The organism is Sungkyunkwania multivorans, assembly GCF_042675645.1.
GTDB lineage: Bacteria > Bacteroidota > Bacteroidia > Flavobacteriales > Flavobacteriaceae > Sungkyunkwania > Sungkyunkwania multivorans.
This window is the reverse complement of record NZ_JBHTJH010000002.1, coordinates 56,731-113,228: the sequence shown is the minus strand read 5'-3', so window position 1 is coordinate 113,228 and position 56,498 is coordinate 56,731. Positions and strand designations below refer to the sequence as shown.

The following is a 56,498-nucleotide window of genomic DNA, read 5'->3' as shown; positions in this document are numbered from 1 at the left end:
TGTTTAACAGCTGTCGAAATGCAGATTACTTCTGCCGAAGTCTCGGCATCGTAATGACGTTTGATTTCACTTTTAAGTGGCTTTTTTATTTCTAAATAGGAGATTTTTCACTGAGGTATCGCCAATATCTTTTAGGGACATGCTGTAAATGAAGTTTGTTGTTCTTCCGAGAAGGAATATTGGTACTTTTAAAATAATTCTTCCATAATTCTTGAAAAGCGAGCTCATCCTCGGTGAAAACATCAAGTTTTGTCGTGATCAGCGCATTTTTATCAGCAACCTCCAATGTTACCTGTTCTACGGTTTTTAGATCGTAATAAGCGCCATAGTTTCGCTTTAGATCATAGATCAACCATTTCTGATCCGCGTATCTATTCTTGAAATGGGCAATGTTTAGAGGCAACACATTAAAATCGGGCGCTATGGTTGCAAAATAGATATCATCCTTTGTTCTTCTGAAGCGAATAAAAGCATCCATTCGATGTTTTTCACGCCCCACCATTTTTACCGTCTTGGCAATGTCCAAAATGATCGGATCGGCGAAATCTTGGTCAATCTGTTGCTTCTCCGCAAGTGATCGCCTAATAAAGTGAAGCAGTTTGTTTTCGATGCCAGGAAGTTCACTTAAAAAAGCGCGGTAGCAATTGGACCTTCCACGCGAAGAGCACTTTTTTGAAATTCCCCTCCACACGCGAATGGCTTTCCGCTCTTCTGTCATCACTTCAATGGTCTCATCGAAGAAGGTCTCCGTCGACCTTAGTTTAGGCTGGATGGAAACTGCGCCCAACCGCTGCTCATAGATATCAAAAACAGCACTAAGGAATCCGTCGAAGGTACCATCGTAATTTAGATTGGTCATCTTAAGATGGGGGTTTGATTTGCTGAAAAAAGGTTGAGTTGAGCGCTATTGTGAGTCTTTTGGAACTTGCTGCTGGAGTTGGACAAGATCAGGCTCTTCAGTTGGGCGGCCGTTCTATCTTTGCGTTCGAAATCACTTGAATCGCACAAAATAAAATATTTAGCTCTATTCATCGCGATACCAATGGCCTTTAGATGTTCCCAATTTAATCTACGATACCGCCTGGCGTGGAGAATTTTTGAGACAGATCTCATGCCAACACCGGGAATTCGAGCTAAACTTTGTTTGTCGGCACGGTTGATGTCGATTGGAAAAAGGTGTAAGTTTCTCAGCGCCCAACTCAATTTAGGGTCGATATCGCTGTCCAAGTTGGGATGTTCCTTATTCAGCAATTCCCGAATATCAAAACCATAAAAACGCAATAACCAATCGGTTTGATACAATCGGTTTTCGCGAAGCATGGGAACTTCTGTCCCTATCGACGGAAGTCTGGAATCAAAGCTGATCGGAATATATCCGGAATAGTATACCCGTTTCATCCCGAACTTCTTATAGAAATAGGACGAAGTGTACATGATCTCGGCATCCGTTTCCCCAGACGCCCCAATGATCATTTGAGTACTTTGTCCGGCAGGAGCGAAGCTCGGGGTGCTCTTGAAAAGTTTCTTTTCGTTCTTATATTTAATGATGCCGTTTTGGACTGTCTTCATCGGTTTGATGAAATCTTCTCTTTTTTTATCAGGAGCTAAAAGCTTCAACCCTTTTTCTGAGGGAATTTCAATATTCACCGAGAGTCGATCTGCATATTTCCCTGCTTCTTGCATCAATTCATCACTAGCGCCGGGAATGGATTTTAGATGGATATACCCGTTGAAATTTTCTTCTTCTCGTAATTTGCGCGCTACAGCAACCAATCGTTCCATGGTGGTATCGGCACTTTTGAAGATACCGCTGCTTAGAAACAGTCCTTCGATATAATTTCTGCGATAAAATGCGATGGTAAGATCCACGACTTCCTGTACTTTGAAAGCCGCTCTTCTGATATCATTACTTTTTCGGGTTACGCAGTAGGCACAATCAAAAATGCAATGATTGGTCAGTAGGATCTTTAACAGCGAAACACATCGACCATCCTCTGTATAGGAATGACATATCCCCATTCCTGAACTGTCCCCGAGGCCTTTATCCTTATTAAGCCTCTTACTTCCGCTTGAGGAACAGGATACATCGTATTTGGCGGCATCAGCAAGGATAGACAATTTCTCCTTGATTCGATCAAAGTTCATAGAGCGCAATTTTTGGTTAAATTTATGGAAATATTCCAATATTATGGAATATTTCCTATATTTATTGCATATTTTAAAATGTTAAGGATGAAATCAGGGATACCAATCGAAGCCAGGCGCTTTAAACAAATACGGGAAGAGCGAGGTTATACGCAGCAGTCCTTTGCCGAACTACTAAATATTGGCTCGAGTACGGTTGATATCGAACGCGGGAAGACCAAAATTTCTGGATGGATCGTGGCAGCGCTATTGGATCGCTATAACTTGAATCCTTTGTGGTTGTACGGTAAAAGTCATATCAAAGAATTGACCGTGTCATCGGTAGATGTAAGTCCCAAGGTGATCTGTTTGGACACCAACGATAATGACTCCATATTGTTGGTCAATCAGAGAGCTGCGGCGGGGTATCCACAAAACATACACGATGTGTCTTGGTATGATACCTTACCAGCGTTCAATATTCCTTTACCCGAATATAGAAATGCAACGTATCGAGGTTTTCAGGTGGAAGGTGATAGCATGCTTCCAAACATAAGGCCTAGGGAGTGGGTACTTGGAAAGGCTGTGGCCAATTTTTCAGAAGCGAGTGATGGTAAGATCTATATCGTAGTGCTAAAGGATTCCGTGCTGGTGAAAAAACTGCAAAAGAATCAACTGAATCCTGCGCTAGCGACCTTGATATCATTGAATAAGGAATATGCGCCCTATCCCATAAAGGTTGAAGATATTCAAGAACTTTGGATGGTGAATAGCAAACTTACTTTTGGAATTGACGAGCCGTCGGATAGTTCGCTTTTAGAAGAACTAAGGGCTTCTATGGAAGAATTGAAAAGTAAGATCAACAAGTTGGAGGTTTCCTACAAGGGCCCGGAGCTTTCTCAATAGCTCTATTGTTTAAATCCAAGCATGATGTCTTTTCGTGAGGAATTTTTTCTTATAGGTATAGTTCAGGGAATCAAAATCGAAAAGACCTGAATGAACATATATTAAAAAAGCCGCTTTATGAGCGGCTTTTTAATTATCGTGATAGTGCGGGTCATTTACTCCACGCCATACTGCTCCATGATCTGTCGCTGTTGCTCCATAATTTCGTCCCAACCAACGGTAGAGATTCTATAAATAGACCATCCGATATACAATATGTTGATGATCAAGATCACCAATGCGATCGTCTTTGCTGTATTCATCGCCTTTACACCTTCAAATTGATCTGGATTTTCATTAGCTTGTTTCAATTTGCCTTTGGCAATAAAGAAAGCGATGGCAGAAGGGATTACACCTACTCCAAGACAGCAGCAAAGTGGGAGTCCCAAAATTGCTAAGACGTAAACCAAAGTCGGATTCAGTTTTTGTTTTTCCATGGTATTATAATTGATTAGTTGTTAATTTAAGTATGAAATTGCCCGCAATGAGTATGACATTGATAATTACGAGACTAACGATTATTTTATTCGCATGCCTGATCTTCATAAAAGAATTGAAAAATATGAACAAGGCGAAGATGATCAGCGTATAAATGGCAGGGTACATTTTAAAAGCAGCGATGAATTCGCCTTGGAAAAGCAACGCAAATGCGCGTTGAATTCCGCAGCCCATGCAGTCTACCCCAAACATTTTTTTGTTAAGGCAGGGCAGCATATAGTCTTCGATCTTTAAAAATACGGCCAAAAGGTTAGATTACTTTATAAGTATTTTTTTGGCTAATGTAACATTTTCTTTCGAAGAAACATAAGCAATATACATGCCTGCTTGAAGATTTTTGGTAGAAATTTCTAGGATATCCTCGCCACCACCTTTGTTTTTAAGAACTCGTTGCCCTAAACTATTGAATAGTGCTATAGATTTGATATCGATCTCTCCATTGCTCTTAATGACCAATTTCTTTTCAACATTGTCATGGATAACGCTTATTTGTTCATCAAATTTAACGTCCTCTGTACTTAAGACCCTATCGTTTGCTGTTAGCGTTATGCTAAAGCGATCGTTAAGCGTACCGCTGGGAAGTGCTATTGAAAAAATTCCTTCTCTAATATCGGTGTAACTATCCTCTAAAGCATCATACAAGTAGATCCCTTGGTCTTCTGGCAAGTGCTTTACATCTCCTACCTTTATATCGATAGTAGCGTTGGTGCTGGCATCGATTCCCAAGGGAACTTTTTCCTCAAGATCAAATGCAGTTGATTGAATTGTATATTTATTTTCGGCAATGGCAAAGTAAGCATCTATCGCTAGTGCGTCCATCAGTTTTCCATCGGCCCCAAAGTCATGATCAATACTTGTACCGTTTCTGTATGCAAGGGCCAATTCTCTGGTGTAGGTGTTATTGATGTTGATGAGTACGTAAATGGTTGGTACTTCCAATATCTCTATTTCGTTAAGGTCAAAGGTACCATCCTTTGTCATAAGCAAGTGTTCTTCCATATCGGTATCCTCATCAGAAATACCTCGATGAAACACAGAAAATGGACTGGACTCTTTGTAATAGACGCGATGCGAATTATTAAGTGTTACTGTAGCATTTGCTGTGCCTTCTATCATAAACCCTTGTCCAATGGGGGCGAATCTTCTTTCATAGGCAGAGCTGCCAAAGTTCCCCGTATTGCCAACGGCGTTCCCGTCAAAATCATAAGTAGCGTAGACCGCACGTGCAAACGTTCCGAGGTCGATTGGCATAAGGCTTGTCGATCCTGGCACCCAAGTGCCATAACCTCCTTCATATTCATTAAGATAATGAGAACTTCTTACTGCTTGATCCCAATAATAGACCGTACCATTTGTGTTCGAATTGAGCGGGTCCAAAATAAAAGCAGCAACATCTAATGCGGATGGATATGGATTCCCTGTCAGCGTAGAGGCGCCAGTTCCCACATTTACTGTGATAGTTCCGTCGTTTGGCTTTCCTCTAAAGTCGTAACGCTGATTGCTCCCTACATTGTTCGGGCTTGTACCTTGTGTTCCCTTCATGGTAAATCCAAGACCAGCTGGCACATTGGAAGCGCCGCCGATGAAATTCCAATCACTGTAGGTCGTTCCTGCCTCGTAGGTATATATCCATCTCGAAGATATCGCCAATGGATCTGCCTGTCCTTCAAATGAACCTGTTATAACGGCCGGTGTAAAACCAGTGTCCGCATCGGCATCGGCAACGTTTCTGTCGGCATCATTTAATAGCCCGATCCCGAAATTTTCATTTCCTGCTGCTGCCGAAGGATTTCCTACGGGCGAACTCCAATAATTATATTCGTATGCCCCGCTCGTTCCTTCCTGATAGACAGACAGCACTCCTGCTCCTTCATTTGCGCTCACACCGGCAGTGCCCTGGATGAGTTGACCTTCATCTCTAAGAAAGAATTCGGCATTATTTTGTAAATTTAAATAACTACCATTATAAACAACTTCATCATTTACATAGATGTAATCGTTGGCACTGACGTATATTTGTGAAAATGTAACGGTAGGAATAACCGTGGCGATTAAAATAAGTAGTTTTAACTTCATGATTCGTGATTTGTGGCGAAATCCTTTAACGGCCGAAAAATAGAAATTATTATGCCCATGAAATTAAATTATCGGTAAATGGTACGGAATACTAGAGAAAAGGTATTTTATCTGCTGATCTTGATCGGTGCAGCGCTCGTAATTGTATATATAGCAACATCTTATGAATATAAAAAGTTCATTGGAATGGCTGGTTTTCTAATCCTTATGACAGGCTTGTTCAATTTGTCAAAGACCATCAAAGAGAAACCAGTAAAAAAGGATTCCTTTGTCGTTACCGAAGAGCTAGAAGAGGATCAAAACCAGCAGGATGATGCAATTGAAAATAGGAGATAGGGTAGCGCTTTTAGACGAATTATGGGAGGCCACCGTTATCGCGATCGATGCGGAAGAGATCACTGTGGAGAATGACGATGGCTTTGTAATAAAATTTGATGCGAAGGAATTGATAAAGCTTCCGGAGGAAGCCCTTCAGGTATCGGCGGTGGATCTTAAGTCCATACTGAGAGAAAAAGAGACCACTAAAAAGAGGTCATATAGGAAAAAACCCAAAGAACGCAATGCACCAGCTATGGAGGTCGATCTGCATATCCATAAGCTAACCCCATCGACGAAAGGTATGACCAATCACGATATGCTAACCCTACAATTGGATACCGCGAAGCGACAGCTAGAATTTGCCATTCGCAAGCGCATACAAAAAGTGGTCTTCATACATGGGGTGGGTGAAGGGATCTTAAAATTGGAGCTGGAATACCTATTTAGGCGCTACGATAATGTTAAATTCTACGATGCCGACTATAAAAAATATGGACTTGGCGCCACCGAGGTCTATATTTTACAAAACACAACCGATTAATTGTTCAACACATTCAGTTCTGGGTCGACAATGGTCAAGGTTCCAAAGCTAAATGAGGTGCCGGAATCATCTATGACATTGATGGTGTTGCCGTTCTCATTGGTCAATGAAAGATTCTCAAAAGTAAGCGTATTATTAAGTAGCCTGTTGTAATTGTGAATTAGGTCATTTGCTGGGATGTCAACCCCAGTGTTGGTCACTTGACTTAGCTCAAGATAATCCGGGGTTCCGTTGTCATCGGCATCATAATTGTTTGGGCGCGTTCCTGCAGTGGTCTCATTGCGCGTTGGTACATTATCACCATCGTCATCCGCGTCCAGATAGTCTGGCGTACCATCATTGTCGGTATCATCTGCCTCCCCATCATTGTCCTTGTCAAATTCCATAGCGGTAGGGACATTGTCGCCGTCATCATCAAAGTCGAGATAGTTAGGGAGACCATCCATATCAGTATCATCATTGTCTTCATCTCCATCGCTATTAAGGTCCTCTTCCTCCGAAATAATGCCGTCGCCATCGTCAAAGGTCAAAACGTTTCTAAAGGTACCTCCGCTGTAAGCACCTGTCCATTGTTGTATGACCGAGACATCCGGGTCTGGAACTGTTCTACAGAAAAAAGTAGACCCATTACTTGCAAAGGCAAAATATTCAAGCGGGGACGTACTTTGGCTTAGGCTAACGGTCTGATCGGGAATCGTATCATTGATGCTAGAAGCGAGTGTTATGAATATGGCTTCTGTCCTTTCCTGGTTGAACATATAATAGACAAGGTCGCCTTCTGTGCATCTGGCTACAGAGCTTTCATCAAAATTAAGCTCATCGACAATGAAGTTCCCATCATCGCAACTAAAGAAAGCTAAAAGGCCCAATAAAAGCAGGTATTTTTTCATATGTAAGACTTCCATTTTCAACAAAAGTAAGGCAACATACAATTATAACGAAGTCTATGGTAGATAATTTTATTTGAAGTATTTTTGACGATAACTTAGCGATGGCCCTGCCAATTGTTATATTCTTCAATTTGAAAACACTTCGGTTTGAAAAGAGTTTATCTAGATAGTGCTGCTACCACGCAGTTGCTGCCTGAAGTCGCAAACAGGATGCACCAAGTATTGCTGGACACCTACGGTAACCCATCCTCAACACATAGTTTTGGTCGTTCGGCCAAAACATTGATAGAGACTGCGAGAAAGACCATTGCAAAGCAACTCAATGCCCTGCCGCAAGAGATCATCTTTACCTCGGGCGGTACTGAGGCCGACAACATGGGCATGCGTTGTGCTGTCCGCGACCTTAAGGTGAAGACGATCATCACTTCCAAGATCGAACATCATGCCGTGCTGCATACCGCTAAAGAATTGGCTGAAGAGTATGGTATCGATCTTAAATTTGTTTCACTTCAAGAGGATGGCAATCCCAATTACGAGCATCTCGAACAGTTGTTGATGGCAGATGATACAAAAAAACTGGTCAGTTTAATGCATGTCAACAATGAAATAGGGAATATCCTCGATATCGATCGAGTGGCCGAATTATGCGAAAAATATAATGCCTTCTTCCATTCGGACACGGTGCAATCCATTGGGCATTTTCCTTTAGACCTGCAAAGGACCAAAGTGCATTTTTTAACTGCGGCTGCTCACAAATTTCATGGGCCAAAGGGAGTCGGCTTTGCGTATATCCGAAAAGATTCAGGCCTAAAGCCTTTGATCTTTGGTGGTTCGCAAGAGCGAGGATTTAGGGCCGGTACAGAGAGCGTGCACAATATTGTAGGGCTCGAAGAGGCCTTCAAGATCGCCTATGAGCACTTGAAAGAAGATGCTTCCTATGTTATGGAGATCAAGCAATATTTTATGCAGCAGCTCCAAGAAGCCTTACCAGGGACCGTCTTCAACGGAACTTGTGCCGATTGTGATAACAGTACATACACCTTGGTCAATGCGCGTCTGCCTCTATCACAGGAAAAATCGATGATGTTGCTGTTTCATTTGGAGTTAAAGGGTATCGCTTGTTCTAAAGGCAGCGCTTGTCAATCCGGTAGTGAGCAGGGTTCACATGTCTTAACGGAAATTCTGTCTGAAGAGGAGTTAAAAAAACCCAGTGTACGTTTTTCCTTTAGTAAATTCAATACAAAGGAAGATATCGATTATACTGTGAACGTATTGAAGGAGTTTGCGTTTAGTTGACAGTTGGCAGTATTTAACTTTTAGTTAAAAATGTAAAGACATATTCGACTTTCTATCTAGTCTTTATCATAGGGAAATTTTCGCGATGCTTTTCGCATCATCGCCTCTACGATGGCAAAAGTATTTCGACCCGACTTTCGGTTGATGGTCTTCGCATATTTCCAGAGGAGCTTTCCGGTGCTGCCGTCGCTCACTTTGATGCTTATTCTTCCAAAATTGCTCTTACCCCTAAAAATGGAAACGATATCAAAAGAGTCATCGATATCTTCAGAAATGATGGTGCTTAGAAGGAGATTCCCAGAAATTAGCCCATCGACATCCAAGATCTTGCACAATTCTTGGGTGGTATAGGTATCAAGGTTTTGGAGGGTAATATTATTTCGCTTCAGGATGGTATTGGTATCTTCTATATTTTGAAACTCCACGGTGAATTTCTTACGTTTCTTGCGTTTCAGAAAATAGGATTCGAGCGCATTTTGAACAGTATAGCTTTCTTTATTCTCCATTTCCTCTAGTTTTTCCTCACTCAATTTTTCGTCGAGTTGAAGCGTGGTTAGAAAAGGAATGATCGCCAGCTCTTTGTGATCTTTGCTAAGCTCATCGAAGCGTTTGCTTACATAGATATTCTTTTGGCCGAACATTTCAGCAGAAAAGATAAGCAATAGTAATATGAGGTTTATTTTTTTCATTTTTCTTTCGACAAAATCCTCTCTTTATATCCAATAAGGAGGCACAAACAATTTTAAATATCCAATGATTTCCTATTTCCGCGCACTCTACACATTATAGACAATCAGTCCAAAAACCATACCTTCTTTTCACTGCGATGATCATTGTTAATAGTTTTCTTCAAAAGAATCAGAAATCGCAGTGGATCTTAATCGATATTAGATAAATGTAACCACCTAATTATCAGTATTATGAATTAAAATTTCATGCTCAGCCGTACATTAAACACCCTTTGTGTCATAAAATTCGGAATTCCAAATTCTCTTTGGGTGTACACATCTCGGACCCAAGTATTGGTGATGGAGTTGCGTACATCAAAGATATTGAATATCTCCGCACCGACGCTCAGTTCTCTGAACTTGTGTAACCAATGTCCTTTGGGGTAGGTTTTCTTACCATCCGTTAACACATAAGACACCCCCACATCGGCGCGCTTATAGTCCCTTAATCTATTTTGAAATATGTAAGGATCGGCATAACTTGGCGAACCACCTGGCAGGCCTGTATTATAAACAAGATTCAGATACATCTTCAGATCGGGGATCCTGGGCACATAATCCTGAAATAACATGGCAAACTTTAAGCGTTGGTCCGTAGGTCGCGCAATATAGCCTCTATTGTCTATATTCTCTTCGGTCTTCAAATATCCAAAACTTATCCAAGATTCGGTCCCTGGAACGAATTCACCGTTCAGTTGTAGTCCAAAGCCATAAGCATAAGCCTTTGCGTTGTTGCGCGCTCTATAGCGGATGCGCACATTTTCGAGGGTGTATGGATTTACATCTGTAAGGCTTTTGTAATAAGCTTCTGAAGTAAGCTTAAAAGGTCTTCCCCACATCTCAAAACTATAATCGTTTCCAAGGACCAGGTGTATGGATTGTTGTGCCTTTACATTTGGCTGAACAACACCCATCGAATCTCGTAACTCTCTATAGAATGGTGGTTGGTGATACCACCCTCCCGAAATTCTAAATAGCATGTCCTTTTGCCACGCAGGTTTTATAGCAAATTGGGCCCTTGGGCTAAAAACGGTTTGTGAAGAATTGCCGGCCGTGGCCTCATCATTAACGCTCCAGTGATGTGCCCTAACACCAGCATTATACCAAACTTCATGATCGCCCCAATCGTCGCGTTGACTCCATTGCACGAAGCCAGAGACACGGTCGATCACGGTATTATTTCTCGCTCTAATGTTCTCAAAGGCTTCCAGTGGACCTTCGAACGGAGAATAGGGCTGGTCATTGAATTCGGACCCTGGTGGGCGAATGGCGAATCCGGCAGAATCGATCACTTCCCATTCAACAACACGATCGCGTATGTCTTCTCGGGTATATTTTACACCCCAATCGATTTGCGTATCATCTTCCGTATAGATTCCTCTATGTTCTAAGTTAAAGATCAATGCGTCGAGGTCATTTCTTGCATGGGTGAGTTGCGAGCCTATCCCTTCAGAAAATTCGACCTCTCCAAGATCATCCCCACCAATATCGCTATTCACTTCCCCAAGTCGATATTGTGCCAGAATATCAAAATGCTCTTGCTCTGTGGTATGGTATGCAGACCCAATGAGCTTTAACGTAAGCTTGTCGTTAAGAAAATAATTGGCTTTTAAGGCGCCGAAGACGGTTTGATACTCATCAACTTCTTGTCCTTCATAGAATACCAGCAAGGCAATTGGATTTTGGAGGGTGCCAAAATTTGTCTGCCTCGTGAGCGGTTTATAATTGTATTTGTTCAAAGAGATGTTTCCTAAGAAGTTGAGGTGAAACTTTCCAGAGAATTTATAAGTGAAATAGGTTTGTGCATCGATAAATGTTGGTCTGAAGTTGGTCTCGGTCTCTTTGGTGTTCACCAAAAGGCTATTGTCCCTATATCGCAATCCCGCTACACCTGAAAGCTTTCCGTTCGGGGTGATCCCTTCCACATAGGCACTTCCACCTAAAAGCGATGCATCCAAACCAGCGCCAAAGGCTACAGGCGTTTTATAGCTAATGTCTAAAACAGACGATAATTTGTCTCCAAACTTGGCTTGAAAACCACCGGCTGAGAAGTCGACATTCTGCACCAGGTCGGGATTCACAAAGCTAAGCCCCTCTTGTTGTCCAGACCTTATTAAGAAGGGGCGGTATACTTCAATTTCATTTACATAGATGAGGTTTTCATCAAAATTTCCTCCTCGAACCGAATATTGTGTGCTTAATTCATTGTTGGAATTGACCCCAGGCAATGATTTTAAGACATTCTCAACCCCAGCATTGGCACCAGGGATCAATCGAATGGCCTTTGGAGATATGGTTTTAATGCCTTGAACCGCTTTTCTTCTATTGGCGGTGACGATCACCTCCCCAAATTCCTCAACTTCAGTGTTCATGATAGGATTCAGCTCATAATCGTCGTCTTTTCCTAAAGTTAGGGTCACACTGCTATTCTTGTGCGAGATGTGAGAAAAGATAATGGTGACTTCCCGCTCTGCCGGAATTTCGATCAGATAGAATCCATTCTCATTGGTCTGTGAACCTTCACCTGTGGAAGTTATGATATTTACATCGGCAAGTCCGACATTATTTTCGTCGAGTACAACTCCCCGAACGGTTGCCGTCTGTGACCATGACAGAAAGAAAGAGATAAGAGAAAAAAATGCTAAAAGGTTACGTAGCTGTTTCAATATAGAGCTAGTTTAGGGTGATGGATCTTTTCGATAAAAAGTGGAAGCAAAAGTAGTACTATTTCCCACATTATCGGTAACGGTAAGTTTTAAATTATGTTTTGTCCCATCCAATTTTTTATCATCGAAATCATAGGTCAAGGTGTTGGTCTTATATTCATATTCAAATAGCACCCATTCCCCGTTGATAGTTCCCCTATAGCTTTTTATTCCACTAAAGTCATCATCGATCTTCACTTTTAGGTTCTTTGCATTTGAAAGCCACTTTCCTTCTGCAAAGTTCATTGGTTGTATCGTTGGAGCAATGGTGTCCTTTGCGAGAAAGTAGGTGCCAAGACTTTTAGAGCGCGCCTTGAAGACAGGACTGTTTCGTTTGGCCGATACAAAGGAGGCGGAGCCATCGCTTTCTAGCATGGCGATGAACATTTTGTCCAATTCAGCGTCTTCATAGGCAGAGGCATCAAAGCTGATGGTGAAATTTTTGTGCGCGGGCACTTTATCGTTATGCAATATGAGTGTATCGTTCTCCTCCCTTAGGTCGATATAAAAATCATCGTAAAAGGTATTCTTGGCAAAGTATACCGATGTTTTCTCAAACTCATAATTATTATCGCGATTTGCAACAAGATACTTATCTGTTTTTTCAATCATTTTGGGTTCTTTGATCGGTAATCGCTTCCCTTCGATCGGAATTTTAATCTCAGTCATGTTGCCCGCAAAATCTTCGATCGCTATTTCAACATCGTAGCTTAGGCCTTCTGCAATTGTTACATAGCCATTATTCCGCTCATAAATACTCAACCGATTCGCAGGTACTTTATAAAGTCGTTGTACTCGCTGGCGAAAAGTCTTATAGTGCTCATAGTCGATGAGCGTGTTGATATATCTAGATTCGGCAAAGGAGAAGGTCTCAAAATCATAGATGAGTCTAGGCGCGCCATTGACGAACATCTGTATCTTATAAATACCATTCTTGTTCCATGCACCATCCTGCCTGTCAAAAGTGTTCAATCCAAAACCAATGGTGCCATTTGCATAGATCTTATTGGACACATAGATTCCGTCCTTATTTCTATTGATGTTCAATTTAACGATATCATTCGATCTATTTACCTGCGAGCTGTCGGTTATGGCATAGGCGAAGACCTCTTTTACCGTTGGTTCTCTCGAATCGGGAACTTCGAGACCAAACCATAGCGGGTTGATGATATGCTCGGTGGCGGTATCTCTTATTTCAAAGTGAAGATGTGGACCTGCGGACCCGCCCGTATTACCGCTCAAAGCGATGATCTCCCCCTTTTTAAGGGATAATTCGTTCGGATCGGGATAGGCTTGTATCTGGTAGCTCTCTTTAGCATATTGTCTCTTTTTTATGTAGGCTTCTATCTTGGGCGCGAATTTTTGTAAATGCGCATAGACAGAAGTGTACCCATTTGGATGAGTAACATATAATGCTTTTCCAAATCCGCCATGAGCTATTTTTATACGTGACACATAGCCGTCACCTATGGCCAATATATTCAAACCTTCTCTTCCTTCGGTTCTAATATCTATTCCAGAGTGAAAATGATTGGATCGCAATTCGCCAAAGGTACCCGAGACCACGATTGGAATTTCAACAGGAGACATGAATGTATTGGCGGGATACTTCTTTTGGGAAAAAGAAAGCCCGCAAGTGAGCATTAATGCCGTGTAAATAAATTTTTTAAACATAAATCACAAGATTGTTGCTAAATTAAGTTTTTGAGGTAAAACTTTAAAGTTTTTGATTTACAAAAACAAAGCCAAAGTACCAGAACCGATACTTACTTTAAGCAGGAAAAGTCTTAAAAATTGTATCAAAACAGTTGCTCAGTTGACCAAGGTATGTTAACTTTGTCTTAATCCAAATAGAATTGGAGCACTAATGAGTGAGCTTTCGAAAATCATTGAGAGGCTAGAAAACAACGTAAAGCAATTATTGCAAGAACGAGAAGCCTTGAGAGTTGAAAATCAACGACTTTCTAATGAGATTTCAGTTTTCGAAGGAGCGTTGGCCGACAAAGAAGCATTGCTTTCAAACTGGCAAGAAAAATACGATTCACTCAAGATGGCCAATTCTATGGTGGGCAGTAACGAAAGTAAAACAGCTGCAAAGCTAAAAATAAATACCTTGATCAGGGAAATAGATCATTGCATTGCTCAACTTTCAGACTAAAACAATATGGAAGATAAGCTAAAGATCAAAATTTCGATAGCCGACAGGGTGTACCCGTTGACCATATTGCCAAGTCAAGAGGAAGGATTGAGAAAGGCTGCTAAGAAGATAGAGGCCATGATCAAACAATTTGAGCAGAATTATGCCGTGAGGGATAAGCAAGATGTGCTGGCCATGTGCGCTTTGCAATTTGCAGCACAGGTAGAGCAACGAGGTATTGATGAGGAAAATATAAATACAGAAACAATAGAACGGCTAAAGGCGTTAAATGAGCTATTGGTTTCTTAGAACACGTTCTTTAAATATAAGGTTACTGCCTACACTAGTTATTTTTTTGATAAACTCAACGTTATACAATTAAAAAGGGTGAGTTTAGGTTGCAAAAGCATGCCGCCACTGAGCGGATCCTTGAACAACTTGTTAGCCCTAATCCTGTTTTTAGGAGTTTATACAAAACTCACACTAGTGTAGGCTTTTTTTATTAATTAAATTTTATAATGGATAATATAACACTAACCATCATAGTGGGGGTTGCAGGACTTATATTTGGTTTTGTGATCGCTAAAATGCTTGAAAGGGGAAATGCCTCCAAGGTTGTAGGTAATGCAAAGAGAGAGGCCAACAGCATTATTAAAGATGCGGAGAAGGAAGGAGAAAGTATCAAGAAAGATAAGATACTTAAGGCGAAAGAGCGATTCTTAGAGCTGAAGGCAGAGCATGAGAAAGAGATTTTGGCAAGAGATAAAAAAATGGCCGAAGCCGAGAAGCGTATCAGGGATAAGGAATCTCAAGTCTCTAGCGAACTATCAAGAAATAAAAAACTCAACGAGGAGATTCAAGAGAAAGTAAAGGATTATGATCACCGTTTAGATTTTCTAAATAAGAAACAGTCAGAACTCGATAAACTTCACAAGAGCCAGGTCGAACAATTGGAGGTCATTTCAGGGTTGTCAGCGGAAGACGCCAAAGAACAATTGGTAGAATCATTGCGATCAGAGGCGAAGAGTGATGCCATGGCATTCATCCAAGAGTCGATGGAAGAGGCTAAGCTAACGGCGCAACAAGAGGCCAAGAAAATCATCATCAATACCATTCAACGTGTCGGAACCGAGGAGGCCATCGAAAATTGTGTCTCTGTATTCAATCTAGAGTCCGATGATGTAAAGGGTCGTATAATTGGAAGGGAAGGGCGCAATATCAGGGCGATAGAATCGGCTACGGGAGTTGAAATTATCGTAGATGATACTCCAGAAGCCATCATCCTCTCGTGTTTTGACTCCGTGAGAAGAGAGATTGCCAGACTTTCACTCCACCGATTGGTCACCGACGGTCGTATTCACCCAGCACGGATCGAAGAGATCGTGAAGAAAACCAAAAAACAGATTGAAGAAGAGATCATCGAAGTTGGGAAGCGTACGGTAATCGATCTAGGTATCCATGGGTTACATCCAGAACTGATCAAGGCAGTAGGTCGAATGAAATATCGTTCTTCTTACGGCCAGAATTTGCTACAACACTCGCGAGAAGTAGCCAAATTATGTGGTCTGATGGCTGCCGAACTTGGATTGAACGCCAAACTTGCCAAGAGGGCTGGTCTTCTTCACGATATAGGAAAAGTGCCTGAAGAGGAAACAGAGATCCCTCATGCCATACTTGGAATGCAGTGGGCAGAGAAGCATGGAGAGAAGCCAGAAGTGTGCAATGCCATTGGGGCTCACCACGACGAAATAGAGATGAAATCACTGCTTTCGCCGATCGTACAGGTGTGCGATGCCATCTCTGGCGCAAGACCTGGAGCGAGAAGGCAGGTATTGGATAGCTACATTCAACGACTCAAAGATCTGGAAGATATTGCTTTTGGATTTAGTGGAGTTAAAAAGGCATATGCCATTCAAGCGGGAAGAGAACTTCGCGTTATTGTTGAAAGTGAAAAGGTAAGTGATGATGCTGCGGCACAACTTTCCTTCGAGATATCTCAGAAAATACAGACCGACATGACCTATCCTGGTCAAGTGAAAATCACGGTGATCAGGGAGACAAGAGCGGTGAATATCGCAAAGTAGGCGATATCGAATTTGTTTTTATTAGAATTAAAGAAAAGGAGCGATTTTATTGCTCTTTTTTTATTCTATTCTCACATAATTTTCCGAAAAGATACGTTCGCCGTTTTCGTCAAGACTGATCTGGCTGAAAGTATCTTTATCTAGAATGAGCTCAAAGTTGAAAACCCGCATGGTATCGATGATCTTAAGCATGGACGCGGATCCATATTCGATGGTTTCTTGTAAGGTAGAGTCCGTGATGTTATAGGTGCCATATCCGTACCATTCTACCGAATCGATGGGCACCTTTCTAGACCACATGATCTTTCCTTGGTGGTACATCTTCACTTGACGATAGCCTTGGCTGTAGTCCAAACTGTCCAATACTGCACCGTCCTCAAAAAAATATTGATTTTTCATTTCCCAAACGCCTTCGATGGAGGGAGTCTTATTCGTGTCCTCTTCAGAAACACTTGTTTTCTCATTACCTGGCTTGCAAGAAAATAGGAGTGCTATCAGAACTAAGAATAGCGGAATGATATTCTTCATGGTTTTTCGGTTTAGAGGTTAAAAATCAGGATGTTACTTCCTATTAAAGATACGGATTTTTAAATAATCTTTTTGAAGTTGGATTCTTACACGATCACTACTTCGGCGGCGCTAATTTTCAGCTTTCTTCCGCCTTCTTGGATTTGTAAGAATATTCGGTAACGCTATTGATAATTACAATATGTTGATAACAACTTTTAATAAATAGGACGTAAGCTTTTTTTAATAAATGCTACTTTTGTTATATGGATTTTTAGAAATTAACGATTATGTCAGATACAGTAGAAAGAATAAAAACATTGATCATAGGTTCTGGCCCTGCGGGATACACTGCGGCGATCTATGCTGCGCGGGCAGATCTGAAGCCTGTGATGTATACCGGTATGGAACCTGGGGGACAACTTACGACAACTACGGAAGTCGATAATTTTCCTGGATATCCTGAAGGGATCGATGGCCCAACAATGATGATACAATTGCAACAACAGGCGGAGCGTTTCGGTACGGAAGTCCGTATAGGAATGGTCACTTCTGTATCGTTCAGCAAAGAATATGGCGGAATTCATAAGGTTGTCGTTGACAATAACAAACATATCGAAGCAGAAACGGTGATCATCTCAACTGGAGCAACAGCCAAATATCTTGGCTTGCCAAGTGAGCAGCGTCTTCGTGGAGGCGGTGTTTCGGCCTGCGCGGTTTGCGATGGCTTCTTTTTTAAGGGGCAAGATGTCGCCATCGTAGGTGGTGGTGATACCGCAGCCGAAGAGGCAACCTATTTGGCCAATATATGCAACAAAGTGACCATGCTCGTCAGAAAAGGCGAGATGCGTGCCTCTAAAGCAATGCAGCACCGTGTAAATAGCGTATCAAATTTAGAAGTACGATATCATACCGAAGTTGATGAGGTTTTGGGGGATACTGTGGTCGAAGGGCTTCGTATGAAGAATAACCAGACTGGAGAGACCGAAGAGATTGCCATCACTGGATTGTTTATCGCCATCGGACATAAACCGAATACCGATATCTTTAAAGGACAGCTTACGATGGATGATGCAGGTTATATCATTACAGAAGGAAAAAGTACCAAGACAAATATCCCTGGAGTGTTTGCATCGGGCGATGTACAGGATAAAGAATATCGTCAGGCGATCACCGCAGCAGGTACCGGTTGTATGGCCGCCTTGGATGCCGAGCGCTACTTGGCTGCCGTGGCAAGCAAAGAGACGGTTGAGGCCTAATTAAGATGGATACAATTTTAAAGAACCACGAGCCCTTGGGTTCGTGGTTCTTTCTATTTTTTACCTTTTCAAGGATGTCTATCTTACCTCCATTGGATATTCTTTACAGCTGATCTGTCTCCGCTTTTTTTGATAGATCTCTCAAGACCTTCATCGCCTTTTCCGCATCTTTTTTATCCACAAAAATATGATCATGATAATAGCCAGCTATCACATTGCAACTGATGTTGTGATCGGCCAAGGCAGTCGAGAATAGCGCAGTAAGACCCACCGCTTGTAAAGACGAGTGGACCATTAAGGTGATCCACGAAGCGATATATTCGTATTTGAGGTTTAACTCGTCTGCCTTTTCCCGTTTCATCACGACGGTCGTTCCTTCGAGTTCTTTGAATTCGCATATCGTATCATTTCTATCGATCTTTCGAAGGTCTTTTACTGAAGAGAATATGTATTCTCCAGAAATGAGTTTGGGGGTCATTCCTTTAATCAACTTATGTATATTCGTTTCCCCAGTCATTTGATTTTACTTTTGACATCTTTTAAAGATAAACATCAAGGAGGATACAGGACTCATATCTATATTTAATAAAGGTTTTTCCTGTAAACACCGCTATGTAGCGCCAATAGGCCATCCTTCAAATGGGATAATAGATTCGACAGTTTTGGTTTGGTGGTTTCACCCATAAGAAGATTCAGTCCTATGCTAGGCGGACCAAATTCTTGAAGATTTACCATCATGATCTCAAAAAAATCAATTCCAGCCTTTGTTTGATCAATCGCATTCACTTTAACGACACCTAACTGGTTCAACAGCTTTTCCATTTGGGCAAATGTGAATAGAAAACTCTGGTTAGCATTACTCGCCCAAGGCATGGGATAAGAAATGTTGCCTTTTGCCGAGGTAAAGATGTCATAGTACAGCAAATGCCCACCATGTTTCAAAACGCGAAAAATCTCTGAATAGAATCTTTCTTTATTAGGTATATTCATTTGAACGTGTTGTGTCCATACCACGTCGAAAGAGCTGTCCTTAAAAGGAAGATCAAGGGCATTTCCGTGCACAAAGGTGGTCTTCTTGTCCAGTTTAACGAGTTTGGAAAGTTGATTGGCTGTTCTTATATATTCTTTGCTCAAGTCTATTCCAGTCGTTTGACAGTCAAATTCATCGGACAGCATTCTGCAGGGTCCACCGAGGCCACAACCAACATCCAATACATTTTTGCCATGTAGGTCGATCAACCCGGCAAGCTCTTTTGAAACCGCAGCACCACGAACATGAAATTCATCTACCCCCAAGATATTGGCTCTCGTTACATTTTCTATATCGATACCTTGCTCTTTCAATTTGCCAACTATCACTTCAAATAACCCTTCTTTCAGATAGTGATTTTCGATTGCTTTGCTCAAATCTTCCATTCCTAAAGAATTTGTTTGGTCTGTGGAGGTTGTGGGCATGGTTGTTAAAGGCGATGTCACCTGTCTTTTTGCCCTTTGCTAAAGATAGTCAATATGAAAGAATTACTATTGTGCAGCGACCTTGGAGTCGCAAATACTACTTTATATGAATGATCAGGGCTTCACTTTCTTGGGGATCCTTGCCATTTCGACCAAATATTGGTAAGATCGACTCCTGTTGATTTGGAGAGGATCGGTATGATCTCTTCGTATTTGAAAGCACGCTGATTTTCTTCAGTCCATTGCAACAATCCGAGAAGGGCATCCTTGAAGGATTTCTCGCCATTGGTCGAACTTTTAATTTTTGTGTCCATTTCATAGGCCATCAATGCTCCTCGCGAAAAGAGATTTCTTCCGATATCAAAATCCAAGGAATATTGCGTTGATCCTAGCCGGGATAACTCCTTAAGCGATTTTTCTTTGATAAATGGGGGTGCAGATGCCAATACACCTCTAAAAAATTGGAGACCCTCCGGACTTTCTAAAACCTGTGTCATCACATACCAGATGAAGCCTTCATTTAGCCAAATGGTTTCAATGATAGGGGCGGTTCCCCAATCGTAAGGACGATATCCTTCGCCATAAGATCGAAGGGGGATCCAAGAATGTCCCATATGATGAACGATTCCACCGATTTTAGCATCACCATCAACTTCTTTTATGGCGCTCGAAGTGTCGAGACTGGCGGTCATGCTATTCATATGCTCCATGGAAAAACCATAATCATGTTCATCACTTAGAGGTTCCAGGAATTCATAGCAGAGAGTGTAGTGAGGCATTGGAATATAACCGAAGTATTCGGACAGACCTTCTAGGCTCAATAAGGCTCTCCTGCCAATCTCATTGATGTCGATAGCGGTTTCGGCATAGACCGCAATGACCAACGGAATCTTTGCTCCCTCCACTTCTAGCAGTTGTAAATCTTTCCCCAGAAGGTATTGCGCATCTACGAGTTCGGCATAGTCTGTGACATTCATGGAATGTTCAGCGAGAAAATGTTGCGTTGGATCAAGTGTTGTGAAAATTGGCCAACTTGCATCACTCTTAATCGTCAATTCTATGGGATTTCTTTCCTTTCCAAGCACTTTTCCAAAAACCGAGTAACCCAAAATCCCCAAATAATCATCTCTCACCTTGGAGCTGGCAAAAGCGCCTTTCAGTACTACCTCCATTTTCGAGATATCCACGGTATAGGATATTTTGGAAATTATCTCTTTTCCCTTAAAGATGAAGTATGAGCCGATGCCGCGATAGCCTTTTAGGATGACTCCTGACTTGGTCCTTGCTTGGACATTTTCTACAAAACTTATATAATCGGTTATCTCATAGGCGCCTGGGGCACTCCTTGGAATTTGAAGACGCAAGGTTTCAGTATCTGCCGCATCGACTTCAATAATCACTTCGATCTTTTTTGAATTGGCAATATGATGCAAGGTATATCTTACCATGTCGGTCTGTCCAACTCCTAAAAAAGTTACAAGAAATACGAAGGGTAAGAGATAGTATTTGGTCATGATTTGAATTCAATTTGATCTTCGGCATCTAAGTCTTCTATGGCCGAGCGATGGACGGATATTTATGCTAAAGATACATATTACATCGAGATCCATATAGTGGAAAGTAGGACTTTGCAACATGGTATGAATGACAAAAGATGATGCTAGCCTGAAATTGTAGAAATAGGCTCTTAAAATGCGTACAAACTAAGGTTATGAGTGCACCAAGGCTTCGATCAATTCGCTACATCCACCATTTTTGATAAATCGCGAATGGTCATCTATGGTTTCGAAAGAATGTCCCGATATTTCGGTACATAGAAATTTGGAATCGGTGGCATCTTCAAAAGCTTTTAGGGCTTCCTTTGCATGTGGGTTATTAAAATAGGGTGGATTCTTGCCTGGATGTTCTCTGCACCAAGCAAGTGTTTTCATCCAAATGGCTGCACTTAGTGCTCCACAGGCATTACCACTTAAGCCTAGACCACCCGCAAAACCGGCTACCATCGCTATTTCTTCCTCGCTACCTCCCATCTTTCTCACTACTTCCGAGGCACAGCTTAGTGGTTTATGGTTGAGCTCTATCTTTTCTGTCAATCCGTCCTTTGCTGTTTCAATGGCCTCTGGGGCCCATTGTTCTGCTAGATTGAAGCATTGACTGTTTTTCATGCCTTTGAGCGTTATCTTCAGCATGAATTTCATCATTCCAAATACGCTGTTCAGGTCACAGCCTGTGATCTCTCTACAGCTGATCGTTTTCGACCGATCGTAAAAGGATTCGATGATCTGTTGTGTTGCGGTAACGGCGATGGCGGTGGCCTTGTCAAGGTCATTATTGCGTCTGTAAGATTCCGCACCAATGGCGAGGGCCGACCCCCAGAGCATCCCACATTGATGACCGGTATTCATGATGCCGCCAGCCAGGTTGTCCAGCGCTCGCACTTCTGCTTCCTTGGGATAGCCAAACTCGCGATTAAGAAGATGACCGAAGGTCTGAGAACAAGTACCACATTGCTTAAAGACCTTTTTGGTGTCGTTGATCGATGTATCGTTCATTGCTACACTTTTTTTGATGAGATATAGAATAAGAATTTCATCAAAATTGCGCAATGATTTATGTCACATGGTAATGAAAATTACTGGGTAAGAATGTGTTAAAACTTGGTCAGGCGTCCATGTATGAATATCACTAGTTTATATTTTAAATACATCCATCTTTCCATCATTATTGGTAACCAATATCATACGGTTGAGGATGGCTATGTTTCTTGCATCACCACTGGTCACAAAGCCAGTATCCGAACTATTCAGGGTTGAAAATTTACTACCATCAAAGTCAAGAACTGTACCTCGTGCAGCGTCATAGCGCATCGTTTCTACCTCCACATTAAAGAGATTCCCAACAAGAAGCACTTCTTCCTTTCCGTCGTTGTCTATGTCTGCAAAGGCAAAATCACTCACTGGACCATACTGTGCTTTCAGAGGTAATTGCCTAATTGCAAAACTACCATCGCCTTTGTTTTCCAGGTACACACTATGTAGCATATTGGCCTCGTAATGTAACGCTGTTTCCAATTGGTCACCGTAGATATCCTGCAAGCTGGCACTCGCGAAGGAACGGTAGTCCTTAAATTTTTCTTGGATAAAAGGCATTTGTTCCGACGAGCATTCGCGACCCCTTGAGGGTACCAACTTTCCGTTGTAATTGCTGCTCAGCACCACATCGTAGGTGCCGTTTTGGTCAAAATCGTCACAATACACATGAAAGGCCTTTTTCTCGCTGGCTTTGAATTTCGTGTTCAAACCAAGGTTGCCAGCAAAGTAATCCATGTCGCCGTCGTTGTCCATATCACGCTCGGCCAGTCCAAACCATAGGCCGACAGTCTTTTCAAGAGAAGGGATATTCGCTTTACTAAAAGTACCCGCATCATTTTTAAAAATGGTAATGGCCGACCATTCTCCTACGATCATCAGATCTTCATCCCCATCCTTGTCATAATCTGTAAATAATGCTGCAGACACCATTTGGTCGATGGCAATTTCGTTTTTGGTGAAAGTTCCATTATTGTTTACCAATAGATACGATTTTGGTGCATAGGGATACTTATCGGGAATGATCCTTCCGCCTACAAAGAGATCTTGATCGCCATCCTTATCGATATCTGCTGCAACGACTGGAGCACCACTTTCGGTCATCTTTGGCAAAGTTCCTTTAGAGAAATTACCGTTTCCTTGATTGATATACAGTCGGTCTTGATATCCGTTGCTGTTAAAAGGTAAATGCGTACCACCACTTACCACATAAAGATCTTGGTCGCCATCGCCATCACTGTCAAAAAAGATGGCTCCGGTATCTTCGAAAGCCGCATCTTTTTGCCAGGGACCGGTTTTTCGAGAAAAGCTACCAGTATTGTTTTGGACATAAAGCACACCAGCTTGCCCAGCCGCGCCACCGATAAATAGATCTTCTAGGCCATCACCGTTTACATCTGCCTTAGCTAGACTAGGACCCACATTTGATTGAGAGTGGGGCAGAAGCACCTGCTGCTTGTAGTCGTTGATCTGATCTTCTTCATGTCGAAAATCAACACCTGAATTTAAGACTTCGGTAAGTAATGCCTCAGAATTGTTTGATGGGGTATATGCCACTCTTTCGGACGAAGCATAATAAACGGTCCTCGTGCTATTGGCTTTCATCGTAAAATTTGAAGCCGTTCTATCGGGCCATATAACACTTACCTCGGCAGTGACATTATCATCGAGGCCAAATACGAGCGGATGGTCTACCGAAGAAAGATAGCCTCGAGTGGTATACAGTTCTTGCCATTGTCTGCCATCCGAGGTGGACACTTCTACTTTGGTGCCAATCGCTTGTGGATTTTTTGGTTCACCTTTCAATAATAGTTTTACAAAATTTCCACCTATACCATTGGCTGCTTTATTTTCATAGAGCGAAGCGTTGCTTCCCATGTTATTGGTTACAAAGTCCAAGTCGCCATCATTGTCAAAATCAGCCGTCGCAACCCCATTGGAATTATAAAGACTTGGCTTTGCCCATTCTCCTGAGACATCTTTGAATTTAAGGCCACCTTCATTCTTATAGAATATATTCTCGGAGATGTCGCTAGGAACGATATTCAAGAGGTCATCCAATGAAATACTACCGGTTTCATTCTTTTTTTTGTCGGCTTCTGCCTGAAGGTCACGATATAGGAAATTTTCTTTGATTCCATTGGTGATAAAGAGGTCTTTGTAGCCGTCCTGATCCATATCGAAAAACAGGGGTGCCCAACTCCAATCGGTTTTCGCGATTCCGGACAACTGGGCGATTTCGCTATAGGTGTCATTTCCATTATTTACATGTAAGGTATTGAACATGTATTGTGAATGGTATCCATTGTTCTTTAGCACATTGAATTTTTTAACATTCATCGATGCCATGTATGCCTTGGATCGAAAATGATCGGCAATGGCCATGTCAACCACAAAGACGTCGAGGAGTCCATCGTTGTTGATGTCTACCATCTCATTGCCCATGCTGTTGTAGGAGATATGGCGGAAATAATCTTCGATCTCGTTTTTGAAGGTCTTGTCTCCTTGGTTGATGCACAGTACATCGGGCTCTTCAAAATCGCTGCTGATGTAGAGATCGGGATAGCCATCTTTGTTGATATCGCCAATCGCTATACCATGGCGGTATCCGAAATTGACCAAATTCGCACTACGCGAACGGTCGACGAATTTGCCGTTGATATTTTCATAGAATATATCGGTCTGTATTTTTCCAGCTTTGATGTCCTTCATGTGCTGAATTGCATCCTTGGTCTTGAATTTAGGATCTGGGTGATTGAGCAGATACATGTCCAAGTCGCCATCTAGATCGTAATCAAAAAAGGCCGACTGGATAGAGTAGTCGGTACTTTTTAATCCATATTGAGCGGCGGCTTCGGTAAAGGTATTGTTCTTGTTATTTATATACAGTCGGTTGGTGCGTTTACTGATATCTTTTGAGGGGCCTGATCGGCATACGTAGATATCGAGCCAACCATCGGCATTGATGTCTATCATGTTCACGCCAGTACTCCAGCCCTGCAGCCCAGCAATACCCGAGGTAGTGGAAATATCCTCGAAGGTCATGTCGCCCTTATTCAAATAGAGCTTATCATCTGAGGAATTTCCGGCAAAATAGATGTCTGGCAAGCCGTCATTGTTAATGTCGCCTACGGCAACACCGCTCCCGTTATAAAAGAACTCATAGTTGAGATAATTCTCCTCGAAGGTCTCTTGTACATTATTTACAAAGTATAATCCACTTTCTTTAGGGTCTTTGAGCGTAAAAAGTTCTTTGGGAGATGAACTTTTCGTGGCATTTACCTGTTCCTTTTCAGCTTCCTTTTTCCCGGTTTCTTTTCCGCAGGAAATCACCAAAATGGCGATACCAAATAAATATAAAAACTGTTTCATTAAGTCGTTGGGTTGGATATCAAATATATAAAAAAGACTGCCTATTCCATAGTAATGGAACGGCAGTCTTCAACAAACATGTAAACTGTACCAAAGATGCGTTTCAACTTCTTTGGGATGAAGCCATTGGCTTCGTAACTATGGAAATATAAAATGGTTGGTCAGGGTGCTTTTAAAGTTTTTATTTTAATGGTATTTGTTTTTGTTGGTGATCATAGCTCAATACGCGTTTTATTTTCCATTTGCCATCTATGAGCATCCACAAATGCGTGAACTTAGCGATGGTGTAACTGTTTCCCTCTTTAAGTCCTGAGGCAGTTTCATAAAACAGGTGTTCACCCGTTTGAATGGCAGCATATAGTCTTCCTTCATCAGCAAGGGGAAATACTTTCAGGCTTGATTTGATGAGTTCTCGGGTAGTTTTTCCTTGATCTTTACAAAGCCCATTCTTTGTGGTCTCTATAAATTCCTCCTTTCCCAAGGTCATCCCTCCTTGATCGTGATAGAATTCAAGGTCATCCGAGATCAGCATGTTCAAGACCTCATAATCGCAGGTCACAAAGGAAGCGGTAAAGATTTGCTCATCCTTTTCTGCTAGCAGGTCGAAGAGTTCTTTTTCATTTGACTGGGCAAAGCACAGATGTGCGACAAGGAAGAATATTATTGTGATCAATGATATTTTCATTTTTCTGCTTTATCGGGTTTGTGTCTTTAATTTTGAAACTGCGAATAAAAATCCCCCTCGTATAATTTTGTGTACCACAAATGATAATAGAAGCAATACTAGTCCGAACGCTATGGGCAAGATACCGCCAAAGGTAAATGCCATTCCCAAGACAAAGCCCAGATAATATTCCGGCTTGTGCACAGAGATGAACAGGGCCAGGACCACTGGGAGATATATAAAATATTGCAAGATGTACTCTAGATTCAACTCCCAGAAGGCTGCTGCCGTAATTCCGAACAATAGTCCGCCGATGAATCGATACATCGCTTCCTTTACCAGTGCCTTCTCATCAAAACCTTCCGTTGGTAAGGATTCTTTTCTTATCCTTTTCTGAATAATAGAAAGTAGTATCCAGCTCAACGACGGAATCGTAATGAGTCCCCACCAATTGGAGATTCCAGGCATATTGTCGTCTGCCAGAAGATGATGTGTGATGACACCACCATTAAGATGCTCCCATAAAATAAACAAACCAACCACGAAGGTGATACCCAAAACGATAGCTGGTTTGTATTTCAATAAGCTTTCAGCGTTTCTCATAACAGTAGATAATGTGTTGCGTGCTACTGTTAGTATTTATGAACGCTGCCGGATGCAGACTTATTTTTGGTAACATTTTCAGGATTACCGCGATATCGGATGTCAGCACCACTACTGGCATCTGCCTTTAATGATTCGGTGACATGTAAGGCGATATCAGCACCACTGCTTGCATCGGCCATACAGGTCTTAACGATGAGGTCCTCAGCTTTGATGTCTGCTCCGCTACTTGCATCTGCTATTAGAACATTGGCGGTACCAGCGACCTTGATATCGGCACCGCTGCTGGCATCACAGGTAACTTCGTTTGCTTCGATAATGACCTTAAGGTCGGCACCGCTGCTCGCGTCCAGTTCCAATTTGTCCGCTTTGATCGTCTCTTGGGCATAAAGGTCGGCGCCACTATTGCTATATAGCCTGTCGATGGTGGGCAGGCTTACATATACTTTTTTAGACTTTGCACGACCGATACGCTCTTCTGTATGAACTTTCAACATACCATCTTTGATGTCCGTTGAGATCAATTCGATGATGTTGTCATCGGCTTCTACTTCAATGCTAAATTTCTCCGCCTGGGTCACATATACATCGATTCCTTCGGTGGCCTTAATACCTGTAAAATCTTCTGTGATCTCTCTTGTCTCGGAAACGACATTGCCGCTTCCTCTTTTTCCTTCTCCCCAGTTTATATCAAATTGGCAGGAAGTAAGTAAGATACCCATGATAGCTGTAACGATTACTTTGGCTAGTGTGCTCATAATTGTTGTTTTTTGATTGATGATTACTATTTACTGATTAAAATTATTGTTCATTCGTTTTTACTTCTACTCCGTCTTCGTCGATCTTCACCTTGAATTTGCCGTCATTACTTTTGACATTGATGTCCACGCCATCTTCATTGATGATCAACTTATTTGATTCATCTTCATCCGTGTCTGACGATTTTTCTGGACAGTTTAAGCAGATGAGTCTATTACCCTCTCCAATTTTCCAGAGTTTTCCTGCGGCGCTTCTGCGATAAAAATCTTGGTCCAAACGAATCCTCGATGAAATATAGTCATAGGTAGAATCGTCAAGATCTACAACGGCACCTTCTGGTAAATACAAGGTGATGAATACATTCTGGTCACGGAACTTCGCATCGAGATCGGTAAGGAAAAATTCGTCTAGAGCGAGTTGGTTGCCCAGCAGTGTATAGTTGAATTCGATATCACTGGCATGTGCTCTTGCATTGGCATAACTGTTCCCATGAGATTCCTTCTCTATTTTGATATAGGCCACGGAGTCATTAGACCTTCGGATGTTTAGATAGACTTCTTCGGAATACAATTTATCATTTCCATTATCCCCGTAAACGATATTTACATTAGAATTTCTAAACAGGCGATCCTCATAGGCCTCGTTGGCTGCCATGGCGACCTTTAGGGTGTCAGCTGGACTTATGTATAGTTCTTTCTTTTCAGAAATACTTCCTTCGAAGGCATGTTCTGCGGCTTCTTTGGCACCGATCACTATCAAAGAGATGATGGACAACAGCCAGAGACCCAACAATGAATATTTGGCGGTTCTGCCGATTGATTTTAGGTTGTCGACCAATATCTTCAAGCCAAGTATCAACAAGAAGAAAAATGGAATTCCTATAGCAAAGAATGCGAGCATCGAGACTACCCAAAGGGGTACGCCCGTAACATTGGCCATATCAGCCAGATCCCAGCCTGGGAAATGAACGATATCTGCAATTCCCACCGAGAAGAATCCTACGAACAATCCGATCAAAGTGGCTGCAGCGACGATGATCAAGATGATTCCAATGAATTTGATGATGATCTTAAAGAAAAATGCGATGATATTTCCAATGGCTTCAAAGAAGGAGGTGGCACCAGACTTTGCCTTTTTTCCCATGCCTTCGTAGTCGGCATTCTTCACTTTGTCTGTAACATCATCAAATCCTTCTTTGACCTTTTTTTCAATATTTGAGATGTTGACCGGCTTTCCCCGCATTTCCAGTTTTTCGGCGGTTGTTTGAGCTGCAGGAATCAATACCCATAAAAGGATATATATAAGGATAAGAGAACCTCCAGAGAAGAAGGTAAGTATGATCCATAATATTCGTATCCAAACGGCATCTATACCTAAATAATGCCCCAAACCTGAGGAAACACCGCTTATGTATTGGTTGTCTGTATCTCTAAACAATTGTTTGTAGGTACGCGTACGTGGCTTCTCTTTTTTTGGTTCATCTTCAAAGATCTCATCGTCCACAAGATAATCTTCGGGCTGTCCCATCACCGCTATCACCTCGTCCAATTGTTTCATACCGATGACCTGACGGTCGTTTTCCATCTTTTCGGTAAAGAGCTCAGAGATACGTGCTTCGATATCGGCAATGATCTCATCTCTACCTTGCGAATCGGTAAAGGATCTTCGAATCGCGTTGAGATAGCGCTGTAGCTTGTTATAAGCATCTTCATCAATATGGAAGAAGGTGCCTGCAAGATTTATGTTTATTGTCTTATTCATTACTAGTTGTTTTTTGGCTTGTTACTATGTTGACGGCATTCTGTAATTCGTTCCAAGTAGTGTTGAGTTCGTTCAAGAAAGACTTTCCGATCTCTGTGAGCGTATAATACTTTCTCGGTGGTCCCGAAGTGGATTCTTCCCAACGATAGTTGAGCAATCCAGCATTTTTAAGCCGCGTGAGTAGGGGATAGATGGTTCCTTCTACGACGAGCATCTTTGCGTCTTTTAAGGTGCCCAGAATCTCGGATGCATATTTGTCTTCTCCATTGAGAATGGACAGAATGCAATATTCTAGCACGCCTTTTCGCATTTGTGCTTTTGTGTTTTCTATCTTCATTGTGTCATGATTCTAAAAGTTAAACTGTTCGTTTTTTGATGATGGTGCCGAGCCTAGGTTCGACTTGATTGATTGATGAATGTATTCGTTTTTTGTTGATGCTATTTTAAAAAGTTAATAGTGAACGGATATTTATAGTATTCCCCATTGTTCGCCTTTATCGCGGCACTGATGGTGCAAAAAATGTCCAAAGCCAAAAGCGCTAGACTGATCATGGCAAAAATTCCTAGGAATATAAAGGAACCACCATATCCATTAAAATGATGAAAATCAAAGTCTACGTGATGACGATTATGATCCATGATGTCTACAAAACCTACAAAATCCCATGCAAAGATCAAGAACAGCGGAATTGCAATAAAGCCCAAGGCCACACTATATAATAGGATGCTTACTTGAAAGTTGATGGCCTGTTTCCCGTGATAATCCACGTATTCTGACTTGTCGCGATTGGTGGTCCACAGAATGAGGGGAATGATAAAATTCCCAAAAGGAATAAAGTATTTGCTAAAGGTGGAGACGTGTACCACGGTTGCAAGATTTTTTTGATGTTGATTGATTGATGAGTCCATTCGTTAGTACTTGTTTTTTGATCGATGATAGCTTGTTGGGATAGTCGAAATCTAAAACTATATAATTCTATCCTATGCAAATATATATCTAAAAGAAGGTATTATGCAAAACATAGTACTAAAAATTAACAAAAATTTAAGAAATGCTAAAAGTTCAGGAGCTAGGTTTTTTTCCATAATTTAGACGAAAATAAATGTGAGCAAATGAAGGTGACCCCTAGAAAACTCAATATGTTCCTAATGCTGAGGCTACCATCGGCTTGGCTAACAGGAATACGTGTGAAAAGCATCAATGAGAAAACCTGTGTTGCAACGGTAAAACATCGTTGGATCAATCAAAATCCTTTTAATTCCATGTTTTGGGCAGTGCAGGGAATGGCTGCCGAGCTCACCACTGGTGCCATGGTCACTGCACAAATAAGAGAAACTGGAAAGAAGATTTCGATGTTAGTGGCCAACAACAGTGCCAATTTTTCAAAGAAGGCTACAGGTAGAATCACCTTCACATGCAATGACGGAGATAAAATTGAGGCCGCTTTGAAGAGAACCATCGAAACAGGCGAGGGGCAGACCATTTGGATGCAATCGGTTGGGGTGAATACTGAGGGGGTGGTGGTCTCTACCTTTAACTTCGAATGGACCGTACGAGTTAAAAGTTAACGGCCAAAGGTTAAAGATTCTCGGTTGTCAGCCTGCCTACCGCAAGCAGGTTCGAGTGATTGCGAGTGAAGCGAGGAATTGCCCGCCCGTTCCGTTCGGACGGGTATTGAGAACTGCTAGAAAGTTGGGCGTTGAAAGTTGAATGGGATGCTTTAAATTTTATTTTGCCATTTTTATCAAATCTTTTCATATCTCCTTAATGGATACAAAATAGTTAGCGATCGTAACAAATCTTGTTTCCTTTGAACATATAGTTGTATTTAAACATCAATAGATGAAAAAAGAAAATTATGTGTATATAGGTATTGGTCTTGGCATTTTACTGGGCGCCGCTTTTGGAGTGATCTTCGATAACCTGGTCATCGGAATTTCCTCGGGGATTGCCTTGGGAGCAGGGTGTGGTCAATTGGCACAGAAAAGAGCGGAAGAAAAAAAATCAACGAAATGATCATATAATCAAATAAACATCAATCAAATGAATGCACACGAAATCGACTATCACATCTACGGTGAAGAAATGCAATATGTAGAGATCGAATTGGATCCGCAAGAGGCTGTTGTGGCCGAGGCAGGAACCTTTATGATGATGGACAATGGCATAAAAATGGAAACCATCTTTGGCGATGGCTCCAATCAGAATAAGGGAGTCATGGGCAAGTTATTCTCTGCTGGAAAGCGTATGTTGACTGGTGAAAGCCTCTTTATGACCGCTTTTTTGAATGCCGAGGGCGGCAAGAAGAAAGTGAGTTTCGCTTCCCCGTATCCTGGGAAGATCGTTCCTATCGACCTTACCACTTATGGCGGAAAGTTCATCTGTCAGAAAGATGCCTTTCTATGCGCGGCCAAAGGCGTAGCCGTAGGAATCGAGTTTTCCCGAAAGCTCGGTCGCGGACTCTTTGGAGGCGAAGGTTTTATCATGCAAAAGCTCGAAGGTGACGGAATGGCCTTCGTGCATGCTGGGGGAACGCTAGCAAGAAAGGAGCTGGCGGCCGGCGAAGTATTAAAAATAGATACAGGCTGTGTCGTTGGTTTCACCCAAGACGTAAATTATGACGTAGAATTCGTGGGCGGCATAAAGAATACCATTTTTGGCGGTGAAGGGTTGTTCTTTGCGACTTTAAGAGGACAGGGAGTGGTCTATGTACAATCACTTCCCTTTAGCCGATTGGCGGGTAGAGTACTCGCAATGGCACCAAAAGGAGGCGGCAAAGATAGAGGAGAGGGTAGTATCCTTGGGGGTATTGGCGATCTCTTAGATGGCGATAATCGTTTCTAGAACCTAGTATTCGACATACTCAACGATTTCCAATCCGTAGCCGATCATTCCCACACGTTTCGTCTGTAAGGCATTAGAGACAAGTCGTAGCTTGTGGACGTTAAGATCGTGTAAGATCTGGGCACCAATACCAAAATCTTTGGTGTCCATCTTTATTCTTGGCGCTTTCATTTCACCGCGAGCTTGCAACTCCTTCAATTCGGAAAGACGATTGAGAAGATTTAATGACTGACTCTCCTGGTTGATAAATACGATAGCTCCTTTACCTTCTTCGTTGATCAACTTGAACATGTCGTCGAGCTTCTTGTCGGCATTATTGGTCAAGGTGCCTAGAATGTCATTATTCACCAAAGTAGAGTTGACACGAGTCAATACCGGCTCATTGTCGTTCCAACTTCCTTTGGTAAGCGCGATGTGCACTTGATCGTTCGTCGTTTGTTGGTAAGCACGTAATCTGAATGTTCCGAAGCGCGTCTGAATGTCAAAGTCTTCTTTCTTTTCGATCAGGCTATCATGCTGCATTCTATAGGCGACCAAGTCTTCGATCGATACTAGCTTAAGATCGAATTTCTTTGCGACTTCCACCAATTGCGGTAAACGCGCCATGGTGCCATCTTCATTCATGATCTCTACGATGACGCCAGCAGGTTTCAAACCTGCAAGTCGGGCAAAATCGATCGCTGCTTCTGTATGTCCTGTTCTGCGCAACACCCCACCTTCTTTGGCAACTAGTGGAAATATATGTCCTGGGCGGGCAAGCTCAAAAGGTTTGGTGTCTTCTTTTAATAACGCTTTAATGGTTTTTGCTCTATCCGAGGCAGAGATACCTGTGGTAACTCCGTTGCCGCGGAGATCGACCGAAACAGTAAAGGCAGTTTCCATCGGATCGGTGTTGTTTCCCACCATGGGTTTCAAGTCCAACTCTTTGCAACGATTCTCGGTAAGTGGAGCACAGATGAGCCCTCTCCCATGGGTGGCCATAAAGTTGATCATCTCTGGTGTCACCTTATCGGCAGCCGCCACAAAATCTCCTTCATTTTCTCGGTCTTCGTCATCGACTACGATAATCACCTTTCCTTGCCTAATGTCCTCAATGGCTTCCTGAATGGTATTCAATTGGATCATATTGTCAACAGTTACTGCCATGGTCTTTTAAGATTTGTTGCAAAGGTACACATTACACAAGATTATTATTGCTTCTGAAGTTTTTTGAATAAAATCCAAGATACAAAACCTAGCGGAAAGCATAGGATACTAATTGAAATGAACAAAGGAATCGTTATCGGCTGATCTTCAAACGGATTGTTTGCCTTCCATAATTTGTAAATAAGATATCCTGTCAGTAGAAAATAACCAAAGAATGCATAGAGACCAAGGTTTAAGAATACTCCAAAACCAATGGTCCTGAGACTTGGCGCAGCAAGCAAGGTGAAGGTGGCCAAGGCCGCCACCAGATATAAAATAGTATGGTTGATAAGAAGCTTCTTCAATTGAAGAGCGGTATGTCGACCTATTTCTTTCTCACTCTTTTCTTCAGAGGAGGTGGACACAACCTTAAATGACTCTTTCATTTTATCTCTATAGTAAAATGCTACAAACAGAAAAAGTGCACCTAATAGCCAAAATAGAATTCCCGATACGGGTTTTTCCTTTCCGAAGTTATCGAAGAAGTTGGCATAATTGATATATGAAACTATGAGATATATAAAAAATCCTATCGCTGAAACCACTCCAAGAATCGTGAGCGTAAGATTAACTATATTGCTTTCTCCTTTAAGAAGTGGAACGGTAATATTGAATACCAGCATGGCGACCCAAAGGATCGACGCAATCGTCGAATTTTTTTTGTAATTTCTAAACTGACTTTCGGCATCGTCGAAGGTCTTATTGGACAATTTACCCGTAAGTTTCAACTGTCTTAAAGTGACGCCTTGTTCGTTCAACGCGTGTATAGCCGATAATCTAAAGGTATCGTCATAACCATATTTTTTATAGTTCTGAACAATGTCCTTTAGTTTATTCTCCCTGTAACTCCTTAATTGTCTATAATCCTTTGTATTCGTATCAACAGCACTCAGGTCAAAGGTGTCTTCGACCAATTCCTCGATCATACTTTCTTTGGTGCCTGCAATTGTATTGAAGAATTTCTTTACAGGTTCGGTGATCGGGTCCAGATTGATCAATCCTTGATCGGTAGTGGCTCGCCTTGTTAGATACACACTCAACGGAAACATGATCAAGGTGGATAGCCATCCGCCTAAAGCTGGATTCAATGTGCCATCCTCGGCACTGTTTTCTCCAAAGATTCCGATAAAGTGATAGGCCAAAAAGATAACGATGGCAAATACCATAGGAAGTCCCATACCACCTTTTCTTATGATCGCTCCCAATGGAGCACCTACAAAAAAGAGAATGATACACGCGAAGCCCAAAGCGATCTTTTTGTGAAATTCTATCTTATGTAAATTGATCAGCTTTTGCTCTTTGTAAAATACACGTACCTTCCCATTGAGTGAGGCTTGCTGATTCTTAACAGAGTTGATCGCCTGTTCTAGAACTTGGACCTTTCGCCAATCGTCCATGCTGGATAGGATCGTATCGATGGTATAAAGCGACTTTGGTTCATTGACCGTTATGGGTGTAGCGACCGAATCATTCATGTTCATGCGATCACCCAAGGCAAGAATACCCGTACGTCGATAGATATTTTCCCCAAAGAGGTTTACGTTCTTTTTTTGTTTTTTAGTAAGCGTGTCGATGCTAATGGTAAGCTCATTCACCTTTTGCATCCTATAGGTCTTTAGCTTCCCTTCTGCCTCAATATCCACATCATTGATACTAGACAGGTCAATATTCATGGTATACTTCTCAAAATATGCCTTGGCGTGCGGATTTCGCTTTTGTTCCTTGGGGGTCTTTCTTTGGATATCCTCATAACGATTCCCATCGGTAAGAATAAGTTGGAGCATATCGTTTTCCTCATCGTTTCTAAGCTCGCCTTTTGTCGCTTTGATGACCACGTGATTTTTTCGGTCTGGCGATTTTTGATGAATGATGACATCCTTTAGAAATTGGTCATTTTCACCATATTTTTCCCCAACTTTGATATTGATATTGATGATATCATTGAATTGACCTTCTTCGATGGCCAACGCAGGTTTCATCTTCGCGAGATTTCGCCTCATGTTAAAGACCTTCAGCTCGGAAGCGGGTATCACGTTGTTTGCAAAGAAAAATGAACTAATTCCCATCGCTGCAATAAATATGATAAGACTTCCCATCGCTCGCTGTAATGAGATTCCTGTGGACTTCATCGCGGCAAACTCATAATTTTCGGCAAAGTTACCAAAGGTCATGATCGAAGACAGCAAGATGGTCAGTGGAAGCACCAAAGGAATCAACTTTGGGATATAGTACCAAAGAAATTTGATGATGGTAATGAAATCTAGTCCTTTTCCTGCAAGGTCTTTGATAAACAACCAGACAGTTTGAAGAATGAAAATGAATATCAGTATTAGAAAAACACTGAGAAATGTCTTTATATAGGTGGTAAAGATGTACCGGTCTAATATTTTCAACGCCTACTTAATTGTTGATGTAATATCCATCGTATTTAGAAGCATCAAAGGTAAACAAGGTTTTTGATAAAGGCTGATTGGTTTTAAAAGAATTAACAGTCAAAGTGGTCATGGTCCCATTTTTACCTGTCTCGATCAGATTATAAATATGCTTGGTCGTCACATCAATGCCCAATAGCACACTTTTTACCTCTGAATTTACGTCTATTGGAGTCAATTTTACATATTGGATCTTCCTTCCTTTTACATTCTGAAGAATATCCCATGCATAGCTGTAGCCATCTTTATAAAAAGAAAGCATTTTTGACGGGGTGATCGTCGCAGTATCTTCGTCATCTGCATCGGTGATATTCACCTCTTCGTTCTCTGGAACAATGGTATAGGTCTTTTTTCCATCAAAGATCTGGGTGATGCCCATAGTATTCAGCAAGTACTTTTCTCCTTGCAGGGTAACATCGCCTCGGGTCTCCTGCCTAACATCGGCTTCAGTATTATTCAGCACATGCTTAAAATCGATGATCATATTGTCATAGCTCGCGATCTTTGCGGATACTTCATCCAACAATTGTTTAGCTTTCTGGGCATTCTGTCCAAAGCTAAGGCTGCTCATCATTCCTACTGCGATCAAAAGAAGAATCTTCTTCATGGGGTCTATTTTATAAGTGTTATTATTCGTTCTGTAATAATTGCTCTAACGCCATTACATCTGGCACTAGAACCTGTCTTGCTTTGCTTCCCTCAAAGGGACCAACAACGCCAGCAGCCTCTAATTGATCGATGATCCTTCCCGCTCTATTGTAGCCCAATTTCAACTTCCGCTGTAACAAAGAGGCCGAGCCCTGCTGCGCTATGACGATCACTTCTGCCGCTTCTTTAAAGAGGGCATCTCGATCATTGATGTCTATATCAAGACTCGTGCCAGAATCTTCACCTACGTACTCTGGTAAAAGATGGGCATCTGGATAGGCTCGTTGCGAGCCGATAAATTCTGTGATCTTCTCAACTTCGGGGGTATCAACAAAGGCACATTGCAAGCGAATAAGATCATTTCCTTGGGTATATAGCATATCGCCTCGGCCTATAAGCTGGTCAGCTCCAGGCCCATCCAAAATGGTACGAGAGTCGATCTTTGAGGTTACTCTAAACGCGACTCTTGCAGGGAAGTTGGCCTTGATGATCCCGGTGATCACATTGACCGATGGGCGTTGAGTTGCGATGATCAGATGAATACCGATCGCTCTTGCCAGCTGCGCCAATCGTGCGATGGGTGTTTCTACCTCCTTACCAGCCGTCATGATAAGGTCGGCAAACTCATCAACCACCAAAACGATATAGGGCAAGAATTTGTGTCCGTCGTTTGGATTCAGCTTTCTTGCTTTGAACTTCTTGTTATATTCTTTAATGTTACGGCACATGGCATTTTTGAGCAGCTCGTAACGATTGTCCATTTCGATACACAAAGAATTTAGCGTGTTGATGACCTTGTTGTTATCGGTGATGATCGCTTCCTCACTATCGGGAAGTTTCGCTAGATAATGCCTTTCAATTTTGTTGAAGAGGGTCAGTTCTACCTTCTTGGGGTCCACCAATACAAACTTCACTTCAGCAGGATGCTTCTTATATAAGAGCGAGGTGAGAATGGCATTTAGTCCGACCGATTTACCTTGTCCCGTTGCACCGGCCATTAGCAAGTGTGGCATCTTTGCCAGATCGACCACAAAAGTTTCATTGCTTATGTTTTTACCAAGTGCCAATGGAAGCTCCATTTCTGCCTTTTGAAATTTTTGTGACCCGATCACGGAACGCATGGAAACGATCGCGGGTTTCTTATTCGGTACTTCGATCCCAATGGTACCCTTGCCAGGAATGGGGGCAATGATCCTAATACCCAAAGCAGAGAGTGATAAGGCGATATCATCTTCGAGATTTTTGATCTTCGAAATACGGATGCCGGCTTCGGGGACGATCTCATACAAAGTTACGGTAGGCCCAATGGTGGCCTTTATCTGTGCGATGCCTATCTTATAGTTGCCAAGAGTCTCAACAATTCGGTTTTTATTTTCTTCTAGTTCTTCTTGATTGATGGTGATGCTCGAACCAGCTTCATAGTCTTTTAGCAGCTCTAGGGTAGGAAACGTATAATTTCCAAGCTCTAAGGTCGGGTCGAATTCTCCAAAATCTTCTACTAGCTTATCCGAGAGATTGCCTTTTACTGTTTTCTCTTCTACGATCTTCTCTACTTCTATGGCAACTGCATCTTTTTCTTTTTCCTTCTTTTCTGAAGATGTACTGGTAAGGGTCGGCTCCTCGATGATCTCCTCTTTTGTAGGGGTCTTTATTTCAAAGGAGTTGAATACATCGGCGTCATTCACTGTGTCGATGCCCGAATAATTAGTAATGGTGGGTTGAAGGTTCTCGACCGATACTTCGAAACTGGATTTTTTTTCAGAAGATGCCTTATCAGCGGTTGCCAAATCACCTTGGTCAGTTTTCAGAATGGCAGTGGCAGTACTTTCATTGGTATTCGCGAAATCTTGTTCGATTTCCTCTTTCTTTTTTTTGAAGAAGATCCCCAATCGTTCTGGCGTCACATTAAATCGCATCACCAAATAGAACACAAGTCCAAACACCAGCAATAGGGCAATTCCGATGTTGCCGATATAGTCGCGCAAAAAATCGTTGAGCTCATAGCCCGTAGTTCCGCCCAGCAATGGTGCTTGTTTAAAGAAAAAACCAAAGAAAAGCGATATCCATATAGCATTGAGACACCCCCAAAACCAAATGTTCCAAAGTTTTTTCATTTCCAAGGCAAAAAACTTGAATAAACCAGTGATAAAAAGGAGAACGGGAAATATAAAGGAAGCGATTCCTAGAAATTTAAAGATAAAGAAATTACTGATGCTGGCACCCAAAATGGCCACCCAGTTCTTCGCTTCGTCGGTACGGTTTAAAAAATTTTCAGCTACATTGGCATCTTCCCTCCAATTGAACAAGAAAGAAATAAAAGAAGTGATCAGCAATATCGAAATGAGCATCAAGGCCGAACCTAGGATAATATTCGCTCTTCTGGACAGCTTGTAACTGCGTTTTTTCCTCGGTTTGCTCGTGGCTGGTTGCTTCTTTGTTGACGTTCTTTTTTTTGCCATGCGTTGGGTTAGGTTCAAAAACAAAAATACAAATAACTAACGTTTCTGTATTCTTATTATTTTCTACAAGATCTTGGGTAAATATATGATAAGACCGATCGCTACAGCCGCAATGGCAGTAATGAAGACTGCTCCAGCGGCAATATCTTTGATAAAGCCGATTCGATGATGATGGTCTGGATGAATAAAATCGGCCATTTCCTCGATGGCGGTATTCAAACCCTCAACACTCATGATGAGCGCGATCGTACCGATCTGAATACACCATTCTGTAGTAGATATCTGGAAGTAGAAACCTGCGATGGTCATTACGATACCTATGACAAACTGAACTTTAATGCTTGCCTCTGTGGTAATTAGAAGCCATACACCTTTAAAGGCGTAGCCGATACTTCTGATGCGCCCAACAATAAATTTAATCATCCATCAATGCTTCTAAAGCAGCTTTGTAATTGGGCTCATCTGTGGTTTCGCTCACTTGTTCTGTATAGCGCACAACACCTGACTCGTCCAATACGACCACTGATCTCGATAAGAGTCCTTCCAATGGTCCATCAGTGAATTCGACACCGTAATCTTTGCCAAATTGGTGATTCTTGTAATCTGAAAGATTGATCACATCCTCCAGACCTTCGGCCGCACAAAATCGCGCTTGGGCAAAAGGAAGATCTCTAGAGATGCAAAGTACTTTTGCGTTCTCTAATTCGCTCGCCTCCTCATTGAACTGCCGTACCGAGGCGGCACAAGTACCGGTATCGATACTCGGAAAGATATTCAGCACTAATTTTGATCCTTTAAAATCTCCCAAAGAAATCGTAGAAAGATCATTTAGTGTCAATTTAAAATTGGGTGCTTGAGAACCAACTTTAGGAAGTTCTCCTACAGTGGTCAACGTGTTTCCTTTCAGCGTTACGGTAGCCATTTTTTCTATTTAAGATTATTGCTTCGACGATAAAAATAGGAATATTCTTTTAGTTTGAGACACAGGTATGAAACAAAAAAGATCCCTAACCATAAGGCAGGGATCCCCTATTTAATATTTGTTCTGATGTCACTGATCGATCGCGCCAAGGACGCGTTGCATAAAGGCATTAAGCGCTTCTTTCTTTTCTGTGCCATCCTTGATCATTTTCTGAACTTCAAGCGCACCATACATATTGCTGATAAGTTCTCCGATCACATCGAGCTCTTCGTCTTTGAGCGAAGGGACTTCTGTGAGGGCTTCCAAGGTTTCGATCGTCTCTATGACAAAATCCTCATCGTTTTCTTCAATGAAGGAGGTGAGATGTTTAATTACTGGCAACTTCATCTACTAATTCCTTTAGAACGTCAAACTTGTTCGTCTGTACTTGATTTACAAATGCACCATCATTAAAGGTGGCAAATGTTGGTAGATTGTCTACTGTTGCCAATTTTCTAGACTCAGGGAATTTCTCAGCATCAACGATGATAAAGGTGGCATCCTCGTGTTCGGTGGCAAGCTTTTTGAACTTTGGTTTCATAATGCGACAATTACCACACCAGGAGGCCGAATATTGAACGACGACCTTTTCGTTGTTGGCAACTATTTCCTTGAGATTATCTGCTGAAAGTTCTTGAATCATAGTCGTTTAATTAGAGTTGTCACTTCGAGTGATTTCGATTTATCGAAATTGCCCGCCCGTGCCGTTCGGACGGGTATCGAGAAGTTGCTTATTCTCGATACATCACGGTACAGGGCGCATTCGAAGTGACAGTGTTATTATTAATTAGAGGCTAAGTAAGCAGCGACACCATCCCTGTTGGCATTCATCGCTTCTTTTCCTTCTTCCCAGTTTGCTGGGCATACCTCACCTTTTTCTTGAACATGTGTGTAGGCATCGATCAATCGAATATATTCGTTTACATTTCTACCAACTGGCATGTGATTGATCCCTTCATGGAAAACAGTTCCTTCCTCATCGATCAAATAGGTAGCTCTGTAGGTTACGTTATCACCTTCGACCTGCACAGAATCCGTAGCCTCGTCATACACTTCATTGGTGATGTCCAAAATACCCAAGATGCTTGAAAGATTACGGTTGCTATCCGCCAATAATGGATAGGTAACGCCTTCGATACCGCCATTGTCCTTAGCAGTATTCAACCACGCAAAGTGTACTTCGGCAGTATCGCAAGAAGCACCGATAACTACGGTATTTCTATTTTCAAATTCGCCCAAGGCAGCTTGAAAAGCGTGCAATTCTGTTGGGCAAACAAAAGTGAAGTCTTTTGGGTACCAGAAAAGCAGCACTTTTTTATTGTTATTCACAGCCTCTTCTAAAACGTTGATCTTAAAAGTGTCTCCCATTTCGTTCATCGCGTTGACGTCTAAACTGGGGAATTTCTTACCTACTAATGTCATGTTTCTATTTTTTAAATTATTGAATGCTATTTTACGGATGCAAAACTACGGTATATTAACGAAGAAAAAGAGGGGTGATATTTTAATTGTTTATGGAGATATAAACAATGCCAATTAGTAAAGACCTCACAGGTTTCAAAAATCTGTGAGGTCTTTATTATAGTATTCTTCCGGATTCTTAAACAGCTTTTTGAGTGGTGGTCAATTGTTTTATTTTGATACTGAAAGCGGCAAACAATAAAGTCGTGAATGGACTTAGCCAGTTGAAGATTGCGTAAAAGAAATAATCGGCGACCGGAACACCTAAAACGCCACTTTGATAGGCGCCGCAAGTGTTCCAAGGAATCAAGACCGAGGTAACTGTACCAGAATCCTCGAGCGTTCTGCTAAGGTTCTCTGGCGCCAAACCTCTATCTCTATACGCTTTGCTAAACATCTTTCCAGGTACTACCAAGGCCAAATATTGATCAGAGGCCGTGACGTTCAAAGCTAAGCAGCTTGCTACCGTACTGGCAAAAAGACCAAAGGTCGAGGTTGCAAGACTTAACAGGGCCTTGCTGATTCGTGAAAGCGCACCTATAGCATCCATCACCCCTCCAAACACCATAGCGCATACGATCAACCAAATGGTCCCGAGCATTCCGCTCATTCCGCCAGCCGAAAATAGATCGTTGAGTTCCTCGCTTGATGTCTCAACAGAAGTATCCACCGTTATAGCGTTCATTACTCCTTTATAAGCCGTTTCAAAAGTCAATTTGTCAGACCCGGCCACCGATGCGACGATTTCTGGTTGGGCAATTATCGCGGCAACAGCACCGAGAAGAGTTCCTGCCAATAGCGCAATCAACGGAGGAGTCTTTTTTATTATCAATAAGATGACTATTGCAGGAACTATAAATAACCAAGGGCTAATATTAAAAGCTCCGCCGATAGCCGAAAGTTTATCTGAAATATCAGGTGAACCTGTAGTGTCTATGTTTAAACCGATGATGATAAAAGCGATAAGGGTCACCGTAATTGTCGGGACTGTCGTCAAAGTCATATATCGAATGTGGGAAAAGAGTTCGCCACCAGCCATGGCAGGAGCCAGATTTGTCGTATCGCTTAACGGTGACATTTTATCTCCAAAATAGGCTCCCGATAAAACGGCGCCCGCGGTCATTCCCAATGAAATACCAAGGGTCTCCCCGATACCGATAAGTGCAATTCCGACGGTAGCCGAGGTTGTCCAACTGCTTCCTGTAGCCACGGAGATAATAGCACAGATGATCACGCATGCCGCCAAAAAGATCGTTGGGTTTAAAATTTGAAGACCATAGTAGATCATCGTCGGGATAATTCCGCTTATAAGCCAAGTGCCGGCCAATGCCCCTACCATCAGTAAGATCAACAAGGCTCCTGTGGTCGATTTTACATTTTCAGCCACTTCTTCCAACATTTGCTTATAGGAGACCTTATTGAAGAATCCAACTATAGCGGCAACCGCGGCCCCTAAGAGCAGTATGAATTGATTACTCCCGCTTAGTGCATCATCGCCATAAACGAAGAACACATTATAGAAAAGCATTGCTACCAAGGCAAAAACTGGAATCAAGGCCTCCCAAATATTCAATTCTACATTTTCTACGATATGTTCATCTTGGGGTGATCTTGGTTTGATGTCTTGGCTCTCCATGAAATGCTAGTTAGTTTTTGAACCGTAATGTTACGATTTTGTAGAGAGCTATGCAAATAGAACCACTAGGCCTTATCCTTCAGAATTCCTAACTGGATCATGCATTTTTTCATCATCCGATAGGTACGTTCGATATCATTGTCCAAGCCAATGGAAAATCGGATCAATCCGTCGCTTAGGCCCATTGCTTCTTGCTCCTTTTCTGGAATTTCAGAAGAGGTCGAAGTGCCTGGTGCGCTGAACAGCGTTTTGTAGAAACCGAGACTTACGGCAAGATACCCAAGATTAGCATGTTGCATATGTTCCATGAGATCATTGGCCTTTTCTAACGAGCCAACATCGATGGTCAACATGCCGCCATACCCATACTCCTTATTCATCATTTTTTTAAACACCATATGGCTAGGATGCGATCTTAATCCCGGATACACGGTTCTAAGGCCATCTTTTTCAAATTTCTCTGCCAAGAACATCGCATTATGACTGTGTTGCTTCATGCGTATATGCAATGTTCGCATATTTTTCAATATCGAAGCGGCTCGAAGGCTGTCCATCGTGCTGCCGAAGAGCATACAAGCACCATCGTTCACATTTCGCAAGGTGTTGATGAATTCTTGTGTTCCACAGACCACGCCGCCAACGGTGTCACTACTCCCATTGATAAATTTAGTGAGGCTATGGATCACCACATCGGCACCTAACTTTGCTGGTGAAATTGATAATGGCGAAAAGGTATTGTCTACAACCAGGTGAAGATCGTGCTTCTTGGCCAATTTGGCCAATGCCTTGATGTCTGCAACTTCCAATAAGGGATTGCTCACAGATTCGCAATAAAGTACTTTTGTTTTTTTGGTGATCGCTTTTTCAACCTTTTTTAGATCGGTGATGTCAACAAACGACGTCTTGATATCCAATCTTGGTGCAAAATTCTTTAAGAAAGCGTAGGTTCCACCGTAAATGGTTCGACTACTCACCACATGATCGCCAGCCTTGCACAACTGAAGCAGTACAGCTGTGATGGCTCCCATCCCAGAGGCCGTTACATTGGCGGTCTCGGTGCCTTCCATAGCAGCCAATGCTTCGCCTAAATACAGGTTTGACGGCGAGCTATGACGGGAATAGAGGTAGCAACCATCGGCATTTCCCTCGAAGGTATCAAACATGGTTTTGGCAGATAGGAAGGTGTAGGTAGAGGAATCTGAAATAGAAGGATTGACTCCCCCAAACTCTCCAAAGTATTGGAGGTCTTGAATCTTATTTGCTGGCTTGAATGCTTTCATCATGTTTGCGTTTTACTGAATCTATTCAAGTAAAGTAACGATATTGAAGAAATATTGTCAATGATATTAGTCAATTATAGAACTATAAACTAAAAATAAGTACTTTTAAAGTTTATTATTCATAATTTACTGTCGTATTGATGAACGCAACGAAAAATTTTCATGATGCAATTGGATACCATAGATAGAAAACTGCTCAATTTTTTACAAGAGGATTGTAAAAGAACGAATAAGGAGCTATCCCTTCTTCTTGACCTTTCCGTTACAGCTGTTTATGAGCGAATTAAGAAACTTGAACGCGCCAGTATTATTTCTGCTTATAAGGCACAATTGAACAAACATGCCGTGCATCGTGCCTTTGTAGTATTTTGTCATATAAAATTGATACAGCACTCCAAAGATTACCTGACAAAGTTTGAAAAAGAGGTGGTGAAACTATCCGAAGTCTTGGAGTGTTATCATGTAAGTGGTGATTACGATTATATTCTTAAGGTATTGGTCAAAGACATGGATGCGTACCGCGAATTTATGGTGAATAAGATCACGGTACTGCAACATATAGGAAGCACACACAGCACCTTTATGATCAACGAGGTCAAACATAGCACCGCCATAAAGTTGTGATTTATCGTTTTGGACTACAAATTAAGTTATTAAGGCACTGTTTTTTTAATTGCTCGCTTATCTTTATACCTATTCTAACCAATAAACCATTAAATTATGAACAAGACAGCAGGAATTATTCTACTCATCATCGGATTGGCCTTAGCCGGTTATGGTATTTATCAGATGGTGACCCCAGACGCGCAGGCCGAGGTTTTGGGGGTCGAGCTTTCAGCAAGTGATAATAAAGTGAGTACTCAGTCGATCGTAATGGTGGTACTGGGAGCGATCGCCATAATTGGTGGTGCAATGATCTCCAAACGAAAATAGGACCTGATTTTAACACCAAAATGAAATAGCACAAAGATGAAGCACCCATACAAAATGATAGAATTGGTGCTTCTCTTCGTGCTATTGCCAGTTAGCTATGTCCTCGATTATAGCATCTGGATAAAAATTGTGCTGACGATCATTGGTTTCAGTTACGTGGTTTGGATACTTCTTCGAGTAGAGAAATTGCCTTTTAAGGTCAATGAACGTATCGCTTGGTGGTCTTTCTGGAAGAGGACTCTTATCCAGCTGTCGATCATTGCGTTGGTGACAACCGCGACCATGTATTTCTTTAAGAAGGAATTGCTTTTTAATGTTCTGTTGAATAAGCCACTGCTTTACATCATTATTTTGTTTGTCTACAGTTTTCTTTCGGTATACCCGCAAGAGCTTATCTATAGAACCTTCTTCTTTCAGCGATATGAGAAATTCTTCAGCAGCAGCATGCAGCTTATCTTTGTGAATGCCACACTATTTTCTCTTGCCCATTTATTTTTCGAATTGAATCGCCCTTTGGTTCTCACGCTCACATTCATAGGCGGGTTACTATTCGCCTATACCTTTCAAAAGACCCGGTCGACCTTATTGGTGTCTATTGAGCATGCCATTTATGGTAGTTGGCTATTTACTGTGGGAATTGGAGGGATGCTGGGATTTCCCTCTTAATCAAAACTTGAAACTTTAAACCTTTAACCTTCTCATAGCAATTCGTACTTTTGTATTTCGAAAATTTGAAATCGAATTTAAAAATAGACTATGAATTCATATGATGTGGCCATTATCGGCTCTGGTCCTGGAGGGTATGTAGCGGCGATCCGTTGCGCTCAACTAGGAATGAAAACTGCAATCATTGAAAAATATTCCACCCTCGGAGGCACTTGTCTTAATGTGGGTTGCATCCCATCAAAAGCATTGTTAGACTCTTCTCATCATTATGAGGATGCCGTGAAGCATTTTGAGGAACACGGAATTGAAATCCCAGGGGAGGTGAAGGTGAATCTAGAGAAAATGATCGCGCGTAAACAGGCGGTTGTTGACCAAACTTGTGCGGGTGTCGAGTTCTTAATGAAAAAGAATAGTATAGAGGTCTATGAAGGATTGGGAAGTTTTGCTGATGCCACACACATCAACATTAAAAAGAACGATGGTAAGACCGAGAAGATCGAGGCAAAGCATACGATCATCGCAACGGGTTCAAAGCCTTCGACCTTGCCATTTATAACCATTGATAAAGAACGTATCATTACATCTACAGAAGCCTTAAAGTTAAAGGAGATACCAAAGCATATGGTGATCATCGGTGGAGGTGTGATCGGATTGGAACTAGGGCAGGTCTATAAGAGATTAGGTGCCGAAGTCTCGGTGGTAGAATATATGGATCGCATCATCCCAACGATGGATGCCTCGCTTTCTAAAGAGCTTCAGAAGGTGATGAAAAAGCAAAAGGTGAAGTTTTACACCTCACACAAGGTAAAATCTGTTGAAAGAAATGGAGATGAGATCGTTATTAAAGCAGACGATAAAAAAGGTAAGGAAGTAGAATTCAAAGGAGACTATTGTCTGGTTTCGGTAGGAAGACGACCTTATACCGATGGTCTCAACGTTGAGGCTGCGGGTGTAAAACTGAATGATAGCGGACAAGTTGAAGTCAATGACCACCTTCAGACGTCGGTTTCGAACATCTATGCTATCGGTGATGTGGTACGCGGAGCCATGTTGGCGCATAAAGCAGAAGAGGAAGGGGTGATGGTCGCCGAGATCTTGGCCGGACAAAAGCCACATATCGATTACAATCTGATTCCCGGAGTAGTCTACACTTGGCCAGAGGTGGCTGCAGTAGGTAAGACCGAGGAAGAATTGAAAGAAGCTGGTGTTAAATATAAAGTTGGACAATTCCCGATGCGCGCTTTGGGTAGAGCTCGTGCCAGTATGGACATTGACGGATTTGTAAAGATATTGGCAGATGCCGATACAGACGAGGTGCTTGGCGTACATATGATCGGTGCTCGTGTGGCCGACCTGATCGCTGAAGCCGTGACTGCCATGGAATTCCGTGCTTCTGCCGAAGATATTGCAAGAATGAGTCACTCGCATCCAACCTATGCCGAAGCAGTAAAAGAAGCAGCCTTGGCAGCTACGGAAGATCGTGCGTTGCACGTTTAACTTTTAAATGTCATTCCTGCGTCCGCGTGTCGCCAGAGCTTTAGCGAAGACACAATGCAGGAATCCAAATAACTTAAACCCTGTCAAGAAATTGTCGGGGTTTCTTTTCGTAAAAAGAACTGTCAGGTTTCGAATACCTAATAGACCCCTTATTCTGAACTTGCAGAAGAAGTATTGTTGCACTCACCGTTTCGGGATGAAGCGCCCGAACATATCGTTCGATACTTAACCGACTATGTCATTCAGGCGAGGAACTGACAACCTTCAATTATTTGTTATGCGTCCCATCACAAAAGGGTTGACCATTGGTGGCCTTGCAGGTGCAGAACCATTTGGTCTCATCTTCTGGACATTTGTATAAGATAGGGGTGAAGTTGGTTCCTTTGTGGGATCCATCACAGAGTGGTTGCTCTTTAGAGAGACCACAAGAACACCAAGAATACCGTTTCCCAGCTTTTAGATCGAGAGCGATGGGTGCATCACCAGCGCGTTTTGGAGTTTCCATAGTATTGAATTTTTCAAAAAGGTAACAAGAAAAATCCGATCTATCGATTTCTAAATCGAAGTACGATGGCCTGAATGGGTTGTAATTTAGAAATTACAGCAACGAGCCACGATCCTGACATGGATATTTTTCGCATAGCGATGGCTTTACCTCTTTCAATCCATTGGTCACCAAATCTGTAATAAAGCAACACGGTAGTGCATATGATCATAATAAATGCGATCGCACCAAGAATAACCTGTAATGGTGAAAGGCTATGGTGCCAGTATCTTGAGAAACCGATGCCCAGCCAGCTTCCATATAAAAGAATATAGTGGAGGATGTAGATAGATAGTGTGCGGCCACCTAGGTCGGTGAAAATGCTTTTGGCCATCCATCTTCTGATGACCAAGAAGAGGCTAAAAAGAACGAGTACATCTCCAAAACGAGAAAATAGGTAGTTGTATCCCGCAGAGGCCTTGAAAATTTCAATCCCAGTGAATTCAAACAAGACCATTAGAAAATATGACGAAAAGTGGACCAGCAAAAGCCCCACGATCGCCAAATTATAAATGGCCAGTCGGTAAAAGCCTTCTTTCTGATATTGTCTTAAGAATATGATCGAAAGGAAGGACCCAAGAGCCACATAACCAAACCATGGAAATATCGTGAACACGGATCCATGAGCTTTGGTAAAATAATTGGCAAAAAATTCTGGTAAGAGTTCTAAAGGTGCATTGGCATAAGAGCGCTCCAATAAGAAAACTACAAACCCGATTCCTAATAAGGTATATTGGAAAAGTCTTGCCGAATAACGATACAGCAGCAGATACAAACCGATAAGCAATATCAAAGAAAGCCCAATGATGTGTAGGACATCGATGAAAAAGAAAAAGTCTTTAAAACCAACAACAAAGAAGCTCAAATTGAATCTTAAAACATATCCCCAAAAGAGTAGCTTCAATCCTCTGCGCAGGCCTTTTTTCACCCTAGGATTTTGCAAGGATACGGCATCGTTTTTCTTCAAAAGCAAAAACGTAAAAACAAAACCAGTGATCGTAAAGAAGGTAGGAGCAGTAATACCCCTAAAATATTCCCATAGCCCGTAAAAAAACCCCGATGTGTTTACTAGCGAAGTGTCCAGAAGCGTATGCACAAAATGGCCTTGCAACATCATAATAATGGCAAAGGCTCTTATGGCATCTATGAAATATAAGCGTTGACTCCGGGCGCTCATCACCGATAATTTTTCCTTATATACTGAAAGTCAGTCGTCTTTGGATGTATCCACAACTAACAATTTGCCGCAAACGTACGATTTTTTATGGCTATGTTAAGAGCATTTTAACATTTTTCGATGAATGGGTTTACGACATATTCACCCTATCTTTGGAACTCTTTAATCGATGTGCCACATGAGTAATATTTTAGCATTCGCAGCAAGCAACTCTTCAACTTCTATTAATCATCAGCTGGTAAGCTATGTAACTTCTTTGATAAAAGACCACCATGTCCAGGTCATCAAAATGACAGATTTCCCCTTTCCAATGTACAGCGCAGATATAGAAAAGAAGGAAGGTTTTTCTAATTCGATGGTCGAGTTGAACAAGGATATCAAAAAAATGGATGCGCTGATCATCTCTGTAAATGAGCATAATGGAGGGCTTTCCGCTTATGCAAAAAATTTACTGGATTGGTTCTCTAGATTGGATAGGCAATTCTTATCAGGCAAAAAAGTGTTTTTGCTGGGAGCTAGCACTGGGAGAGGCGGGGCAGTCTCTGCTATCACCCAAGCCGAAAGTATACTTCCTCGCTTTGGGGCAGAGATCATGGATACGTTCTCGTTGCCTTCATTCAGCCATAATTTTTCCAACGGTAAGATCACCGATGAGGAATCGGTTATCGAATTGAAGGAACGCTTGGAAACATTCTTGGCGAATATCTAAAGGCCTTTACGCTTTCAACACAATACGATAGCGAGCTTTTCCCTCATGTAAGTGGTCAAAGGCGTCATTGATCTTTTCCATTGGAAACTCTTCTACGATCGGATAGATATCGTGTCGCACGCAGAACTCTAACATTTTTCGCGTCAGAGCGATGCTCCCCAACGGACTTCCGCCAACGGATTTCTCTCCTGAAATTAGACTAAAGGCTGGGATGGCCATAGGTTCTAGCACAGCACCAACGGTATGAAACTTCCCTTTTGGAGATAATGTGCCCAAATAAGAGTCCCAATCGAGCGTTACATTGGTCGTGTTCAAAATAAAGTCTAAAGAACCAGCTATGCTCTTTAATTCTTCTGGGTCTGTAGAATTAATGACTTTGGTAGCCCCCATCTCCATGATCGCGTCCTTTTTCTTAGGGTTGGAGCTAAAGGCAATGACCTCACATCCCCATTTGTTCAAAAACATCAATGCCATATGGCCGAGACCACCGATTCCGATGACTCCCACTTTATCTGTTGGCTTCACACCTGACAATACGATTGGATTAAAGACGGTAATCCCACCACAAAATAAAGGACCGGCTTTACTTAGCTCCAATCCTTTTGGTAAAGGTACCGCCCAAGACCAGTGGCTTCTCACTTTATCAGCAAAGCCTCCGTGCCTACCCACGATGGTGCCTTGGACCGAAGGACACAAGTGATGACTGCCATCCATACATTGAATACAGTGCATGCAGGATGCTGAATTCCATCCTAGGCCGACCAGATCCCCCTCTTTTAGATTTTTGACCTCACTGCCTACAGCGATGACCTCGCCGACAATCTCATGACCAGGAACAAAGGGATATTGGGTCATGCCCCAATCATTGTCGCGCATGCTAAGGTCCGAATGGCAAAGGCCGCAGTAATGCACTTTGATATCGACTTCTTCATTTTCAAGTTCTGGCAATTCGTATTTGAAGGGAGAGAATTCACCTCCTGCTTCATGGGCGGCATAGGCGTTTACGGTCATTGTCTAAGATTTTTATGATTAGTTGATGAATCTATTAAAAGTACGATTTTACAATCGTTTTTACGAATTATTGTATCGGAATATCAAAGGGCAAGTATATTCTCCATTTTTTGGAAACAGGTATTTCTACGTTCACCTAAAATATTGATATTGAATAACTTGCAATAAACCATAAAACCAAAAATCATGGGAAACACAGTTATTGATTCAAAAACAGACAAACACAGCTTTGCCTTTGGAGCAGAGAAGGTGTCAACGACCCTCACACTTGTAGAGACTGCACCCGGCGATTTTGCCATCAATTATGATGCAAAATACTCAGGTGTTAAAAGTGGTCATGTGCAAGGTGGACCCATCGCCGTTTCAGGGAACATCAGTAAAAAGGTGCATTCCAATCCAGATGTGGATGTCACGGTAAGCAAGTATTCGAAAACATCATCGAAAATCTCGATGCATGTGAAAATTGTTGTTCATGCACCATTTCCAATCGGGAAGGTCACGATTTTTGATAAGACCTTGGATGGAAAATATGGTCACAATGCGCTGCAAACGATCGTTGATCATATGACAACGACGGCAAAGGCATCAGGGACCTATAATTAAACGAGTAGAATTATTTGCCCAAGTAGGTTCCCCTCCAATGTAATATTGTGTTTTAGAAAATGAAGGAAAAATACCATCAGCGCAGACTGATACTATCGATGAGCAATTTAAAATCCTCTGCTTTTTTATTGCCGATCAAGAATGCTATTTCTTCGAGTTGCGCTCCGGGATAATTGGAAATGTCCAAAGTTCTGCCTCGAAAAGCAGGATACATCTTAGAGAAATCGATCTCGATAGTTTCCCAATCGCCTGAAGTAGTAAACTCCCCGATATAGGAGTGTCTGTCGTACCTGTTGCTTTTTATTCTGAACTGATATTTCTTGCCATCGCCTTTTACCCTAAGCATCACTTTGCTATAACCTGATACTTCTTTGGTCTTATACCGATGACGAACCGAAGAAAACCCGCCATTATTCTTAAGTGAGATGCTTCCCGAAAATACCGCATGTCCATCCGAATTCAGTCGGATACTTCCCTCGGACAACCCGCCCATGACTCCATCGTTGACAACGCGCCATTCGTTGATGTCGGTTTCTCTGTTGAAGTCGAAAAGTATCAATTCAGTCATCATAAAAAACGAAATAAAGAGGCACAACCATTTCATAGCGTAGTTTTAAGTAAAAGTACTACCAATGATTATTATTAAACGTTTAGTTAACAAATGTTTAGTGTTCTTTTCAATCGAGAAATACCTCACTTTCCCGTGCTTTGAACACCTCTAGACTATTACTGGCTTTTTCGAAATAAGGGAAGTATTTCTTTTTTCTGGATTTTAAGGTCCATGACATGATCATGAAGAGACTCTCTTTGGCCTCGACCACCGTTACATGGTAACTCACCGGATAAATGATCTCTTCGAACGCTATCGTCGTTTCAAAGGTCATTGCAGGCATCCCGTCGATTCTCTTTCTTAGTGGTTCTTTTAAGGAAATCACCTCTACATCTTGAGTAAGATTTTCCTTTTGAAAATCAATATAATTCTCCAGCATGGAAATGGAATCCTTATAACTGCCAAGCATCTGCAAAGCGGCCTTTGCTTCTTCATTGGTCTCATCGATAAGGATGGTGTAGGTCTCCTTTAACTCATTTTTGAACTGCAAGGAAGCATCCTCGTTGAGGTCGTTCGTGGACTTCATAAATTTTGGAAGATACATCTGATACCGATCCTCGACCTTTGCGAGGCGAAAATCTTCTTTGTAGGATAACGAATTATAATCGGTTTCTGAAGAAAATTGCTCGCATCCAATAAAAAGTATGGGAACAATTAAGATAAAAGTTCGTAGAGGCTTTAGAATGTTGAAATGCATAATGATCAATTTTGAAAAGCAATAATACGGTCTTTGTTGCTTTTCTCAAGAATTTTATGAAGGGATTTCTATAAAATGTAAGACTTAATGCGCTAAAAAAGCAGCTAAACGCTCCTTTATGAAATAATTCCAACCCGCTTCACAACTTTCTCATGTAAACTCTGGAATGTCTTGAGGGAAATTATCAATGCCAAAACAGCTTAGTCTTAGCAAGCTATTCTGGTCTTGTTCAAAAAGCTCAAAGCTCACAATTCCTTCGGCCTCATAGTCGGGATAGTTCCAAGTATAGCTAATCTTTTTCTGCGGAATGACCTCTGTGATCTCCCAGTGATGTAAAAAGTCTCTTTCGCCAGTTGAGACGTTGAACTCCGTCGCAAAACCGAGTTCAGGTCTAAAGTCTGGAATATTTTCAAAATACCATTGAACCATTTGCTCGTGCTCGGTGACGGCGTTCCAAACAGCAGCCACTGGAACAGTAAAAGATTGTTCAACGATAATAGGATTTGGCATTATTCTTTTTGAGATGTCTTTCTTGTCGATTGGGTCAGGGTGGTGCCATGGTTGTGAGATGGCATCTGACTCGTGGTCAACACATGGGTCTCTGCGCCAAACTGCTGACCTTCGTTCACGTTGCTTAGACCTGGACCATTTCCTACACCCACAGGAACTCTCCCTCGGAGATCTGGCAAGGCAAATGTGGTTATGCCATCGCCGCCATATTGGGTTCCTAAAATCGAAAAGAGTGCAGTATTGCTGGAGATGGGTAGTAATTGTCCGTGACAAAAGGCCCAACCTTGGGGAGCAAAATTCCCGGCGAACAAAATGATCTCGGCATAAAAAGGATTTGGACCACGTTCCGTGTACCTACTAGGGCTTGGAAATGTGCCAAATAAAGATATGATGTAATTTAACCCTAATGAGGGTTGTGTGATGTTGTGAGCCTGCCCACTGCCATTGTTGTTTATAGATAAACTTTTACCTACCCATTCGGTATTGGCAGTGTCATAAGTGAGTAGGTCATTATCAACGGTGAACTTGCTTAGATCAGCAGCTTTCTCCGCCTGTAAGGCGTATGGGACACTTACGATCTGGGTAGTACCGATAACCTGATAGTTGGTTCCTCCGGTAATATCTACCGCAACTTCTAAAAAGTAAGCGTCAGGCAAGCTCCAATCAATAGAAGAAAAAGTTCCTGTTACTGGAGTTCCGAGTCCTAATATGAGTGAGGCTACTCCTTAGCTATTGGTCATAGCCGATTGGGTCTCTTCATAGCGTTCTGTTGGCGTGGCTAGTTTATAAATGGCCAATTGAAATCCTATGTTTTGATTAGCAACAATGTTACCTCCAGTATCATGAATCACAGTTTGATAATTGATGCCTTGTGGAGTTTGAGCAATTGCTTGGAAGGAAAGGAAGAATGCAACAAGCACTCCACAGAGCGTTGAGAGGGATTTCATAATGTATCAGGTTGGTTTAGAACACTAAATGTACTAAAAAAGACTGGATTTAATGCGCCTTCATCTTATTCCTAATCTCCTCCAAACAAAGATTTCCAATACTTCCCGCATGGGTATGGTCGATATTCTTCTTTGGAACGAACGTACCTTCTTCGATCTGCCTTCCGATCAAATGATAGGCCTCTCTAAAGGGTGTGCCATTCTGAACAAGTTCGTTCAACGTATCAACACTGAACATGTAGTTATATTTTTCCGAATCGACGATATCGCTTTTTACGATGATATCCTTTAAGGTGAAATGGGCCATCTCCAAACACGATTTTAGCTCTTGGATCGCTGGAACGATCACCTCTTTTACCAATTGTAGGTCTCTGTGGTACCCACTTGGCAAATTCGTCGTCATCATCGCCAATTGATTGGGAAGCGCTTGCAGTTTGTTGCATTTACCGCGAATCAATTCAAATACATCGGGATTCTTTTTATGCGGCATAATGCTACTTCCCGTGGTCAATTCTTCAGGAAATCCTATAAAATCGAAGTTTTGACTCATGTAGAGACATACATCCATGGAAAGTTTGGCCAAGGTGGCCGCTAGACTACCAATACCAAAAGCGGTACTTTTTTCTACCTTTCCTCGTCCCATCTGAGCCGCAACCACATTATACTTTAGGGTGCTAAAACCAAGAGCTTCGGTGGTCATCTCTCTATCTATGGGAAAGGAACTTCCATAACCCGCGGCGCTTCCTAAAGGGTTCTGGTCGGCGATCTTGTAGGCCGCCTCTATGAAATAAAGATCATCGATAAGGGTTTCTGCATAGGCGGAGAACCAAAGTCCAAAAGAGGATGGCATGGCGATCTGCAGATGCGTATAGCCTGGTAATAATGTATCTTTATGAGTTTCTGCAAGGTCTAATAGCAGGTCAAATAGTTCTTTGGTCTGGTCCTTGATCTGATTCAGTTCATCCTTGAGATATAGATGCATGGCGACCAAGACTTGATCGTTGCGGCTTCGCGCCGTATGGATCTTCTTTCCAACAGCGCCCAATTTATTGGTCAATAAGAATTCGATCTTTGAATGTACATCTTCAAAGTCTTCTTCGATGGTAAACAATTCATTATGCACACATTCGGAAATATCATTGAGTCCCATGATGAGTTGTGCAACTTCTTCATCGGTGAGAATTCCAATTTTTCCAAGCATTTCTGCATGTGCCTTTGAAGCCTGCACATCGTACTTTGCCAAAATAAGATCGAGTTCACGGTCGTGGCCAACAGTAAATTGGTCAATTTTTTCATGTGGCGCGGTGCCTTTTTCCCAGAGTTTCATGTCTTTTTGGTTTTACGGGTTAGGTCTCTGATCTCAGTTTTATAGTATTTTCTTAAGTAATTGTATGTAAATAGCAATGCCCTCTTTTATCTCTTCGACATAAATAAATTCATTAGCACTGTGCGAACGGGTAGAGTCGCCGGGCCCTAATTTTAGAGAAGGACAGCTTAGCACCGCCTGGTCTGAAAGGGTAGGAGAGCCATAGGTGGTTCTTCCCAAAGCAATACCGGCCTGTACCAGTTCATGTTCGATCGGAATGGAAGATGAATTCAAACGCAAAGAACGCGGTGTCACCTCGCAAGGCGCCTTCTCGGCGATGGTATCCCATACTTCCTGATTGGAATATTTGTCATTCACCCTAACATCGATCACCAATTCGGTCTTTGCCGGAACGACGTTATGCTGTGTTCCAGCGTTGATCTGTGTAACGGTCATCTTTACTTCGCCTAGCACCTCAGACACTTTCTCAAATTTGTAATCCCTAAACCACTCAAGTGCCTTGATCGTTTTATAAATGGAATTGTCATCATTAGGATGCGCAGCATGACTCGGCGTGCCATTGACGACGCCATCAAAGACCACCAATCCCTTTTCGGCAATGGCCAAATTCATCAAAGTTGGCTCTCCTACAATTGCCACATCGATATGCGGAAGTTTTGGTAATACGCTATTTAGCCCATTGGCACCAGAACTTTCCTCTTCGGCAGAAGCGACCATGACCAAATTATAGTTCAAGTCTTTTTTGTCATAATAATAAGTGAATAAGGCAAGCAACGAAACCAGGCATCCACCTGCGTCGTTGCTCCCTAAGCCAAATAATTTTCCATCGATGATGTCGGCCTTAAAAGGATCGCGCGTGTATGCCGAATTTGGTTTTACCGTATCGTGGTGAGAATTGAGAAGCAGCAGGGGCTTTCCATCTTCAAAATATTTATTGAATGCCCAGATATTATTATCGGCTCGTTCAAAAGGAATATCAAACGCTTCGAACCAATCTTCGATATGCGCTGCAGTTTCATCCTCTTCAGAAGAATAAGAAGGTGTTGCTAT

The 56,498-nt window shown here is 42.0% G+C and carries 59 protein-coding genes and 1 other RNA gene (1 of these 60 running past the window's edge); 18 read left to right on the top strand and 42 right to left on the bottom strand.

The features are described from left to right. Positions 1 to 91 precede the first annotated feature (91 nt). Both ACFQ1M_RS01870 and ACFQ1M_RS01865 read right to left on the bottom strand, forming a co-directional pair. Entirely contained in the window at positions 92 to 859 is a 768-nt protein-coding gene (locus ACFQ1M_RS01870; RefSeq protein WP_386403006.1) for a TIGR03915 family putative DNA repair protein, read from the bottom strand. Then, positions 856 to 2,145 carry a putative DNA modification/repair radical SAM protein gene (locus tag ACFQ1M_RS01865; RefSeq protein WP_386403003.1) on the bottom strand — a complete coding sequence of 430 codons (1,290 nt, stop codon included), beginning with the start codon at positions 2,143 to 2,145 and terminating at the stop codon, positions 856 to 858. Before ACFQ1M_RS01865 ends, ACFQ1M_RS01870 begins: the two co-directional genes overlap by 4 nt. A gap of 87 nt (positions 2,146 to 2,232) precedes the next feature. On the opposite strand from ACFQ1M_RS01865, the gene ACFQ1M_RS01860 reads away from it, so the two are divergent. Continuing rightward, the gene (locus ACFQ1M_RS01860; RefSeq protein WP_386403000.1) at positions 2,233 to 3,030 is read left to right on the top strand and encodes a LexA family transcriptional regulator; all 798 of its coding nucleotides are present in this window, start codon (positions 2,233 to 2,235) and stop codon (positions 3,028 to 3,030) included. Positions 3,031 to 3,185: 155 nt separating this feature from the next. Here ACFQ1M_RS01860 and ACFQ1M_RS01855 read toward each other — a convergent pair whose 3' ends face one another. The 3 genes from ACFQ1M_RS01855 to ACFQ1M_RS01845 form a co-directional block, all read right to left on the bottom strand. Continuing rightward, positions 3,186 to 3,506 carry a CCC motif membrane protein gene (locus ACFQ1M_RS01855; RefSeq protein ID WP_386402997.1) on the bottom strand — a complete coding sequence of 107 codons (321 nt, stop codon included), beginning with the start codon at positions 3,504 to 3,506 and terminating at the stop codon, positions 3,186 to 3,188. A 4-nt stretch (positions 3,507 to 3,510) separates the two neighbouring features. Beyond that, the gene (locus tag ACFQ1M_RS01850) at positions 3,511 to 3,741 is read right to left on the bottom strand and encodes a DUF2752 domain-containing protein (protein WP_386403059.1); all 231 of its coding nucleotides are present in this window, start codon (positions 3,739 to 3,741) and stop codon (positions 3,511 to 3,513) included. Positions 3,742 to 3,822: 81 nt separating this feature from the next. Continuing rightward, complete coding sequence (locus ACFQ1M_RS01845) at positions 3,823 to 5,643, bottom strand: T9SS type A sorting domain-containing protein (RefSeq protein WP_386402994.1); 1,821 nt, start codon at positions 5,641 to 5,643, stop codon at positions 3,823 to 3,825. A gap of 78 nt (positions 5,644 to 5,721) precedes the next feature. On the opposite strand from ACFQ1M_RS01845, the gene ACFQ1M_RS01840 reads away from it, so the two are divergent. Together ACFQ1M_RS01840 and ACFQ1M_RS01835 are read left to right on the top strand one after the other, a co-directional pair. Then, positions 5,722 to 5,979 carry a hypothetical protein gene (locus ACFQ1M_RS01840; RefSeq protein ID WP_386402991.1) on the top strand — a complete coding sequence of 86 codons (258 nt, stop codon included), beginning with the start codon at positions 5,722 to 5,724 and terminating at the stop codon, positions 5,977 to 5,979. Beyond that, positions 5,954 to 6,502, top strand: coding sequence for a Smr/MutS family protein (locus tag ACFQ1M_RS01835; protein WP_386402988.1), 549 nt, complete (start codon positions 5,954 to 5,956; stop codon positions 6,500 to 6,502). Before ACFQ1M_RS01840 ends, ACFQ1M_RS01835 begins: the two co-directional genes overlap by 26 nt. Here the strand turns inward: ACFQ1M_RS01835 and ACFQ1M_RS01830 are convergent. Beyond that, on the bottom strand, positions 6,499 to 7,392 hold the full coding sequence (locus tag ACFQ1M_RS01830) for a hypothetical protein (protein WP_386402985.1): 894 nt from the start codon (positions 7,390 to 7,392) through the stop codon (positions 6,499 to 6,501). The two genes, ACFQ1M_RS01835 and ACFQ1M_RS01830, sit on opposite strands and share 4 nt — an antisense overlap. A gap of 147 nt (positions 7,393 to 7,539) precedes the next feature. Between ACFQ1M_RS01830 and ACFQ1M_RS01825 the strand changes: the two genes are divergently transcribed. Continuing rightward, a complete protein-coding gene (locus ACFQ1M_RS01825) occupies positions 7,540 to 8,688 on the top strand; it encodes a cysteine desulfurase family protein (protein WP_386402982.1) in 1,149 nt (382 codons plus the stop codon). A 56-nt stretch (positions 8,689 to 8,744) separates the two neighbouring features. Here ACFQ1M_RS01825 and ACFQ1M_RS01820 read toward each other — a convergent pair whose 3' ends face one another. The 3 genes from ACFQ1M_RS01820 to ACFQ1M_RS01810 all read right to left on the bottom strand — a co-directional run bounded on the left by ACFQ1M_RS01820 (position 8,745) and on the right by ACFQ1M_RS01810 (position 13,795). Continuing rightward, complete coding sequence (locus tag ACFQ1M_RS01820) at positions 8,745 to 9,377, bottom strand: hypothetical protein (RefSeq protein WP_386402979.1); 633 nt, start codon at positions 9,375 to 9,377, stop codon at positions 8,745 to 8,747. A gap of 236 nt (positions 9,378 to 9,613) precedes the next feature. Beyond that, positions 9,614 to 12,082 (bottom strand): TonB-dependent receptor, encoded by a 2,469-nt coding sequence (locus ACFQ1M_RS01815; protein ID WP_386402976.1) that lies wholly within the window; start codon positions 12,080 to 12,082, stop codon positions 9,614 to 9,616. Between the two features lie 12 nt (positions 12,083 to 12,094). After that, complete coding sequence (locus ACFQ1M_RS01810; protein ID WP_386402974.1) at positions 12,095 to 13,795, bottom strand: M23 family metallopeptidase; 1,701 nt, start codon at positions 13,793 to 13,795, stop codon at positions 12,095 to 12,097. 193 nt (positions 13,796 to 13,988) lie between these two features. Here ACFQ1M_RS01810 and ACFQ1M_RS01805 point away from each other — a divergent pair, with 193 nt between their 5' ends. From ACFQ1M_RS01805 to rny, 4 genes are all read left to right on the top strand, one after another. Beyond that, the gene (locus ACFQ1M_RS01805) at positions 13,989 to 14,279 is read left to right on the top strand and encodes a hypothetical protein (RefSeq protein ID WP_386402971.1); all 291 of its coding nucleotides are present in this window, start codon (positions 13,989 to 13,991) and stop codon (positions 14,277 to 14,279) included. Between the two features lie 6 nt (positions 14,280 to 14,285). Next, positions 14,286 to 14,567 (top strand): cell division protein ZapA, encoded by a 282-nt coding sequence (locus ACFQ1M_RS01800; RefSeq protein ID WP_386402968.1) that lies wholly within the window; start codon positions 14,286 to 14,288, stop codon positions 14,565 to 14,567. A 53-nt stretch (positions 14,568 to 14,620) separates the two neighbouring features. Then, a non-coding RNA gene (gene ssrS / locus ACFQ1M_RS01795) (6S RNA) lies at positions 14,621 to 14,727 on the top strand. A gap of 49 nt (positions 14,728 to 14,776) precedes the next feature. Continuing rightward, positions 14,777 to 16,342, top strand: coding sequence for a ribonuclease Y (gene rny / locus ACFQ1M_RS01790; protein ID WP_386402965.1), 1,566 nt, complete (start codon positions 14,777 to 14,779; stop codon positions 16,340 to 16,342). A 60-nt stretch (positions 16,343 to 16,402) separates the two neighbouring features. On the opposite strand, the gene ACFQ1M_RS01785 is transcribed toward rny, so the two are convergent. Then, entirely contained in the window at positions 16,403 to 16,870 is a 468-nt protein-coding gene (locus ACFQ1M_RS01785) for a hypothetical protein (protein WP_386402962.1), read from the bottom strand. 269 nt (positions 16,871 to 17,139) lie between these two features. On the opposite strand from ACFQ1M_RS01785, the gene trxB reads away from it, so the two are divergent. Next, complete coding sequence (gene trxB / locus ACFQ1M_RS01780; protein ID WP_386402959.1) at positions 17,140 to 18,108, top strand: thioredoxin-disulfide reductase; 969 nt, start codon at positions 17,140 to 17,142, stop codon at positions 18,106 to 18,108. Between the two features lie 103 nt (positions 18,109 to 18,211). On the opposite strand, the gene ACFQ1M_RS01775 is transcribed toward trxB, so the two are convergent. The 11 genes from ACFQ1M_RS01775 to ACFQ1M_RS01725 form a co-directional block, all read right to left on the bottom strand. After that, positions 18,212 to 18,625: an ACT domain-containing protein gene (locus ACFQ1M_RS01775; RefSeq protein ID WP_386402956.1), complete on the bottom strand. Its 414-nt coding sequence runs from the start codon at positions 18,623 to 18,625 to the stop codon at positions 18,212 to 18,214. Between the two features lie 65 nt (positions 18,626 to 18,690). Continuing rightward, positions 18,691 to 19,524, bottom strand: coding sequence for a class I SAM-dependent methyltransferase (locus tag ACFQ1M_RS01770; RefSeq protein ID WP_386402953.1), 834 nt, complete (start codon positions 19,522 to 19,524; stop codon positions 18,691 to 18,693). A gap of 161 nt (positions 19,525 to 19,685) precedes the next feature. After that, the gene (locus ACFQ1M_RS01765) at positions 19,686 to 21,077 is read right to left on the bottom strand and encodes a M61 family metallopeptidase (protein ID WP_386402950.1); all 1,392 of its coding nucleotides are present in this window, start codon (positions 21,075 to 21,077) and stop codon (positions 19,686 to 19,688) included. Positions 21,078 to 21,272: 195 nt separating this feature from the next. Next, a complete protein-coding gene (locus ACFQ1M_RS01760) occupies positions 21,273 to 22,115 on the bottom strand; it encodes a C-GCAxxG-C-C family (seleno)protein (protein WP_386402947.1) in 843 nt (280 codons plus the stop codon). 138 nt (positions 22,116 to 22,253) lie between these two features. Next, entirely contained in the window at positions 22,254 to 25,523 is a 3,270-nt protein-coding gene (locus ACFQ1M_RS01755) for a VCBS repeat-containing protein (RefSeq protein ID WP_386402944.1), read from the bottom strand. A gap of 181 nt (positions 25,524 to 25,704) precedes the next feature. Next, positions 25,705 to 26,208, bottom strand: a complete 504-nt coding sequence (locus ACFQ1M_RS01750; RefSeq protein ID WP_386402941.1) for a nuclear transport factor 2 family protein — start codon at positions 26,206 to 26,208, stop codon at positions 25,705 to 25,707. A gap of 9 nt (positions 26,209 to 26,217) precedes the next feature. Next, positions 26,218 to 26,790 carry a hypothetical protein gene (locus ACFQ1M_RS01745; protein WP_386402938.1) on the bottom strand — a complete coding sequence of 191 codons (573 nt, stop codon included), beginning with the start codon at positions 26,788 to 26,790 and terminating at the stop codon, positions 26,218 to 26,220. A 29-nt stretch (positions 26,791 to 26,819) separates the two neighbouring features. Continuing rightward, entirely contained in the window at positions 26,820 to 27,548 is a 729-nt protein-coding gene (locus tag ACFQ1M_RS01740; protein WP_386402935.1) for a head GIN domain-containing protein, read from the bottom strand. A 43-nt stretch (positions 27,549 to 27,591) separates the two neighbouring features. Further along, positions 27,592 to 29,310 carry a PspC domain-containing protein gene (locus ACFQ1M_RS01735; protein ID WP_386402932.1) on the bottom strand — a complete coding sequence of 573 codons (1,719 nt, stop codon included), beginning with the start codon at positions 29,308 to 29,310 and terminating at the stop codon, positions 27,592 to 27,594. Next, positions 29,303 to 29,647, bottom strand: a complete 345-nt coding sequence (locus tag ACFQ1M_RS01730; RefSeq protein ID WP_386402930.1) for a PadR family transcriptional regulator — start codon at positions 29,645 to 29,647, stop codon at positions 29,303 to 29,305. Before ACFQ1M_RS01730 ends, ACFQ1M_RS01735 begins: the two co-directional genes overlap by 8 nt. 101 nt (positions 29,648 to 29,748) lie before the next feature. Further along, the gene (locus tag ACFQ1M_RS01725; protein ID WP_386402927.1) at positions 29,749 to 30,219 is read right to left on the bottom strand and encodes a DUF4870 domain-containing protein; all 471 of its coding nucleotides are present in this window, start codon (positions 30,217 to 30,219) and stop codon (positions 29,749 to 29,751) included. Positions 30,220 to 30,423: 204 nt separating this feature from the next. Between ACFQ1M_RS01725 and ACFQ1M_RS01720 the strand changes: the two genes are divergently transcribed. The 3 genes from ACFQ1M_RS01720 to ACFQ1M_RS01710 all read left to right on the top strand — a co-directional run bounded on the left by ACFQ1M_RS01720 (position 30,424) and on the right by ACFQ1M_RS01710 (position 32,155). After that, positions 30,424 to 30,879, top strand: a complete 456-nt coding sequence (locus tag ACFQ1M_RS01720; RefSeq protein ID WP_386402924.1) for a DUF4442 domain-containing protein — start codon at positions 30,424 to 30,426, stop codon at positions 30,877 to 30,879. Positions 30,880 to 31,153: 274 nt separating this feature from the next. Beyond that, positions 31,154 to 31,327 carry a hypothetical protein gene (locus tag ACFQ1M_RS01715; protein WP_386402921.1) on the top strand — a complete coding sequence of 58 codons (174 nt, stop codon included), beginning with the start codon at positions 31,154 to 31,156 and terminating at the stop codon, positions 31,325 to 31,327. Positions 31,328 to 31,354: 27 nt separating this feature from the next. Then, positions 31,355 to 32,155, top strand: a complete 801-nt coding sequence (locus ACFQ1M_RS01710; protein WP_386402919.1) for a TIGR00266 family protein — start codon at positions 31,355 to 31,357, stop codon at positions 32,153 to 32,155. 3 nt (positions 32,156 to 32,158) lie between these two features. On the opposite strand, the gene ribB is transcribed toward ACFQ1M_RS01710, so the two are convergent. The 11 genes from ribB to ACFQ1M_RS01655 form a co-directional block, all read right to left on the bottom strand. Beyond that, complete coding sequence (ribB, locus tag ACFQ1M_RS01705) at positions 32,159 to 33,301, bottom strand: 3,4-dihydroxy-2-butanone-4-phosphate synthase (protein WP_386402916.1); 1,143 nt, start codon at positions 33,299 to 33,301, stop codon at positions 32,159 to 32,161. Positions 33,302 to 33,345: 44 nt separating this feature from the next. After that, entirely contained in the window at positions 33,346 to 35,733 is a 2,388-nt protein-coding gene (locus ACFQ1M_RS01700; RefSeq protein ID WP_386402913.1) for an LptF/LptG family permease, read from the bottom strand. 7 nt (positions 35,734 to 35,740) lie between these two features. Further along, entirely contained in the window at positions 35,741 to 36,379 is a 639-nt protein-coding gene (locus tag ACFQ1M_RS01695) for a LolA family protein (protein WP_386402910.1), read from the bottom strand. A 22-nt stretch (positions 36,380 to 36,401) separates the two neighbouring features. After that, a complete protein-coding gene (locus tag ACFQ1M_RS01690) occupies positions 36,402 to 38,879 on the bottom strand; it encodes a DNA translocase FtsK (RefSeq protein ID WP_386402907.1) in 2,478 nt (825 codons plus the stop codon). 63 nt (positions 38,880 to 38,942) lie between these two features. Further along, positions 38,943 to 39,302, bottom strand: a complete 360-nt coding sequence (locus tag ACFQ1M_RS01685; RefSeq protein ID WP_386402904.1) for a diacylglycerol kinase — start codon at positions 39,300 to 39,302, stop codon at positions 38,943 to 38,945. Continuing rightward, positions 39,295 to 39,801: a thiol peroxidase gene (gene tpx / locus ACFQ1M_RS01680; RefSeq protein WP_386402901.1), complete on the bottom strand. Its 507-nt coding sequence runs from the start codon at positions 39,799 to 39,801 to the stop codon at positions 39,295 to 39,297. Before tpx ends, ACFQ1M_RS01685 begins: the two co-directional genes overlap by 8 nt. Before the next feature lie 129 nt (positions 39,802 to 39,930). Next, the gene (locus tag ACFQ1M_RS01675) at positions 39,931 to 40,188 is read right to left on the bottom strand and encodes a DUF6952 family protein (protein WP_386402898.1); all 258 of its coding nucleotides are present in this window, start codon (positions 40,186 to 40,188) and stop codon (positions 39,931 to 39,933) included. Next, a complete protein-coding gene (locus ACFQ1M_RS01670; protein ID WP_386402895.1) occupies positions 40,169 to 40,483 on the bottom strand; it encodes a thioredoxin family protein in 315 nt (104 codons plus the stop codon). Before ACFQ1M_RS01670 ends, ACFQ1M_RS01675 begins: the two co-directional genes overlap by 20 nt. A 140-nt stretch (positions 40,484 to 40,623) precedes the next feature. Next, a complete protein-coding gene (locus ACFQ1M_RS01665) occupies positions 40,624 to 41,262 on the bottom strand; it encodes a peroxiredoxin (RefSeq protein ID WP_386402892.1) in 639 nt (212 codons plus the stop codon). A 178-nt stretch (positions 41,263 to 41,440) separates the two neighbouring features. Beyond that, the gene (gene nhaC / locus ACFQ1M_RS01660; RefSeq protein ID WP_386402890.1) at positions 41,441 to 42,937 is read right to left on the bottom strand and encodes a Na+/H+ antiporter NhaC; all 1,497 of its coding nucleotides are present in this window, start codon (positions 42,935 to 42,937) and stop codon (positions 41,441 to 41,443) included. 65 nt (positions 42,938 to 43,002) lie between these two features. Next, positions 43,003 to 44,217 (bottom strand): aminotransferase class I/II-fold pyridoxal phosphate-dependent enzyme, encoded by a 1,215-nt coding sequence (locus ACFQ1M_RS01655; RefSeq protein ID WP_386403056.1) that lies wholly within the window; start codon positions 44,215 to 44,217, stop codon positions 43,003 to 43,005. Positions 44,218 to 44,382: 165 nt separating this feature from the next. Here ACFQ1M_RS01655 and ACFQ1M_RS01650 point away from each other — a divergent pair, with 165 nt between their 5' ends. The 4 genes from ACFQ1M_RS01650 to lpdA all read left to right on the top strand — a co-directional run bounded on the left by ACFQ1M_RS01650 (position 44,383) and on the right by lpdA (position 47,313). Then, complete coding sequence (locus ACFQ1M_RS01650) at positions 44,383 to 44,841, top strand: Lrp/AsnC family transcriptional regulator (protein WP_386403053.1); 459 nt, start codon at positions 44,383 to 44,385, stop codon at positions 44,839 to 44,841. Between the two features lie 96 nt (positions 44,842 to 44,937). Further along, entirely contained in the window at positions 44,938 to 45,150 is a 213-nt protein-coding gene (locus ACFQ1M_RS01645) for a hypothetical protein (protein WP_386402887.1), read from the top strand. Between the two features lie 36 nt (positions 45,151 to 45,186). After that, positions 45,187 to 45,816, top strand: coding sequence for a CPBP family intramembrane glutamic endopeptidase (locus ACFQ1M_RS01640; protein WP_386402884.1), 630 nt, complete (start codon positions 45,187 to 45,189; stop codon positions 45,814 to 45,816). Positions 45,817 to 45,906: 90 nt separating this feature from the next. Beyond that, a complete protein-coding gene (gene lpdA, locus ACFQ1M_RS01635; RefSeq protein ID WP_386402881.1) occupies positions 45,907 to 47,313 on the top strand; it encodes a dihydrolipoyl dehydrogenase in 1,407 nt (468 codons plus the stop codon). A gap of 268 nt (positions 47,314 to 47,581) precedes the next feature. On the opposite strand, the gene ACFQ1M_RS01630 is transcribed toward lpdA, so the two are convergent. Beyond that, positions 47,582 to 47,818, bottom strand: a complete 237-nt coding sequence (locus ACFQ1M_RS01630; protein ID WP_386402878.1) for a CDGSH iron-sulfur domain-containing protein — start codon at positions 47,816 to 47,818, stop codon at positions 47,582 to 47,584. Between the two features lie 40 nt (positions 47,819 to 47,858). Continuing rightward, positions 47,859 to 49,034 (bottom strand): heparan-alpha-glucosaminide N-acetyltransferase domain-containing protein, encoded by a 1,176-nt coding sequence (locus tag ACFQ1M_RS01625; protein ID WP_386402875.1) that lies wholly within the window; start codon positions 49,032 to 49,034, stop codon positions 47,859 to 47,861. Positions 49,035 to 49,212: 178 nt separating this feature from the next. Here ACFQ1M_RS01625 and ACFQ1M_RS01620 point away from each other — a divergent pair, with 178 nt between their 5' ends. Beyond that, positions 49,213 to 49,743, top strand: coding sequence for an NADPH-dependent FMN reductase (locus ACFQ1M_RS01620; RefSeq protein WP_386402872.1), 531 nt, complete (start codon positions 49,213 to 49,215; stop codon positions 49,741 to 49,743). Positions 49,744 to 49,749: 6 nt separating this feature from the next. Here ACFQ1M_RS01620 and ahr read toward each other — a convergent pair whose 3' ends face one another. Then, the gene (gene ahr, locus ACFQ1M_RS01615; protein ID WP_386402869.1) at positions 49,750 to 50,754 is read right to left on the bottom strand and encodes an NADPH-dependent aldehyde reductase Ahr; all 1,005 of its coding nucleotides are present in this window, start codon (positions 50,752 to 50,754) and stop codon (positions 49,750 to 49,752) included. Between the two features lie 186 nt (positions 50,755 to 50,940). On the opposite strand from ahr, the gene ACFQ1M_RS01610 reads away from it, so the two are divergent. Next, a complete protein-coding gene (locus tag ACFQ1M_RS01610; RefSeq protein ID WP_386402866.1) occupies positions 50,941 to 51,357 on the top strand; it encodes a hypothetical protein in 417 nt (138 codons plus the stop codon). Positions 51,358 to 51,433: 76 nt separating this feature from the next. Here ACFQ1M_RS01610 and ACFQ1M_RS01605 read toward each other — a convergent pair whose 3' ends face one another. From ACFQ1M_RS01605 to ACFQ1M_RS01575, 7 genes are all read right to left on the bottom strand, one after another. Then, the gene (locus ACFQ1M_RS01605; RefSeq protein WP_386402863.1) at positions 51,434 to 51,928 is read right to left on the bottom strand and encodes a CIA30 family protein; all 495 of its coding nucleotides are present in this window, start codon (positions 51,926 to 51,928) and stop codon (positions 51,434 to 51,436) included. 106 nt (positions 51,929 to 52,034) lie between these two features. Beyond that, positions 52,035 to 52,664 carry a hypothetical protein gene (locus tag ACFQ1M_RS01600; RefSeq protein ID WP_386402860.1) on the bottom strand — a complete coding sequence of 210 codons (630 nt, stop codon included), beginning with the start codon at positions 52,662 to 52,664 and terminating at the stop codon, positions 52,035 to 52,037. Positions 52,665 to 52,814: 150 nt separating this feature from the next. Continuing rightward, positions 52,815 to 53,174 (bottom strand): SRPBCC family protein, encoded by a 360-nt coding sequence (locus tag ACFQ1M_RS01595; protein ID WP_386402857.1) that lies wholly within the window; start codon positions 53,172 to 53,174, stop codon positions 52,815 to 52,817. Beyond that, on the bottom strand, positions 53,174 to 53,830 hold the full coding sequence (locus ACFQ1M_RS01590; protein WP_386402854.1) for a phage tail protein: 657 nt from the start codon (positions 53,828 to 53,830) through the stop codon (positions 53,174 to 53,176). Before ACFQ1M_RS01590 ends, ACFQ1M_RS01595 begins: the two co-directional genes overlap by 1 nt. Positions 53,831 to 53,899: 69 nt before the next feature. Further along, positions 53,900 to 54,121, bottom strand: coding sequence for a hypothetical protein (locus tag ACFQ1M_RS01585; protein ID WP_386402851.1), 222 nt, complete (start codon positions 54,119 to 54,121; stop codon positions 53,900 to 53,902). Positions 54,122 to 54,170: 49 nt separating this feature from the next. Then, positions 54,171 to 55,448, bottom strand: a complete 1,278-nt coding sequence (gene argH / locus ACFQ1M_RS01580) for an argininosuccinate lyase (protein ID WP_386402848.1) — start codon at positions 55,446 to 55,448, stop codon at positions 54,171 to 54,173. A gap of 39 nt (positions 55,449 to 55,487) precedes the next feature. Continuing rightward, on the bottom strand, positions 55,488 to 56,498 hold the 3' portion of the coding sequence (locus ACFQ1M_RS01575) for a M20 family metallo-hydrolase (protein WP_386402845.1). The gene runs 51 nt beyond the window's last position; only the last 1,011 of its 1,062 coding nucleotides appear in the window; its start codon lies beyond the right edge, outside the window; its stop codon occupies positions 55,488 to 55,490.

Excerpts from the sequence above, each read along its gene's own strand:
- ACFQ1M_RS01650 (WP_386403053.1), top strand. The coding sequence starts at position 44,383 with ATGCAATTGGATACCATAGATAGAAAACTGCTCAATTTTTTACAAGAG.
- ACFQ1M_RS01620 (WP_386402872.1), top strand. The coding sequence starts at position 49,213 with ATGAGTAATATTTTAGCATTCGCAGCAAGCAACTCTTCAACTTCTATT.
- ACFQ1M_RS01625 (WP_386402875.1), bottom strand. The coding sequence starts at position 49,034 with ATGAGCGCCCGGAGTCAACGCTTATATTTCATAGATGCCATAAGAGCC.
- ACFQ1M_RS01765 (WP_386402950.1), bottom strand. The coding sequence starts at position 21,077 with ATGACCAAATACTATCTCTTACCCTTCGTATTTCTTGTAACTTTTTTA.
- ACFQ1M_RS01645 (WP_386402887.1), top strand. The coding sequence starts at position 44,938 with ATGAACAAGACAGCAGGAATTATTCTACTCATCATCGGATTGGCCTTA.
- tpx (WP_386402901.1), bottom strand. The coding sequence starts at position 39,801 with ATGGCTACCGTAACGCTGAAAGGAAACACGTTGACCACTGTAGGAGAA.
- ACFQ1M_RS01720 (WP_386402924.1), top strand. The coding sequence starts at position 30,424 with ATGAAGGTGACCCCTAGAAAACTCAATATGTTCCTAATGCTGAGGCTA.
- ACFQ1M_RS01630 (WP_386402878.1), bottom strand. The coding sequence starts at position 47,818 with ATGGAAACTCCAAAACGCGCTGGTGATGCACCCATCGCTCTCGATCTA.
- ACFQ1M_RS01860 (WP_386403000.1), top strand. The coding sequence starts at position 2,233 with ATGAAATCAGGGATACCAATCGAAGCCAGGCGCTTTAAACAAATACGG.
- ACFQ1M_RS01585 (WP_386402851.1), bottom strand. The coding sequence starts at position 54,121 with ATGAAATCCCTCTCAACGCTCTGTGGAGTGCTTGTTGCATTCTTCCTT.
- ACFQ1M_RS01820 (WP_386402979.1), bottom strand. The coding sequence starts at position 9,377 with ATGAAAAAAATAAACCTCATATTACTATTGCTTATCTTTTCTGCTGAA.
- ACFQ1M_RS01850 (WP_386403059.1), bottom strand. The coding sequence starts at position 3,741 with ATGGGCTGCGGAATTCAACGCGCATTTGCGTTGCTTTTCCAAGGCGAA.
- ACFQ1M_RS01760 (WP_386402947.1), bottom strand. The coding sequence starts at position 22,115 with ATGAACGATACATCGATCAACGACACCAAAAAGGTCTTTAAGCAATGT.
- ACFQ1M_RS01595 (WP_386402857.1), bottom strand. The coding sequence starts at position 53,174 with ATGCCAAATCCTATTATCGTTGAACAATCTTTTACTGTTCCAGTGGCT.
- nhaC (WP_386402890.1), bottom strand. The coding sequence starts at position 42,937 with ATGGAGAGCCAAGACATCAAACCAAGATCACCCCAAGATGAACATATC.
- trxB (WP_386402959.1), top strand. The coding sequence starts at position 17,140 with ATGTCAGATACAGTAGAAAGAATAAAAACATTGATCATAGGTTCTGGC.
- ACFQ1M_RS01785 (WP_386402962.1), bottom strand. The coding sequence starts at position 16,870 with ATGAAGAATATCATTCCGCTATTCTTAGTTCTGATAGCACTCCTATTT.
- ACFQ1M_RS01845 (WP_386402994.1), bottom strand. The coding sequence starts at position 5,643 with ATGAAGTTAAAACTACTTATTTTAATCGCCACGGTTATTCCTACCGTT.
- ACFQ1M_RS01800 (WP_386402968.1), top strand. The coding sequence starts at position 14,286 with ATGGAAGATAAGCTAAAGATCAAAATTTCGATAGCCGACAGGGTGTAC.
- ACFQ1M_RS01830 (WP_386402985.1), bottom strand. The coding sequence starts at position 7,392 with ATGAAAAAATACCTGCTTTTATTGGGCCTTTTAGCTTTCTTTAGTTGC.
- ACFQ1M_RS01600 (WP_386402860.1), bottom strand. The coding sequence starts at position 52,664 with ATGCATTTCAACATTCTAAAGCCTCTACGAACTTTTATCTTAATTGTT.
- ACFQ1M_RS01770 (WP_386402953.1), bottom strand. The coding sequence starts at position 19,524 with ATGGAAGATTTGAGCAAAGCAATCGAAAATCACTATCTGAAAGAAGGG.
- ACFQ1M_RS01715 (WP_386402921.1), top strand. The coding sequence starts at position 31,154 with ATGAAAAAAGAAAATTATGTGTATATAGGTATTGGTCTTGGCATTTTA.
- ACFQ1M_RS01735 (WP_386402932.1), bottom strand. The coding sequence starts at position 29,310 with ATGAATAAGACAATAAACATAAATCTTGCAGGCACCTTCTTCCATATT.
- ACFQ1M_RS01840 (WP_386402991.1), top strand. The coding sequence starts at position 5,722 with ATGGTACGGAATACTAGAGAAAAGGTATTTTATCTGCTGATCTTGATC.
- ACFQ1M_RS01710 (WP_386402919.1), top strand. The coding sequence starts at position 31,355 with ATGAATGCACACGAAATCGACTATCACATCTACGGTGAAGAAATGCAA.
- ahr (WP_386402869.1), bottom strand. The coding sequence starts at position 50,754 with ATGACCGTAAACGCCTATGCCGCCCATGAAGCAGGAGGTGAATTCTCT.
- ACFQ1M_RS01835 (WP_386402988.1), top strand. The coding sequence starts at position 5,954 with ATGATGCAATTGAAAATAGGAGATAGGGTAGCGCTTTTAGACGAATTA.
- ACFQ1M_RS01755 (WP_386402944.1), bottom strand. The coding sequence starts at position 25,523 with ATGAAACAGTTTTTATATTTATTTGGTATCGCCATTTTGGTGATTTCC.
- ACFQ1M_RS01665 (WP_386402892.1), bottom strand. The coding sequence starts at position 41,262 with ATGACATTAGTAGGTAAGAAATTCCCCAGTTTAGACGTCAACGCGATG.
- rny (WP_386402965.1), top strand. The coding sequence starts at position 14,777 with ATGGATAATATAACACTAACCATCATAGTGGGGGTTGCAGGACTTATA.
- ACFQ1M_RS01640 (WP_386402884.1), top strand. The coding sequence starts at position 45,187 with ATGAAGCACCCATACAAAATGATAGAATTGGTGCTTCTCTTCGTGCTA.
- ACFQ1M_RS01805 (WP_386402971.1), top strand. The coding sequence starts at position 13,989 with ATGAGTGAGCTTTCGAAAATCATTGAGAGGCTAGAAAACAACGTAAAG.
- ACFQ1M_RS01725 (WP_386402927.1), bottom strand. The coding sequence starts at position 30,219 with ATGGACTCATCAATCAATCAACATCAAAAAAATCTTGCAACCGTGGTA.
- ACFQ1M_RS01605 (WP_386402863.1), bottom strand. The coding sequence starts at position 51,928 with ATGATGACTGAATTGATACTTTTCGACTTCAACAGAGAAACCGACATC.
- ACFQ1M_RS01685 (WP_386402904.1), bottom strand. The coding sequence starts at position 39,302 with ATGATTAAATTTATTGTTGGGCGCATCAGAAGTATCGGCTACGCCTTT.
- ACFQ1M_RS01750 (WP_386402941.1), bottom strand. The coding sequence starts at position 26,208 with ATGAAAATATCATTGATCACAATAATATTCTTCCTTGTCGCACATCTG.
- ACFQ1M_RS01810 (WP_386402974.1), bottom strand. The coding sequence starts at position 13,795 with ATGTTTAAAAAATTTATTTACACGGCATTAATGCTCACTTGCGGGCTT.
- lpdA (WP_386402881.1), top strand. The coding sequence starts at position 45,907 with ATGAATTCATATGATGTGGCCATTATCGGCTCTGGTCCTGGAGGGTAT.
- ACFQ1M_RS01690 (WP_386402907.1), bottom strand. The coding sequence starts at position 38,879 with ATGGCAAAAAAAAGAACGTCAACAAAGAAGCAACCAGCCACGAGCAAA.
- ACFQ1M_RS01670 (WP_386402895.1), bottom strand. The coding sequence starts at position 40,483 with ATGATTCAAGAACTTTCAGCAGATAATCTCAAGGAAATAGTTGCCAAC.
- ACFQ1M_RS01655 (WP_386403056.1), bottom strand. The coding sequence starts at position 44,217 with ATGAAAGCATTCAAGCCAGCAAATAAGATTCAAGACCTCCAATACTTT.
- ACFQ1M_RS01610 (WP_386402866.1), top strand. The coding sequence starts at position 50,941 with ATGGGAAACACAGTTATTGATTCAAAAACAGACAAACACAGCTTTGCC.
- ACFQ1M_RS01775 (WP_386402956.1), bottom strand. The coding sequence starts at position 18,625 with ATGACTGGGGAAACGAATATACATAAGTTGATTAAAGGAATGACCCCC.
- ACFQ1M_RS01695 (WP_386402910.1), bottom strand. The coding sequence starts at position 36,379 with ATGAAGAAGATTCTTCTTTTGATCGCAGTAGGAATGATGAGCAGCCTT.
- ACFQ1M_RS01855 (WP_386402997.1), bottom strand. The coding sequence starts at position 3,506 with ATGGAAAAACAAAAACTGAATCCGACTTTGGTTTACGTCTTAGCAATT.
- argH (WP_386402848.1), bottom strand. The coding sequence starts at position 55,448 with ATGAAACTCTGGGAAAAAGGCACCGCGCCACATGAAAAAATTGACCAA.
- ACFQ1M_RS01730 (WP_386402930.1), bottom strand. The coding sequence starts at position 29,647 with ATGAAGATAGAAAACACAAAAGCACAAATGCGAAAAGGCGTGCTAGAA.
- ACFQ1M_RS01865 (WP_386403003.1), bottom strand. The coding sequence starts at position 2,145 with ATGAACTTTGATCGAATCAAGGAGAAATTGTCTATCCTTGCTGATGCC.
- ACFQ1M_RS01675 (WP_386402898.1), bottom strand. The coding sequence starts at position 40,188 with ATGAAGTTGCCAGTAATTAAACATCTCACCTCCTTCATTGAAGAAAAC.
- ACFQ1M_RS01740 (WP_386402935.1), bottom strand. The coding sequence starts at position 27,548 with ATGAGCACACTAGCCAAAGTAATCGTTACAGCTATCATGGGTATCTTA.
- ribB (WP_386402916.1), bottom strand. The coding sequence starts at position 33,301 with ATGGCAGTAACTGTTGACAATATGATCCAATTGAATACCATTCAGGAA.
- ACFQ1M_RS01870 (WP_386403006.1), bottom strand. The coding sequence starts at position 859 with ATGACCAATCTAAATTACGATGGTACCTTCGACGGATTCCTTAGTGCT.
- ACFQ1M_RS01745 (WP_386402938.1), bottom strand. The coding sequence starts at position 26,790 with ATGAGAAACGCTGAAAGCTTATTGAAATACAAACCAGCTATCGTTTTG.